This is a genomic window from Salinivibrio sp. IB872, from assembly GCF_001995345.1.
GTDB lineage: Bacteria > Pseudomonadota > Gammaproteobacteria > Enterobacterales > Vibrionaceae > Salinivibrio > Salinivibrio proteolyticus.
On the sequence record NZ_MUFO01000002.1, the window covers coordinates 97,606 to 154,592 of the forward strand.

Annotated in this window: 58 protein-coding genes (1 of these 58 running past the window's edge); 30 read left to right on the top strand and 28 right to left on the bottom strand. The window is 49.3% G+C overall.

Going from position 1 to position 56,987, the window contains the following annotated elements:
* Nucleotides 1-1,221: DUF927 domain-containing protein (locus BZJ18_RS01420; RefSeq protein WP_241824893.1), on the bottom strand; the 1,221-nt coding region annotated here is incomplete at its 3' end.
* Nucleotides 1,222-1,803: 582 nt separating this feature from the next.
* Between BZJ18_RS01420 and BZJ18_RS01430 the strand changes: the two genes are divergently transcribed.
* The 8 genes from BZJ18_RS01430 (at nt 1,804) to BZJ18_RS17510 (ending at nt 12,913) form a co-directional block, all read left to right on the top strand.
* Nucleotides 1,804-2,607, top strand: coding sequence for a hypothetical protein (locus BZJ18_RS01430; protein WP_077455055.1), 804 nt, complete (start codon nt 1,804-1,806; stop codon nt 2,605-2,607).
* Nucleotides 2,604-5,834, top strand: a complete 3,231-nt coding sequence (locus tag BZJ18_RS01435; protein WP_077455056.1) for a DEAD/DEAH box helicase — start codon at nt 2,604-2,606, stop codon at nt 5,832-5,834. Before BZJ18_RS01430 ends, BZJ18_RS01435 begins: the two co-directional genes overlap by 4 nt.
* A 166-nt stretch (nt 5,835-6,000) precedes the next feature.
* Nucleotides 6,001-7,959, top strand: a complete 1,959-nt coding sequence (locus BZJ18_RS01440) for an ATP-dependent nuclease (RefSeq protein ID WP_077455057.1) — start codon at nt 6,001-6,003, stop codon at nt 7,957-7,959.
* 8 nt (nt 7,960-7,967) lie between these two features.
* The gene (locus BZJ18_RS01445; protein ID WP_077455058.1) at nt 7,968-9,863 is read left to right on the top strand and encodes a UvrD-helicase domain-containing protein; all 1,896 of its coding nucleotides are present in this window, start codon (nt 7,968-7,970) and stop codon (nt 9,861-9,863) included.
* A 523-nt stretch (nt 9,864-10,386) separates the two neighbouring features.
* A complete protein-coding gene (gene mobI, locus BZJ18_RS01450; protein ID WP_069500088.1) occupies nt 10,387-10,974 on the top strand; it encodes a conjugative transfer protein MobI(A/C) in 588 nt (195 codons plus the stop codon).
* Entirely contained in the window at nt 10,971-11,501 is a 531-nt protein-coding gene (locus BZJ18_RS01455) for a hypothetical protein (protein ID WP_077455059.1), read from the top strand. Before mobI ends, BZJ18_RS01455 begins: the two co-directional genes overlap by 4 nt.
* Nucleotides 11,502-11,630: 129 nt before the next feature.
* Nucleotides 11,631-12,329, top strand: coding sequence for a hypothetical protein (locus BZJ18_RS01460; RefSeq protein WP_077455060.1), 699 nt, complete (start codon nt 11,631-11,633; stop codon nt 12,327-12,329).
* The gene (locus BZJ18_RS17510; protein ID WP_241824894.1) at nt 12,326-12,913 is read left to right on the top strand and encodes a hypothetical protein; all 588 of its coding nucleotides are present in this window, start codon (nt 12,326-12,328) and stop codon (nt 12,911-12,913) included. The genes BZJ18_RS01460 and BZJ18_RS17510 overlap by 4 nt, the downstream gene beginning before the upstream one ends.
* Nucleotides 12,914-13,087: 174 nt before the next feature.
* On the opposite strand, the gene BZJ18_RS01470 is transcribed toward BZJ18_RS17510, so the two are convergent.
* Together BZJ18_RS01470 and BZJ18_RS01480 are read right to left on the bottom strand one after the other, a co-directional pair.
* Nucleotides 13,088-13,417: a helix-turn-helix domain-containing protein gene (locus BZJ18_RS01470; protein ID WP_077455061.1), complete on the bottom strand. Its 330-nt coding sequence runs from the start codon at nt 13,415-13,417 to the stop codon at nt 13,088-13,090.
* Nucleotides 13,418-14,183: 766 nt separating this feature from the next.
* Nucleotides 14,184-15,647: a hypothetical protein gene (locus BZJ18_RS01480; RefSeq protein ID WP_077455063.1), complete on the bottom strand. Its 1,464-nt coding sequence runs from the start codon at nt 15,645-15,647 to the stop codon at nt 14,184-14,186.
* Here BZJ18_RS01480 and BZJ18_RS01485 point away from each other — a divergent pair.
* On the top strand, nt 15,646-16,092 hold the full coding sequence (locus BZJ18_RS01485; RefSeq protein ID WP_131825255.1) for a hypothetical protein: 447 nt from the start codon (nt 15,646-15,648) through the stop codon (nt 16,090-16,092). The two genes, BZJ18_RS01480 and BZJ18_RS01485, sit on opposite strands and share 2 nt — an antisense overlap.
* Before the next feature lie 123 nt (nt 16,093-16,215).
* Here the strand turns inward: BZJ18_RS01485 and BZJ18_RS01490 are convergent, their stop codons facing one another.
* Both BZJ18_RS01490 and BZJ18_RS01495 read right to left on the bottom strand, forming a co-directional pair.
* On the bottom strand, nt 16,216-17,421 hold the full coding sequence (locus BZJ18_RS01490; protein WP_077455064.1) for a tyrosine-type recombinase/integrase: 1,206 nt from the start codon (nt 17,419-17,421) through the stop codon (nt 16,216-16,218).
* Nucleotides 17,422-17,605: 184 nt separating this feature from the next.
* On the bottom strand, nt 17,606-18,469 hold the full coding sequence (locus BZJ18_RS01495) for a YicC/YloC family endoribonuclease (protein ID WP_077455065.1): 864 nt from the start codon (nt 18,467-18,469) through the stop codon (nt 17,606-17,608).
* 159 nt (nt 18,470-18,628) lie between these two features.
* Here BZJ18_RS01495 and rph point away from each other — a divergent pair, with 159 nt between their 5' ends.
* Both rph and pyrE read left to right on the top strand, forming a co-directional pair.
* Nucleotides 18,629-19,348, top strand: coding sequence for a ribonuclease PH (rph, locus tag BZJ18_RS01500; protein ID WP_077455148.1), 720 nt, complete (start codon nt 18,629-18,631; stop codon nt 19,346-19,348).
* A gap of 102 nt (nt 19,349-19,450) precedes the next feature.
* Nucleotides 19,451-20,092 (top strand): orotate phosphoribosyltransferase, encoded by a 642-nt coding sequence (gene pyrE / locus BZJ18_RS01505; protein ID WP_077455066.1) that lies wholly within the window; start codon nt 19,451-19,453, stop codon nt 20,090-20,092.
* A 43-nt stretch (nt 20,093-20,135) separates the two neighbouring features.
* Here pyrE and slmA read toward each other — a convergent pair whose 3' ends face one another.
* Both slmA and coaBC read right to left on the bottom strand, forming a co-directional pair.
* Nucleotides 20,136-20,726, bottom strand: coding sequence for a nucleoid occlusion factor SlmA (gene slmA, locus BZJ18_RS01510; RefSeq protein WP_069590901.1), 591 nt, complete (start codon nt 20,724-20,726; stop codon nt 20,136-20,138).
* Nucleotides 20,727-20,906: 180 nt separating this feature from the next.
* Nucleotides 20,907-22,151 carry a bifunctional phosphopantothenoylcysteine decarboxylase/phosphopantothenate--cysteine ligase CoaBC gene (gene coaBC, locus BZJ18_RS01515; protein ID WP_108743100.1) on the bottom strand — a complete coding sequence of 415 codons (1,245 nt, stop codon included), beginning with the start codon at nt 22,149-22,151 and terminating at the stop codon, nt 20,907-20,909.
* Between the two features lie 267 nt (nt 22,152-22,418).
* Between coaBC and radC the strand changes: the two genes are divergently transcribed.
* The 5 genes from radC to mutM all read left to right on the top strand — a co-directional run bounded on the left by radC (nt 22,419) and on the right by mutM (nt 25,167).
* On the top strand, nt 22,419-23,102 hold the full coding sequence (gene radC, locus BZJ18_RS01520) for a RadC family protein (protein ID WP_077455068.1): 684 nt from the start codon (nt 22,419-22,421) through the stop codon (nt 23,100-23,102).
* A gap of 185 nt (nt 23,103-23,287) precedes the next feature.
* The gene (gene rpmB, locus BZJ18_RS01525) at nt 23,288-23,524 is read left to right on the top strand and encodes a 50S ribosomal protein L28 (protein WP_069590897.1); all 237 of its coding nucleotides are present in this window, start codon (nt 23,288-23,290) and stop codon (nt 23,522-23,524) included.
* Nucleotides 23,525-23,537: 13 nt separating this feature from the next.
* On the top strand, nt 23,538-23,705 hold the full coding sequence (gene rpmG, locus BZJ18_RS01530; protein WP_069590895.1) for a 50S ribosomal protein L33: 168 nt from the start codon (nt 23,538-23,540) through the stop codon (nt 23,703-23,705).
* 154 nt (nt 23,706-23,859) lie between these two features.
* Nucleotides 23,860-24,339, top strand: coding sequence for a hypothetical protein (locus BZJ18_RS01535; RefSeq protein WP_077455069.1), 480 nt, complete (start codon nt 23,860-23,862; stop codon nt 24,337-24,339).
* Between the two features lie 15 nt (nt 24,340-24,354).
* Nucleotides 24,355-25,167, top strand: a complete 813-nt coding sequence (gene mutM / locus BZJ18_RS01540; protein ID WP_077455070.1) for a bifunctional DNA-formamidopyrimidine glycosylase/DNA-(apurinic or apyrimidinic site) lyase — start codon at nt 24,355-24,357, stop codon at nt 25,165-25,167.
* On the opposite strand, the gene coaD is transcribed toward mutM, so the two are convergent.
* Nucleotides 25,162-25,668 carry a pantetheine-phosphate adenylyltransferase gene (coaD, locus tag BZJ18_RS01545; RefSeq protein ID WP_077455071.1) on the bottom strand — a complete coding sequence of 169 codons (507 nt, stop codon included), beginning with the start codon at nt 25,666-25,668 and terminating at the stop codon, nt 25,162-25,164. The genes mutM and coaD overlap by 6 nt on opposite strands.
* Nucleotides 25,669-25,821: 153 nt before the next feature.
* Between coaD and BZJ18_RS01550 the strand changes: the two genes are divergently transcribed.
* Nucleotides 25,822-26,532 (top strand): 3-deoxy-D-manno-octulosonic acid kinase, encoded by a 711-nt coding sequence (locus tag BZJ18_RS01550; RefSeq protein ID WP_077455149.1) that lies wholly within the window; start codon nt 25,822-25,824, stop codon nt 26,530-26,532.
* A 3-nt stretch (nt 26,533-26,535) separates the two neighbouring features.
* Here the strand turns inward: BZJ18_RS01550 and waaA are convergent, their stop codons facing one another.
* Entirely contained in the window at nt 26,536-27,789 is a 1,254-nt protein-coding gene (waaA, locus tag BZJ18_RS01555; protein WP_077455072.1) for a lipid IV(A) 3-deoxy-D-manno-octulosonic acid transferase, read from the bottom strand.
* A gap of 173 nt (nt 27,790-27,962) precedes the next feature.
* Between waaA and BZJ18_RS01560 the strand changes: the two genes are divergently transcribed.
* The gene (locus BZJ18_RS01560; RefSeq protein ID WP_077455073.1) at nt 27,963-28,892 is read left to right on the top strand and encodes a hypothetical protein; all 930 of its coding nucleotides are present in this window, start codon (nt 27,963-27,965) and stop codon (nt 28,890-28,892) included.
* Here the strand turns inward: BZJ18_RS01560 and BZJ18_RS01565 are convergent.
* The 7 genes from BZJ18_RS01565 to rfaD form a co-directional block, all read right to left on the bottom strand.
* Complete coding sequence (locus BZJ18_RS01565; RefSeq protein ID WP_077455074.1) at nt 28,868-29,911, bottom strand: glycosyltransferase family 4 protein; 1,044 nt, start codon at nt 29,909-29,911, stop codon at nt 28,868-28,870. The two genes, BZJ18_RS01560 and BZJ18_RS01565, sit on opposite strands and share 25 nt — an antisense overlap.
* 2 nt (nt 29,912-29,913) lie before the next feature.
* Nucleotides 29,914-30,696, bottom strand: a complete 783-nt coding sequence (locus BZJ18_RS01570) for a glycosyltransferase family 2 protein (RefSeq protein ID WP_077455075.1) — start codon at nt 30,694-30,696, stop codon at nt 29,914-29,916.
* Nucleotides 30,697-30,760: 64 nt separating this feature from the next.
* Nucleotides 30,761-31,936 (bottom strand): glycosyltransferase, encoded by a 1,176-nt coding sequence (locus tag BZJ18_RS01575; protein WP_077455076.1) that lies wholly within the window; start codon nt 31,934-31,936, stop codon nt 30,761-30,763.
* Nucleotides 31,936-33,264 carry an O-antigen ligase family protein gene (locus BZJ18_RS01580; RefSeq protein WP_077455077.1) on the bottom strand — a complete coding sequence of 443 codons (1,329 nt, stop codon included), beginning with the start codon at nt 33,262-33,264 and terminating at the stop codon, nt 31,936-31,938. The genes BZJ18_RS01575 and BZJ18_RS01580 overlap by 1 nt, the downstream gene beginning before the upstream one ends.
* Nucleotides 33,261-34,283 carry a lipopolysaccharide heptosyltransferase II gene (gene waaF, locus BZJ18_RS01585; protein ID WP_077455150.1) on the bottom strand — a complete coding sequence of 341 codons (1,023 nt, stop codon included), beginning with the start codon at nt 34,281-34,283 and terminating at the stop codon, nt 33,261-33,263. The genes BZJ18_RS01580 and waaF overlap by 4 nt, the downstream gene beginning before the upstream one ends.
* Entirely contained in the window at nt 34,283-35,263 is a 981-nt protein-coding gene (locus tag BZJ18_RS01590) for a lipid A biosynthesis (KDO)2-(lauroyl)-lipid IVA acyltransferase (RefSeq protein ID WP_077455078.1), read from the bottom strand. The genes waaF and BZJ18_RS01590 overlap by 1 nt, the downstream gene beginning before the upstream one ends.
* Before the next feature lie 44 nt (nt 35,264-35,307).
* Entirely contained in the window at nt 35,308-36,252 is a 945-nt protein-coding gene (gene rfaD, locus BZJ18_RS01595; protein WP_077455079.1) for an ADP-glyceromanno-heptose 6-epimerase, read from the bottom strand.
* A gap of 100 nt (nt 36,253-36,352) precedes the next feature.
* Between rfaD and BZJ18_RS01600 the strand changes: the two genes are divergently transcribed.
* The 3 genes from BZJ18_RS01600 (at nt 36,353) to tdh (ending at nt 39,456) form a co-directional block, all read left to right on the top strand.
* The gene (locus BZJ18_RS01600; protein ID WP_069590877.1) at nt 36,353-37,021 is read left to right on the top strand and encodes a TetR/AcrR family transcriptional regulator; all 669 of its coding nucleotides are present in this window, start codon (nt 36,353-36,355) and stop codon (nt 37,019-37,021) included.
* A 190-nt stretch (nt 37,022-37,211) separates the two neighbouring features.
* Nucleotides 37,212-38,408, top strand: a complete 1,197-nt coding sequence (locus tag BZJ18_RS01605; protein ID WP_077455080.1) for a glycine C-acetyltransferase — start codon at nt 37,212-37,214, stop codon at nt 38,406-38,408.
* Between the two features lie 19 nt (nt 38,409-38,427).
* Nucleotides 38,428-39,456 carry an L-threonine 3-dehydrogenase gene (gene tdh / locus BZJ18_RS01610; protein ID WP_108743101.1) on the top strand — a complete coding sequence of 343 codons (1,029 nt, stop codon included), beginning with the start codon at nt 38,428-38,430 and terminating at the stop codon, nt 39,454-39,456.
* A gap of 66 nt (nt 39,457-39,522) precedes the next feature.
* Here the strand turns inward: tdh and BZJ18_RS01615 are convergent, their stop codons facing one another.
* Together BZJ18_RS01615 and gpmM are read right to left on the bottom strand one after the other, a co-directional pair.
* Complete coding sequence (locus BZJ18_RS01615) at nt 39,523-40,632, bottom strand: peptidoglycan DD-metalloendopeptidase family protein (RefSeq protein ID WP_241824895.1); 1,110 nt, start codon at nt 40,630-40,632, stop codon at nt 39,523-39,525.
* A gap of 31 nt (nt 40,633-40,663) precedes the next feature.
* Nucleotides 40,664-42,202: a 2,3-bisphosphoglycerate-independent phosphoglycerate mutase gene (gpmM, locus tag BZJ18_RS01620; protein WP_077455083.1), complete on the bottom strand. Its 1,539-nt coding sequence runs from the start codon at nt 42,200-42,202 to the stop codon at nt 40,664-40,666.
* A 461-nt stretch (nt 42,203-42,663) separates the two neighbouring features.
* Here gpmM and BZJ18_RS01625 point away from each other — a divergent pair, with 461 nt between their 5' ends.
* From BZJ18_RS01625 to cysE, 4 genes are all read left to right on the top strand, one after another.
* Entirely contained in the window at nt 42,664-43,125 is a 462-nt protein-coding gene (locus BZJ18_RS01625; protein ID WP_077455084.1) for a rhodanese-like domain-containing protein, read from the top strand.
* 97 nt (nt 43,126-43,222) lie between these two features.
* Nucleotides 43,223-43,699 carry a protein-export chaperone SecB gene (secB, locus tag BZJ18_RS01630; RefSeq protein WP_069590868.1) on the top strand — a complete coding sequence of 159 codons (477 nt, stop codon included), beginning with the start codon at nt 43,223-43,225 and terminating at the stop codon, nt 43,697-43,699.
* Nucleotides 43,700-43,708: 9 nt separating this feature from the next.
* A complete protein-coding gene (gpsA, locus tag BZJ18_RS01635; RefSeq protein WP_077455085.1) occupies nt 43,709-44,728 on the top strand; it encodes an NAD(P)H-dependent glycerol-3-phosphate dehydrogenase in 1,020 nt (339 codons plus the stop codon).
* A gap of 122 nt (nt 44,729-44,850) precedes the next feature.
* Complete coding sequence (gene cysE / locus BZJ18_RS01640; protein ID WP_069590864.1) at nt 44,851-45,684, top strand: serine O-acetyltransferase; 834 nt, start codon at nt 44,851-44,853, stop codon at nt 45,682-45,684.
* Between the two features lie 58 nt (nt 45,685-45,742).
* Here the strand turns inward: cysE and pfkA are convergent, their stop codons facing one another.
* From pfkA to BZJ18_RS01655, 3 genes are all read right to left on the bottom strand, one after another.
* On the bottom strand, nt 45,743-46,705 hold the full coding sequence (pfkA, locus tag BZJ18_RS01645; RefSeq protein ID WP_069590862.1) for a 6-phosphofructokinase: 963 nt from the start codon (nt 46,703-46,705) through the stop codon (nt 45,743-45,745).
* A 154-nt stretch (nt 46,706-46,859) separates the two neighbouring features.
* Entirely contained in the window at nt 46,860-47,786 is a 927-nt protein-coding gene (gene fieF / locus BZJ18_RS01650) for a CDF family cation-efflux transporter FieF (RefSeq protein ID WP_077455086.1), read from the bottom strand.
* Nucleotides 47,787-47,862: 76 nt separating this feature from the next.
* Nucleotides 47,863-48,300 carry a Spy/CpxP family protein refolding chaperone gene (locus BZJ18_RS01655; RefSeq protein ID WP_077455087.1) on the bottom strand — a complete coding sequence of 146 codons (438 nt, stop codon included), beginning with the start codon at nt 48,298-48,300 and terminating at the stop codon, nt 47,863-47,865.
* A gap of 155 nt (nt 48,301-48,455) precedes the next feature.
* On the opposite strand from BZJ18_RS01655, the gene BZJ18_RS01660 reads away from it, so the two are divergent.
* The 3 genes from BZJ18_RS01660 (at nt 48,456) to BZJ18_RS01670 (ending at nt 51,067) form a co-directional block, all read left to right on the top strand.
* Complete coding sequence (locus BZJ18_RS01660; protein ID WP_077455088.1) at nt 48,456-49,151, top strand: response regulator; 696 nt, start codon at nt 48,456-48,458, stop codon at nt 49,149-49,151.
* Entirely contained in the window at nt 49,139-50,539 is a 1,401-nt protein-coding gene (gene cpxA, locus BZJ18_RS01665) for an envelope stress sensor histidine kinase CpxA (protein WP_077455089.1), read from the top strand. Before BZJ18_RS01660 ends, cpxA begins: the two co-directional genes overlap by 13 nt.
* 63 nt (nt 50,540-50,602) lie before the next feature.
* Complete coding sequence (locus BZJ18_RS01670) at nt 50,603-51,067, top strand: tRNA (cytidine(34)-2'-O)-methyltransferase (protein WP_077455090.1); 465 nt, start codon at nt 50,603-50,605, stop codon at nt 51,065-51,067.
* A 50-nt stretch (nt 51,068-51,117) separates the two neighbouring features.
* On the opposite strand, the gene tpiA is transcribed toward BZJ18_RS01670, so the two are convergent.
* A complete protein-coding gene (gene tpiA, locus BZJ18_RS01675) occupies nt 51,118-51,885 on the bottom strand; it encodes a triose-phosphate isomerase (protein WP_077455091.1) in 768 nt (255 codons plus the stop codon).
* Between the two features lie 260 nt (nt 51,886-52,145).
* Between tpiA and BZJ18_RS01680 the strand changes: the two genes are divergently transcribed.
* On the top strand, nt 52,146-52,505 hold the full coding sequence (locus BZJ18_RS01680; protein WP_069590851.1) for a 5-carboxymethyl-2-hydroxymuconate Delta-isomerase: 360 nt from the start codon (nt 52,146-52,148) through the stop codon (nt 52,503-52,505).
* Between the two features lie 51 nt (nt 52,506-52,556).
* Here the strand turns inward: BZJ18_RS01680 and BZJ18_RS01685 are convergent, their stop codons facing one another.
* From BZJ18_RS01685 to glpX, 4 genes are all read right to left on the bottom strand, one after another.
* Nucleotides 52,557-52,898: a DUF3135 domain-containing protein gene (locus BZJ18_RS01685; protein ID WP_077455092.1), complete on the bottom strand. Its 342-nt coding sequence runs from the start codon at nt 52,896-52,898 to the stop codon at nt 52,557-52,559.
* A 238-nt stretch (nt 52,899-53,136) separates the two neighbouring features.
* Nucleotides 53,137-53,880, bottom strand: a complete 744-nt coding sequence (locus BZJ18_RS01690; protein WP_069590846.1) for a ferredoxin--NADP reductase — start codon at nt 53,878-53,880, stop codon at nt 53,137-53,139.
* Nucleotides 53,881-53,889: 9 nt separating this feature from the next.
* On the bottom strand, nt 53,890-54,510 hold the full coding sequence (locus tag BZJ18_RS01695; RefSeq protein ID WP_077455151.1) for a helix-turn-helix transcriptional regulator: 621 nt from the start codon (nt 54,508-54,510) through the stop codon (nt 53,890-53,892).
* Nucleotides 54,511-54,639: 129 nt separating this feature from the next.
* Complete coding sequence (gene glpX, locus BZJ18_RS01700; protein WP_077455093.1) at nt 54,640-55,647, bottom strand: class II fructose-bisphosphatase; 1,008 nt, start codon at nt 55,645-55,647, stop codon at nt 54,640-54,642.
* Nucleotides 55,648-55,949: 302 nt separating this feature from the next.
* Here glpX and zapB point away from each other — a divergent pair, with 302 nt between their 5' ends.
* Nucleotides 55,950-56,192: a cell division protein ZapB gene (gene zapB / locus BZJ18_RS01705; RefSeq protein ID WP_069590841.1), complete on the top strand. Its 243-nt coding sequence runs from the start codon at nt 55,950-55,952 to the stop codon at nt 56,190-56,192.
* A gap of 51 nt (nt 56,193-56,243) precedes the next feature.
* On the opposite strand, the gene rraA is transcribed toward zapB, so the two are convergent.
* Both rraA and BZJ18_RS01715 read right to left on the bottom strand, forming a co-directional pair.
* The gene (gene rraA / locus BZJ18_RS01710) at nt 56,244-56,762 is read right to left on the bottom strand and encodes a ribonuclease E activity regulator RraA (RefSeq protein WP_069590839.1); all 519 of its coding nucleotides are present in this window, start codon (nt 56,760-56,762) and stop codon (nt 56,244-56,246) included.
* Nucleotides 56,763-56,881: 119 nt separating this feature from the next.
* Nucleotides 56,882-56,987 carry the end of a 1,4-dihydroxy-2-naphthoate polyprenyltransferase gene (locus BZJ18_RS01715; RefSeq protein WP_069590837.1) on the bottom strand. Its footprint extends 800 nt past the window's final position, so only the last 106 of its 906 coding nucleotides appear in the window; its start codon lies off the right edge, out of view; its stop codon occupies nt 56,882-56,884.

Genomic DNA, 56,987 nt, shown 5'->3' on the forward strand with positions numbered 1-56,987 from the left:
TTCGCCAACGGCAGCGATAAAAGCAAATCTATCGGCTGCAAACAACACCTGATTGCTTGGAGCGATTTTCAGGCTTGTAATCCAAGACTGTGAGATTTTATTTATCTGTTTGTTCAGCACATTTTTTAGTTCGGTTATTGCTGCTACCTGATTTAAAAATGGTTGCAAGGAAGTTCCGTATTGTTTAGACGTAGCATCGGCAATTCGTTCCGCAAACACTTTTGCTGATTCAGAGTCATGTAGGTTTTCAAATACACCAAATGTTTGGAAAAGAGGGATTTCAAAAAAGCGCATTAGTTGTCCTGCGTGTGGCTTTTTATTTGACTCAGAAAGTTTTTGTTCAAGGCTAACTTCACCGGTTGATAGGCCAATTAAGCTCCAATAATCTTGGGATCTTGCGCCGCCATCTATCTTTCCTCGTAGCTTTGAAACACCATTACCGATCTGGTAGATCACTTTAGTTACTTCATCTGCCTCTGCTTGGTGGAACTCATCGAGTAAAATAAGCATACAGTTTCTACTTTTGGCACGGCCCTCTATGCCGTTTGCTGTGCTGCTCCATGTGTCTCGATACTGATAGTCAGAATATACAGATGCGGCTAAACGTATTAGGGTTGTTTTGCCATTTTTTGATGCACCCAAAAAATGGATCAAGAATGAGTCCCAATCGAGTTTTTCGAGTAAGGGCGCTGCAAAAGCTGTGCACAAAGTAAAGATCATCAAAGCATTACCTTGGCAAAGCATAGCAACGTCATCTTGCCACTCTAAGAAATTGCCGCTTGAGTTTAATTGTTCAGGTGTATCTCCAGTGTACATAACCTCCTGTTCTCCAAACCCCGCCACCCAGCTTGGTGTGACAAATTGATCAAAAAACCAACCGGTTTTTTCAACGGTTACTACAGTTTTATCTGGATTCTCACTCATCAGGTAGTCGAGAATAAAATGCCAATACTTTGATTTGTGGTGAATGAATAAGCCACTGTCAGCTACTGCTTGAAGCATGCTTTTTCCGCTATCAGCCAAAATATCTCTCATTTTGAAAACGCGCTCGTGAGCATTTCCTGAGCGAGAGGTCCACTGCAAGAGCACACCGAAATCTTTCATAAAAGTAGGGTCATAGGTGAACGCTTTCACATATACTGGCCCAGCGATTTGTAGTGGCGCTTTGTCTTCTTGCTCCAATATCAAGCCAACGTTCTTGGCTATAACGGTTTGATTCATAATTAGTCCCTATTACAACAAATAGGCCGCGGCGCTATGGTTTTCAGTTGATTTCATCGACGTTGGATATGATATCTGTGCGTGCTGGATAACAGGCTCTCTGGAACTGTCCAAATCGGGCTATTTGGCGGTGAAATTGAGTGCGTGATAGGGTGGTGTTGACGAAAAGGCTATTGCAGCATCATAAAGTGATACCCTTTCACATGTGAAAGGGTATAGAGAGGTGTTGAATTCATATACGAATTTAATGAAAATACCGGTTCTTGATACGCGATTGGTTTTTGATTTAATTGATGTCACACATGGTTCTTTTTGAACTTCTGTGCCCGCATGTCTCCTATGTTACTGCCTAGACCAGCCTGAAGAAGTGCCAACTTTTCAAACTTTTCTCTGAGCGAGAACACGATATCTAGTTGACGCACTTTGTCTTTTTGCCATCTAAGCGTAGACTTTTTTAGGTTGGGAGTTACCGCTCTAGAGAGCTTGGTGCCTGATTTAGTCTCGGAAATCATCATTCAAACAATAAATATTCAGTTGGCAGGTTAAGGTTTTGAATTACAAGATATCTTTAAGGTTTTGGTTATGACGATGCCAGATTCTACATTGGTCTATGATGTTAGTTCTCATCCTGTGGTGGCTCATGGCTTTTCCTTTAGCAATCAGCAGCTAGAGCAAATTTTAGCTGGTCCAGTAAAAGATATCTTATGTGATATATCAGGCAAGCAAGAACTCAATGAACTTCTAGCTGGTTTAGTGACTACTGACTTCGAGCAGATCGAATTAGCTGAAGTGCTTGCTGAAGAGTATGAGTTTGAAGATTGGCTGGTTGGTGAGGCTATTGCAGAAGCATTTGTCGCAAAGCGTGGTAGATGTGAATATCCTTGGCCGACATCACGAGACCTCAAGAACTCCAATGCAAGCCCCGCAGGCTGTGACCTGACTGGGCTTCAACTACTTGATGATCAAGAATTACCTTATAGATTTAGTTTTGGAGAGGTAAAAACATCCTATGATCAAAATTCTCCCCCTAGCGTCATGACGAGCCTTGGTAATCAACTATTTGGTCTACGTGATGATAAGGGTGTTAAGAATGATTTGGTGAAGTATCTTGGCCTACATGCTACCGGCAAACCTTGGCAATTCAAATTTCAAAGTGCAGCTAAGCGGTATGTTCAGTCACAAGGTACTGATATTGCTGTATATGGCGTATTAGTGCGTGACACTGAGCCTCGTGAAGCTGATATTCGGGGTAGAGCTCRCGCCCTATCAGTGGACTGTCCTCCAGAGACAGACATTGAGTTGCATGCAATTCATATCCCTACTGGTGAAATTACAAACTTGCCAGCGCGTGCACAATCAGCAATGAATGATGAGGGGGAAGCATGACCTTATCATTTGAGCAACTGCAATCAGTCGACAATCACTGGGCTGTGCAGGCAATTGATTCTGCGACTCGCGATAGCGCTTTTGATGCAGCAAAAGACGGCTTAGTACATAGTGCGCTAGGTAGCTTGTTTACCGGTGCGAATATCGAAGTTGATTATGCTTCTATCGAGCAAGTTGCTTCGGCCTACGAGCTGGCAGCCATTGAAGGTATTGCAACATTACTGAGCCCTTCGTCTGCTGAGCAACAAACAAAAAATCTCGCTATAGCTGGTGCGAATAAAGCCTTTGGGCTGATGCGAGTATTACCAATACCAGAAGATACAGATCAGCGAGTTTTCCATGTACTGCACATGGCAGGGTTAGCTTATGCAGGTGATCGTTGGACAGATTTAAGACGCTGGTTCGAAGAACATGAACAACAGCTTCAGGTTCCTTCTGTAGCTGATGTTGCCTGGAATAAACGTGTCGTTTTCCGTTTATTTGATGCTTGGGTGCGCTTGCTCCGCAAACGTTCTTGGGACGATTTAGATCAAATCGCAGAAATCATTGTTGGTCTTCGTCACGATCAAGCTAGCCATGAAAGAGACTTCTTAGATCAGGCTCAAGGTGTAGCCAGACAAAGTGAAGCTATTCGCTTGGTCTCTCTATATCACTGGGCGAAAGCGACAGAGCGCCTTGCAACCTACATGCTTCAAGGCGAGCCTTTAGCAATCGAATCAGAGCTTGATCAGCACTTTGAGGCTGCGCTTAAGGCTGCTCAATTATCTTGTGATACAAAGCTAGAAATGTTGCTGCGTTGGTTGCATGTATCCAGCCGAAAAATGGTTGAAGGTTCGGTTTGGTGGGTTGCTCATAGCGTTAACTCTAGAGTGACTCGGTTTGTTGGCCACGTAACTCGCCACAAGAGTATGTTTGAGTTGTTACCGCCACAGAGAGCAGCGCTGCAAGAGCAAAACCTACTTGATCCGGCGAGCCGAGCTGTTGTGATTGATATGCCTACGTCTGGCGGCAAAACTCAGTTAGCGCAATTTAGAATGCTCCAAGCACTCAACCAATTTGCTGATGATGGTGGTTGGATCGCATACGTTGCGCCGACCAGAGCGCTTGTCTCACAGATCACTAGAAGATTGCGTTCTGACYTCGGACCACTCGGCATCAAGGTCGAGCAACTTACCGGGGCGATTGAAGTTGATGCGTTTGAAGATGCTCTTTTAGGTGAGCAAGAAGCCTTCCAAGTGTTAGTTGCAACGCCGGAGAAATTGCAGCTTGTTATGCGCAACAAGAAGGTTCAGCGTCCATTGGCGTTATTGGTAATGGACGAGGCGCACAACATAGAAGATAACGAGCGTGGTCTGCGTATTGAACTACTGCTGGCGACAATTAAGCAGGAAGCTTCGCGAGCCAACTTCTTATTGCTGATGCCATTTGTTCCAAATGCTAATGAATTAGCCCAGTGGCTTGGTTCAGGTAGAGGTAAGAGCATTAGCCTTAGTACATCTGCTTGGCAACCAAACGAGAGGATTGTTGGCCTATTCGATGCTGAGCAAGCAGAAGGCCGTGGCAATTGGAAATTAACCTTTGAAACTCTAACAACCACTCAACGAACAATCCATCTGCGTGGTAAGCATGATGTGGATGGCATAAGGCCTATTCGTAACTTGAGTTATAGCTCTGCTAGATCTTTGTCTAAGCAGGCTGCTGCAATGGCAAAAGTGTTCTCGAAACGTGGAACAAGTATCGCTGTTGCACAGAAGATACCGGATGCTTGGAGTATCGCTCGCTTAATAGCTAATGAACTTGAACCCCTAGATCGAATCCCCGAAGAGATTGCGTTGGTGCAGCGCTTCTTGAGCACAGAAATCAGTCCTGATTTTGAGCTCATAGGAATGCTGGAAAAAGGTGTAGTAGTGCATCATGCAGGCTTGCCAGCTGAGGCCCTGGCTTTGATTGAATGGCTTACGGAAGAAGGTCATATCAAGGTTATGTGCGCTACTACAACGATTGCACAAGGTTTGAACTTCCCTGTTTCATCTGTATTCCTGGCGAGCCCGAAATACCCTTACGGGATACAGATGTCCCCTCGTGAGTTCTGGAACCTTGCAGGTCGAGCTGGACGGATTGGCCATGATAGCGTTGGCGTGGTGGGCATTGCAGCGGGAGCTAATCCTAATGAAATCAGACAATTTGTTAGTGATGCTACAGGTGACCTTCTATCTCGCTTGGTAAGTATGCTCGAAGAAATAGACTCAGTGGGTGGGTTGAATGATCTTTCGGCGGTAATTCATCAGGAGCAGTGGGCTGATTTTCGTAGCTATATTGCACACCTATGGAACGAGAAGCGGAACCTTGATGAGGTTATTGCTGAGGCTGAGCAACTTCTGAGGAACACCTATGGCTTCAGCTCATTACGGGCTAAGCCAGATAGGCACTCTCAGCAACAGGCAGACGCTTTACTCGAAGCAACAAGGGGCTATGTAAGACAAATAGCAGAGCACCCTGAAAACGCAGCGTTGGCAGATTCAACCGGCTTTTCACCGGAAGGTGTGAGAACTGCGCTGTTGGAACTCAATAGACTTGAGAACAAGCTAACCACAGAAGATTGGCAGCCAAGTAGCCTCTTTGGAAGCGAAACGGGGCGTTCAGCCTTACCTGATTTAATGGGCGTGATGATGCGTGTTCCGCAACTCCAGAAGAGTCTTACCGAGCTCGGTGGAGATGGTATAGGCCATCAACGGCTTGCTGACATTACTCAGGCTTGGGTTGATGGATCTTCCCTTGAAGATATTGCTAACCGTTTCTTTGATGAAGGCGATCTAACGAACAACTTATCTAAAGCGTGTAAAGCCGTATACAGGGACTTAGCGAACAATGGTGCTTGGGGCTTGTCTGCTCTAAGTAAGATGCCAACAGCTGGTATTGATTTTGACAGCCTGTCAGAGGAAGAGCTACGAACCTTGAATAATCTTCCGGCGATGCTTTATCACGGTGTCAGATCTGAAGAAGGTGTGCTGATGCGGATGAACTCTGTTCCCCGCAGTATCGCTGAAAGCTTGGGTGCAGACTTTAAGCTACTGCATCGAGACACTGATACTGCGTCTGCACCATCTCTTGCCACCGGTTATGTTAGTGCGTTGAGCGCTGATGATTGGTCGAGGCTTCGCCCTGAAGGTGCTGCGATGTCTGGGGATGATTACCGTAAAGTCTGGAAGCAACTGTCTGGGGTATAGTTCATTTAAAGCAGTGTCAAAGTAAGACTCGCTCCAATTACGGCCACATCGGGTGGCCGTTTTTGATCAATTAGTTAGTTCATGATCACATGGCTGATCTTTGCGGTTGAAAGTCAGTAAGGGAAGCCCCAGATAATATGTGGATACTTAGGAGAGGGAAGCAGCTGTGCATATAGAGACAATAGTTCTACACAATTTTAGAAGCTTTGGACCAGAGGGTCAGAGTATAGCTGTTGATCCGGATCTAACCACTCTTGTTGGGGCTAATGGCTCCGGAAAAACAGCCTTGATGCAGGCCTTACAGCGCATGTTCGGCATCTCAAATGAACAACGGACGATTCGCCGTCAGGATTTTCACATTCCCTCTTCTGAAGAAGATAGCCCCAGTAAGCGGACTCTAACGCTTGAAGCCATTGTCGCCTTTCCTGAACTGGATGATGAAGACGGAGACCACTCCGTGATACCAGACTTCTTTCACCATATGAGCGTGACTGATGAGGGCGGCAAGCTGAAATGCCGTTTGCGTTTGGACGCGGAATGGGAAGATGATGGTTCAATAGATGGGTACATTACGAGCCAGTTCCGCGCGGTTACGACATGGGGTGAGCCAGAAGATGCTGATTTTCACAATTTGCGCCCAGCGGATCGCTCTCGAATCCAATTGATCTACGTACCAGCCACACGATGCGCAGTTTCCCAGGTATCAGCCTTTCTGAAAGGTCGGCTTTGGAAAGCTATTAACTGGTCAGAACAAGTTCGGTCATCTTTTACTCAAAAGGCTACAGAGCTGAATGAATCCTTTGAGGGTGAAAATGCGATTAGTACCGTGACTGGAAAGCTCACAGACCGTTGGCAGGAGCTGCATTCTGCTGGAACTGATAGTACACCGAAGTTTCGTCCGGTCGACCTACGTTTTGAAGAGTTTGTTCGTAAGGTAGAGGTACTGCTGCACCCAGATGAAAGTGGTCGCGATCGAAGCATTGATGAGCTAAGTGATGGCCAAAGTTCGTTGTTTCACATAGCCATGACTTCAGCCACTCTCGATGTTGAAACTGAGATCTTAGCCCAACCAGAGAGTGACGATTTTCTTGGTGCAGACTTGCCCTTGCCCTCATTGACTATATTGGCACTTGAGGAGCCGGAGAATAACCTAGCCCCATACTATCTATCTCGAATCATAAGCCAGATCAGCAGCCTAGTGCATGGCTTAAGAGCTCAAGCAGTACTATCTAGTCATTCGCCGAGCATTCTCGCCAGGATCCAACCAACGCAAGTAAGGCACTTCAGGCTAGCAACAGAATCAAACACCACTGTTGTTCGTCAACTGACTTTACCCGATGAAGAGAATGAAGCTGCAAAGTACATCCAGCAAGCGGTGAGAGCCTATTCAGAGTTGTATTTCGCTAAGGTCGTGGTTCTCGGGGAGGGGGCTTCCGAGGAGGTAATTCTTCCCGCTATATCAGAAGCGATGGGAATACCAATTGATAAGTCTTTTGTCGCCATGGTTCCATTAGGGGGCCGACATGTAAACCACATGTGGCGTTTACTAACAGATTTACAGATCCCCTTTATCACATTACTCGATCTTGATTGGGGGCGGCACGGCGGTGGCTGGGGAAGGATCAAGAACGCAGTCGCCAAGTTAATAGAATATGGAATACCGGCTGAAAGTATTTTTACTCATGGAGTGCATGCTGACGGGGTATCTGTAAATCTGGCTGAGTTTGATACCTTCAGGCGTGATGATTATGAATTTATGAGTCGTTGGGTTAGCTATCTTCGTCAACCCCGTTTTAACGTATACTTCTCCAGCCCATTAGACATTGATTATTCGATGCTAAAAGCATTTCCCGAACAATATCGGATTGCACCCGACGAAAGCTCTACCGGACCATCTAGTCGTGGGGAGCCTGGTGATGCCGTCATGGGCGACGAGGGAAACCCTGAATTTTATGCTGACGACCTACTTAATCTGCGCTGGTACAGATACCTGTTCTTAGGAAGAGGTAAGCCTAGCACGCACATCCGAGTGCTTGGATCTATTCCGCCAGAACAGTTGGCCCAGAACGCGCCAGAAGAACTGCGAGCGTTAGTTCAGTCTATTCACGCAGCTCTTCAAAGCTAGGGGGCTAGGTGAAGTTTATTCAACCCGATCATTGGCAGCCCAAAGGGATCGACGAGCTTGAGCCAAATGCTTGGCAAGCACTATGGCGACGAGAGTCCACAAGCGTTATCGCTGGCCCAGGTGCAGGAAAGACAGAGTTTTTAGCGCAAAAAGCTGCATATTTGCTTGAGACTGGCCTATGCCCACCAAACCAAAAAATTCTAGCCATTTCATTTAAGACCGATGCTGCAAAAAATCTCGCAGATAGGGTGGAAGAACGGTGTCCAGAAGAGCTAGGTAGTCGATTTGTTTCGATGACCTTCGACGCTTTTTCTAAAAATATAGTTGACCGTTTTCGTATGGCGTTGCCACCACAGTGGAGACCAACAAAACCATATGATGTCACTTTTGCAACTCGCCAGCAGATAACCCGTTTTTTAGGTCGAGAGCGGCAAAAAAATAGTCATATCTCTGGATTGTTGAATGCTATAGCCAGAATAAACCCAATAACTTTTGAGTCTACATTTGTTGGCTCAAGGAGACTTGGTCTAGCTTCGAACGACATAGGGGAACGGACTCTTTATGATAATTGGTTAGCCGAACAAGTAAGTTGCGGAGATGAAGAGCCATCACAGCTGACATTTATGACAATAAATCGGCTGGCTGAATATATAATTCGTACCAATGTCCATGTGCGACGAGCTCTGAGAGCAACGTATCCATATGTCTTTGTGGATGAATTCCAAGATACGACTTATGGTCAGTATGATTTCCTGTTGTCAGCCTTCGGTTATAGTGAAACAACGGTAACGGTTGTGGGGGATTATAAGCAGAGGATCATGGGTTGGGCCGGAGCCCGAGGTGATGCGTTTCATCAGTTTGAGGCCGATTTTTCGGCACAACGATATCCGCTGTTGCTTAATCACCGCTCTTCTCCAGAACTGGTCAGGATACAACATGTTATTGCACAAGCTATTGACCATGAGGTGAGAGAGGTTCAAACAAGTAACTACAGTCAGGTATCTGGTGATGCTGCTTGGATTTGTTTTAGCTGTAACGTAGATCAAGAGGCCAGTTACTTGGCGCAGTGGATTGCGAATGACATACGAAGCAGGTCATTGAACCCAAGGGACTATTCCGTTCTGGTGCGCCAAAGACCTGAGGATTACGAAGAGCAGCTATCTTCGTATTTAACTCAGTACGGGCTTAGCTTGCGAAATGAAAGTGTGAAAATAGGTAAAACTACTCTTCAGGATTTACTTGCTGAGGAGTTGACTATTTTGTTCTCTAATCTTCTAAGGCTAGGACTTGGGCATCGAAATGCGCAAGTTTGGAATCAGTTATCAGCAGATGTACAGCTGCTTCGTAACACAACCCAAGAAGATGAAAAAGCACTGAGACAGGTTGAACGCCGGTTAGCATTATTTGTTTCTGAACTCAAGGAGTTGATGCGACAATCGTTTACACCAGACAATGCTCGCCTCGTTTTTGAAAGAATTATTGCCTTTATTGATTTGAATGATCTTCGGAAAACATTTGCTCGTTACGCTACTGGTGATCTACTTGAAATAAACCTGGCAGCACTTGAAGAGTTTTTTACAAACTGTGTTGATACCCAGAGTTGCTGGGGAAATTTCCTGGAAGAATTTGAAGGTACAAATCAGATTCCGCTAATGACAATTCATAAAAGCAAGGGGCTGGAATTCGATACAACTATTTTCATGGGGATCGATGATAATGCTTGGTGGTCCTATCGACCTGGCGATTCCGAAGGGTTATCGACATTTTTTGTTGCACTGTCTCGTGCGAAACAAAGGGCGATATTTTCCTATTGTCAGCAAAGAGGACAAAGAATCAAGGTCGCAGATTTTTATGCGTTGCTGACGACTGCTGGTGTACAGGAGTATGTGATCCCACCTAGCTAATTATTTTTTGCTAAGGTATCCAAATGCGACCGTATGGTCGCCTTTGGATATCTTGTTTGTATGATACAAAGTCCGCGTAATCCAAAGAGCGTCAAACGTTAGCTTTCTGATTTTTTGGGCTGAAAGCCCCCTCAGGGACTTTCACATGTGAAAGTCAGAATCGCTATAGAAAACTTGCAGACAAAGCCCCACATAATTATGGAAATTGCCAGTCGGTGTTCCATCCGCTTTGGATTTTATTTCCTAGGTCCCACATAACTTTGGAAATAACAGCTAGCTGCCCCAGTACGTTGCGATTACTTTTGGAGAAAGCTGTCGTCAAGGCCCCACATTAGATAGTTAATTGGAAAGTGATTGGCTAGGTCCCGGTGAGGATATGCTATCGACGCGCCGTATTATTACTGGGGCAATGAAAGCAAAAAAACTCTCAAACTGTCCTGATTGGGCATTTTCGCAGTGTAATCAAATTAGTAAGCCTCGATAGACTGTAACCCTTAGCGGTCGTAAAAAAGGAGGCTTAATTATGCAAGACTACTCAAAGTTAGATCAGCTGGCGTCTAATTGGCACCAGTTAGCCCACTATCGTGAGGAGTTTAATGAATCAGAGTATTTTGAAAAAGCTCTGGCCCAATCGGAGTTACTCCTCGAAGAAATAACTAAAATCACACATCAAGAGCCATTTCGTCTCGAATTCATGGCTAGTTGCTTCGCTAATAACTTTTGGCGTTTCAATCGACATCATCGCTCACCTGAAACTCCAGAAGTGCCAGGTAGATTTGGTTGTCGCGTGAGAGTCAAAGACAATAAGTTTGAAGCTTCATGGTACATCAATGTTTTCCTCGATGAAGAAGACATGAAACACCGTAAAAATAAACACCAAAGAGTTAGGTCAGTACATATTCCGAAAGGTTCTGGCAGCCGTTATCGTTCGAGCTCTTTTTCCAAAGCTCAAGGTTGGGAAAAGGTCCAGATTGATTATTGTGAAGATGCTTTTCAGCTGCTTCGAGAGATCCGGCATGAGATGGATAACATCAGAAAAAAAGTTGAAATGTGTCAGCGTCGTTTTATCAAGCTGCGAGATCATTTTGAGTTGATGGAGGTGCCCAAATGAGTTTAGAAGACCCATTAGTCGGTATTTTTGATAAAGATATTCAAGTTGATTTAAATAGCCTAACGACCAATATCCATGATTCTGTATTGTTATCTACGTACATTTCGAAAATGAAAGATGAGTTAATCGTACAGCGACGTGATTTAAAACGCTCAGCTTTCTCTCTGGAAGAGTCATTCAACAATTACAGGGATAAATTAAAGAAAGAGCACTCCGGACAGGAACCGTTTCGGTTTGTCTTTACCGTGTATATCGAGGATAACCTGCCTAACTTTCAATGGTTTAAAGTTATAGTTTTTAATAGGGACAAACCAGCAAAGCTAGAAATGTTAACAGGTAACATTCTAAAGCAAAAAAGGATGAGTAACGTCGCTAACTGGGAACGGCAAATGTATTACCACATATGCCTACAAATAGAGGAAATGAAAGTGCGTGCAGACTTTATTTCAGAATTTGAGAAGAAGCTATTACAGCTTGTATATCCTGTAGATGAGATTGAAATGTTTGTTCGAAACAAAGTTAATTAAATCATAATCTTGGTTGATATTTTATTAAGCCTTGCCAGACTTGTTGGGAAGGCTTTTTTGTTGCTTTTAGCTTGGAGGTTGCATTTTTAAAATACGTGATATTTTGGTAGTAAATAGGAGGGGTTTCATATGATGAAATTGAAAATTCAAACAATTGCCACCAGTAAGTTTAACGTGAGCGTAGCGTGGTTCTCTGGTTTATCAAAAAATGGTGTGATTGATGTACGCGTAAGTCAGATTGAGCATCGTATAGCAGTTTCAGAGCTTACTGTAGTACGCTATTTGCTCTGGGACCGTCAGGTATTCGGCCATCGTCCAGGCAGCGGTAAAGGTCTTGCGATAGGGTTGTCGTGTGCGACCCTTCGGTCTTTGAAGCAGAGCTCAAGTAATGATTTGCGGAAAGCCGGTCAGTATTTGAAGACGTGGCTGGATGGAGTGCAACTCAATCCTGATGAAATTGTCGGTGTTGCCGCTTCTACTGACCAGATGCTAATGATCCAGCCATATCGCTTTCCTCAACCTGTGTTTGATTCTCCAGTATTAGGGCCTGTTGCAATCAGTCGCCATGCAATACAGCGTTACCAAGAGCGCTTTCGTTACGGTTACACGAGCCTACAACGTCAACTTTGCAACCCTGAGCTTCGCCAAGCGAGACTCTCAGATCGTACACGATTTCAGAAACTGCTGAAGTACGGTGACGACGGCAGTCAAATCTGGCACCACCCCACGGGAGATCTATATTTCTTGCTAGTGCCACAGGAGACTCACTCGCTGGTCGTGACAGTTTTTTCCCATTTGAGTCACCCTATGGCTAAGGAGGCAGCATGATTCTGAAGATGAACGCCGTTTCTGCTGACGTGTCTTCAAAGCACCCTGGCAGTGCTGGTATTGAACCTCATGCTTTCACCGAAAAAGAGGTGGAGACAACGATGCGTGTTGATTGGCTTTGGCCGCTCAAAGTGATAGTAAAATTGGTTCTTTTTGTGACGCTGTTGTTTGCCTTGCCCAGCCCAATTTCATTTTTGATTATCCTGTTTACCGCAGCTTATTGCGTGAACAAGCTACATCGACGTTATGGCAGGCCCAGAGCCAGCAATAACAGGGCGAGACGGTTCCAAGGGCATGGATCGATATCGATGGGATCTAGCTCGGCATCTGGCTTATTAAGTTCAGGAGTATACCGAGCTGGATTGGTCAGCGCGGCGAGTGCGGAATTGATGCCAGATATCGCAGATGCCAGTTCTGATTCGAGCTCATCATTTTGGTGCGGTGATATTAATCCAGCAAGTGGCCTTCCCATGATGGAAAACTCTTGTATTGATATCGGCGGCAATGTGTTTGGAGATGACAGCATGACTAGCATTGATACCAGTTTTGACTGTGGTGGTATTAGCTGCGACCCATTTGATTAAACGATTTAAGGAGATTGTATGGATTTGCTTTGGTATTGGCTCGCGGGGCTGCTTTTGACAGTGGTTGCTGTTGGGTGTGTCTATTGGTATGCCGCATATCAGGCAAAGCGAGGTGGGGGTAACAAGTAGGGGTCGTTTTCCCGATTTCCCACGTTTCCCAATTTCCCTGTGAATTTAGGATTTACTTGAGGTGTGTGGCTGGTTGCTAGCTAACTTTTGAATTAGTTTGCTTTTTTCTTCTTCTGAGAGATTTTCTATAAGGCATAGAAGTTCAGCTGTCTTTGGTGAATCACAGAAAAAGAACGCAATGGGTACGTTTAGTTCTTCTGCCATTTTTCTTAACGTGTTGATATCAGGTGTATGGCGGCCTTTTTCATAATGGTTCATGCGTCCACTCGCCACACTTGGGTCCATACCAATACGAATTCCGAGCGTTTTTTGGCTGATGCCTGCTCGCGTTCGTGCCTCTTTAAGGCGTGTTGGTAGGGGGCTTGGGGTTGGCAAATCACATTCATCGACAATCTCTAGATGCTTAGATCTTCTAAGTTTTTTATGATTCTGTATATTTAGGATATCTAAGCTTTGTGGTTGATGGAATAGTCATGGAGAGCAAAAATGCCCAGTAAGTTTGTACTTAGAAGAAAAACTAGAAGTGGTATACCGATGAAAGTTCTCAGTGTATGTTTATCGGTAGGTTTATCTGCCCAGGCATATGCTGTGCCTAGTTATGAGCTCACATATGGTGACTGGAAGCAGATATGTGGTCAGCCTAACCAAGCGTGCAACTTTTTCCTAAAAGGTTTTTTGCAATCCGCTTCTTTCTGGGCTCAGTGGGTTGAAGAAGCTGCGTTACTTCGGCCTGATCTTAAAAGAGCAAATGATGTCATACGTTGGGTCAGTATGCCTCAAGATAATGGTCAGCTTTGTCTACCAAGAAACATTCAGTTTGAATCAGTGAGAGCGAATGTTGATCGATCCCTTGAGCATCTGTATCGAGAACAGTCAGATTTTACTCCAGGACCAAGTACTTTGCTGACAGGACCTGGCTTAAGGGTAAATCTGTATGACGCATTCAAGAGATCTTATCCTTGCCAGTAGTCAAAGTAGGTGCTGTAAGCGATCTGAAACCTTCTGGTGAGCATCTCTTCGTTCTTCCAGAAAATCGTGACGGTTGTAGATGCCCTCAACACCTCCATTTTGTTTTCTGTGGGTCTGGCTTTGTCCTGTCCAAACAGACACCTAATCTTTTTGCTTCTTGTGACCAGAGCTATTACACCCGACTCGGTAATTCATGCATGCCATACTCGAAAACTATTGTAACGCCTTCTATGTTATCCATATTTCCTTGAAGAAAGTTCATTACCTTTATTTTTCGCTCGATCTCATCAATATCAGCATGGATTTGGCCTAGATTGTTACCTCTCACATAGTTCAGTACTTTATCAATGGCTGGGTTTCTAGCCATGTTCTGGATGAAATTTATATGCATTCCCTGACGATAGTTTTCAGCATATTGGGCTCGGCAAGAGACGTACTTAGTATAGAGTTCAGGGATATTTGCACAGTCCAGCGCAGGAGCCCCTAGAACCTCATCTACTGTTTGCGGGTTTTGCACTGCCATTTGTCGGATTGCTGCTGGAAGAGATGTATCTTTTTTACCACTTTTGGTGCCAATACTCTCAAATGTTAAACCATTTAAAGCGTCTGCTGACAATGCATTGGCGTACAGATTGATGATTTGGTCGACATCTTGTTCGGGTATTGGGTCGTGTTTATCTAGGTGCCAGTATCGTCCTCTCTTTGTCATTGGACGTCGTAACTTTAACCTGAGGCATTGAGCTGCCACTAGCCAATAATGATCCGAATTCGCCAACCCTTGATGCTCTCGTTCTTTTAGCCGGACAAAAGAGTCATCATAGAACCCCCCTGTTATTTTATCGGCCAATACACGTTGTAAAGCTTGAGTATGTGTGATCGAAGCAATCTGGTTGTATTTTAGAATTTTGAGGCTGGGACTATCGGTGTCTGGGCTGCGTCGATCCAATATATCGGCAAACATTCCTTCAGAGAATTGCACCATTTTATCAATCAGGAGATCAAGGTTTTTGACCACTTTGCGAACGGCTTCAGGTTGATGATAGAGAATGTTTGTATACAGCTCCGCCAGATAACCACTGTATTCTTCGCTGAACGCAAAGTCTTTACGTGGATAGAACACTCTTAAATCCGAAGACCATGCATCATCGACAGCTGCTAATTGTCGGATGAAGGTAGGGCTGGCTTTATGTAGGTTGGCGAGTAGATAAAGGCATTTGAGCATATCTTCGTGGTGTGGTTTATCCGTATCTGACTCTTTGGCTTGCTTGAGGTAGGTTTTACGCCAATCTTTATCCTGATTGGCAGCCTTGGTTGTACCCAAGATGGTGTTTAAGTGTGTCTTGAGTGCAGAATCATTGAAGTTCTTCCAAAAGTCATGATGTGTTTTCTCATCGTTCAGTTCCCACAATTCCTTTTTAAGCCCTTTAAGGCTTAGCTCTCTAGTAGCACTAGAGTTTTTTAGATGATCATAGTCCGATAGAGATGAAAAAAAAGTGCAGGGCTTCGAATGCAACAAAACTTCATATGGCAGGAGATAGACCTCCCCGTTAGTCACGGGCTGGTAGTTGCCGCAATGTCTGCGACGTAACTCATCTTTATTTGTAACATTCAGTTTTTCTTTGTTCTTGGGACCCATGAAATTTTCACTTATTAATTTTTTCTGCTTTTTTGTCAGTAGCCTTGTTCTAGTATTAACACCTAACGCAACGAGGCAGTTTTGCAGGTTGCAAAGACAAAAACCATCAGTTAAAGAGGTAAATATTATGGCAAATATTGTACAGCGTAGCATGCAGCGTAGCTTGGCTAAAACCATCTCAGAAATGGAACAAGAGACAGGGATCCCACAAAGCCAGCTAGTAGAGATACTTAACGAAGAGTATGGATATGTATCTAAGGATGACCCAGAGTTATTGAGTGATCTTAATCGGCAAATTGAGTTAGATCGAGCTGCTGACCGCCATGCTAAGAAAAAGAAGATAGAGGTTAGTAAAAGAGCCATAGCTAAAACTACTTGGGACCGTGAAAGCGGTAAACTAGCCCAAGACTTACAGGAAGGTAACATAGGGGGGGAACGGAGTTAGCTGCCTAGCTGTAACCAAGTACGGGCACTTTTTTCGTTTCAGGATCATTTTATATAGGTGGCAGGGATCGATTTAAGGGTAAATCTGTATGACGCATTCGATAGATCTTACCCTTGTCGGTAACTAAAGAAGGTGCTGTATGCGATCTGCAACCTTCTGGTGAGCCACTCTTCGTTCTTTCAAAAAGTCGTGGCGGTTGTAGATGCCCTCAACACCTTTGAGTTTGTGATTTAAGCAACGCTCAGCTACCTGTCCATCAATGCCTTCGGCAGAAGCCAGTGTTCTGAAGGTACGACGCAGGTCATGGACTACAAAGTAATCAACACTCTCCATCTTATTTTTGGTCGGCCTGGCTTTGTCCTGACCAAACAAATATTTAATGGCAGTGGTAATCGTATCTGAGCCCATATGTGCTCTTTTGCTTCTTCGTCTACTTGGGAAGACATATTCAGAATCAAGCGCTCTGATCTTGAGCTCTTGCAGCCAATTGACAGCTTGGGTGGGAAGCGGGATGGTCAACGGGATGCCATTTTTACTGCGGCTGGCTGGTAACTCCCAGATGGCTTTATCTAGGTCGATTTCACTCCAAGGGGCTTGGCAGAGTTCGCTGTTTCTGACTCCCAAAACTAAGTACAAACAGCAGGCCAAATAGTTTTCCCGAGTAAAACTCACGTTGTTCTCTCTGAACACCCGAAACACAGTCTCAATCTCTTCTTCAGTTAACACTCTGGCGCGACTCTCTTCGACACCTCCGGCGTCATTGACACGAAAAGCGGCGGCGGGATTTATCTGGGTGAGATCCAGCTTATTGGCATGTCGAAACAGTTGCTTCATATACATGAGAGTGTCGTTGGCGATGGTTGGCCGATTGCTATCCACAATACGTCTGATGACTTCTCGCACATCTAATGCTGTTACCTGATCGATTTTAAGCTTCCCAATTACTGGGCGGATCTCTTTTGTGTAAACACGTTTTGGAATGTTCGGGTGCTTGAGCCTGTCTTTAAGATCATGCTCAAACCAGTCTTTGAATAAGTCATCTATGGTTTGTATGCCGGACCATTGGCGGCGTTGGCGTTCTGCCAGTGGATTGATGCCTTGCTGGATCAGCTTTCGTTGCTGGAAGGCTGCATCACGTGCGTCAGCAAGTGATAGTTCTGGATAGGACCCTAGTGTCATTTCTGGACGACTGCCGTTGATTGAAAATCGCAAGATCCAAAAAGGTTCTCCAGAAGCGGGTACAACGAAGTAGAGGCCGTTGCCATCTGCTGTTTTTCGCGGTTCATCTTTGGCCAGAGCGGCTACTTTACGTGCATTTAGCTTGCCCATGTAGTTCTCCTTATTGTGGAAAGTTACTCACCATTTAAGGGCATACTAGATCAATACTACTCACCACTAAACTCACCAGTTGGTTGAAAATTCAGGCAAAGACCTGAAATCTCCTGAAAACAAAAAAGCCCCTATTTACAGGGGCTTGGTAAGCTTAAGTAAGCTCAAAGAGACTCAAAAAACCTTATTCTATGTTTTGGATCTGCTCGCGCATTTGTTCGATAAGCACTTTGAGCTCGACGCCGGAGGCGGTGATCTCGGTGCTGATCGATTTGGAGGCGAGGGTGTTGGCTTCGCGGTTGAACTCTTGCATCATAAAGTCCAAGCGTCGGCCGCAGGCGCCGCCTTTTTTGAGGATTTTGCGCGCCTCTGAAACGTGTGAGTCCAAGCGGTCAAGCTCTTCCGCAACGTCTACTTTTTGCGCCAGCATCACCATTTCTTGCTCGATGCGAGTTGGATCGAGCTCCACTTTGGCTTCTTCCAAACGTGTGGTTAAGCGTTCACGCTGCCATTCAATCACGGTAGGCATCTTTTCGCGCACTTTGATGACTTCAGCGCTAATGGCATCTAATCGCTGCTCAATCAGCACTTTCATGTTGTCACCTTCGCTCGCACGCGCGGCGATAAAGGCGTCGAGTGCCTCATCCAGACCGGTCATTAGGGCGCGATGCAGCTCGTCGGTATCTTGCTCTGGGGCTTCCATTACCCCCGGCCAATTCAGGACCTGAAACGGATTGATGTTGCCTTCTCCAGCGGTTTCTTTCACCCATTTGGCGGCGTGAATTACTTGCTTGGCTAAGGCTTCGTTAATGGTGAGCTTGTCTTGATTGGCTTGCGAGGTATCAAAGCGTAAGTTGCATTCCACTTTGCCGCGCGCGAGGCGCTTACGGAAGCGCTCACGCACGACGGGCTCAAGGCTGCGCAGTTGCTCGGGCATGCGAATGTAGGTTTCGAGATAGCGCTGGTTGACGGAACGAATTTCCCAAACGGCGTTGCCCCAATCGCCCTTGATTTCGTGTCGCGCGTAGGCGGTCATGCTGTGGATCATTGGTACCTGCTTGTGTGTGCAAAGAGTGAATGGCTTGATTATACGCATCCACCTGCAATGCGTCAGCTGTGTTGGCAAGATGTGCCGACAGGGATCGCAAGCGTGGCAAGAAACACGTATAATCGCGGGCAAATTTCATCAGCCCAAAAGGTTACTTGCATGCGTCCAAGTGGAAGAGCGCTCGACCAAATTCGTCCCGTTAGCTTTACCCGCGGTTTTACTGCCCACGCAGAAGGCTCTGTGCTGGTTTGCTTTGGCGACACAAAAGTCATTTGTAACGCTACTGTCGAAGAGGGTGTGCCACGCTTTTTAAAAGGCAAGGGCCAAGGCTGGGTGACGGCAGAATATGGTATGTTGCCACGTGCCACGCATACGCGAAATCGTCGAGAAGCGTCGACTGGTAAACAAGGCGGCCGCACGATGGAAATTCAGCGTCTGATTGCGCGCAGCCTGCGTGCCGCGGTTGATTTAACCGCGCTGGGTGAGTACACCATCACGGTTGATTGTGATGTGATTCAGGCCGACGGCGGCACGCGTACTGCATCTATTTCGGGGGCGAGCGTTGCACTGGCTGACGCACTTAATGTCATGGTGCGTGATGGCAAACTTGCCGCGAACCCCATGAAAGGTCACGTTGCAGCGGTGTCGGTGGGTATTTATCAGCAAACGCCAATTTGCGATCTGGAATATGTAGAAGACTCCGCGGCAGACACCGACATGAATGTGGTGATGCTCGAAGATGGCCGCATGATTGAGGTACAAGGTACCGCTGAGGCAGAGCCATTTACCCCCGATGAGCTCAATGCCATGTTGGTACTGGCCAAGAAGGGCATTGATGACATTGTCGTTGCCCAAAAATCGGCGTTAGCCGACGCATAACAGATTCAGTAGCTCCCACATTGGGGGCTATTTTTTTGCCCTGAGAACAGGATGGAGCCCGTGACATAACCGTCACAACCGTTTTAATAGTGAGAGGATGGAATGAAAGCCTACCAGCGCCAGTTTATTGAGTTTGCCCTTGAAAAGCAGGTTTTAAAGTTTGGTGAATTCACCCTGAAATCCGGCCGTAAGAGCCCGTATTTCTTTAATGCAGGTTTGTTTAATACCGGACGTGATTTAGCAAAACTGGGTCGTTTTTATGCCGCTGCATTAATGGATGCTGGGATTAATTACGATGTGCTATTTGGCCCTGCCTACAAGGGGATCCCGATTGCGACCACCACCGCGGTTGCGCTTGCCGATCATCATGATGTGGACACGCCTTACTGTTTTAACCGCAAAGAGGCAAAAGATCATGGCGAGGGCGGCCAGTTAGTGGGGAGTGCGCTCGTAGGTCGTGTGATGTTGGTGGATGATGTGATCACGGCAGGTACTGCTATTCGTGAATCTATGGCGCTGATCCAAGCGCAAGGTGCGCAACTGGCCGGTGTTTTGGTGGCGATTGACCGCCAAGAGCGGGGCCAAGGAGAGCTGTCTGCGATTCAAGAAGTGGAACGTGACTTTGCCTGCCGTGTTGTCTCTATCATTAGTTTGAGTGACTTAGTGACCTATCTAGAGCAAAGCGATGCTGACCCGGCGCAGCTGGCGGCGGTCAAAGCTTATCAAGCAGAGTATGGTATTTAACCTTTACTGGGCGCGCCACGGCGCGCCTGATTGCTTGCATGGCTTATTGCAGCTGACTGGTGAGCAATTGCCAGTACTGTTCAAAGTTGGCAGTAGGCAGTTGTTTGAAAGAGGAGCGCACATAACGGCACAAACTGCCTTCAACTTGGCCAATTAGCTGGCTAGCGAGCACCGCTTCATCGAGCGGAAAGCCTTTCCCTTCTCGCAAACGTCTTTCCCGCAGTACTTGCTTGAGTTGCGCTTCAACGCGCTCAAACAATTGGTTGATGCGACCTTGTAAGCGGTCTTGCTCGAACATCAACGCATGGCCTGTCATGATACGCGTCAGCCCCGGGTTGCGCTCACCAAATCCAAGCAGCAACTGCAGAATGAGCTTAAGACGCACTAAGGTGTCTTTCTCTTCATCAATAATCAGGTTGATGCGGGACAGTAATGAGTCCTCAATAAACTCAATTAAGCCCTCAAACATGCGTGCTTTGCTGGGAAAGTGGCGATAGAGTGCCGCCTCGGAAACGCCAACTTGGGCGGCCAATTTAGCGGTCGTAATGCGCTGGCTGCCTTGCGTGGATTCCAGCATTTGCGCGAGCGCTTGGAGGATCTCTTCGCGGCGGTTATTTTTTTTCGGGGCTGCCATTCATGCGATTCCTTTGTCTTTTATTCTCACGTTGGCGGGCGGTAAAGGAAGCATCAGGACGAGGTGCCACCAAGCGTGTTAGTCATGCCCTTTATCTTAGCGGCGAGGTGCCTGTATTAAAAGCAAAAAGCGTGGCCTTGGCGCACGCTTTTACACTTGATGTAACGGCGTTTTTTTGCGTTACGCGTTGGTATCCGCCTTGTGATAACGGGTGGCGATGTGCGTCATTACAGCGCGCGCCAAGTGGGCTTTCTCTGTTAACGGTAGTGCGAGATCACCGTTCGGCCAGAAAAGGTGTAAGGCGTTGTGATCGCTATTAAACCCTTGGTCTGAAAGCGAGACATCGTTAGCACAAATCATGTCGAGCCCTTTACGTGCCAGTTTGTCGCGTGCATAGGTCTCGATATCCTGTGTTTCTGCCGCAAAACCAACGGTAAAAGGTCGTGTATCCGACAGCGCAGCTACCGAGGCGATAATGTCAGGGTTTTTCACCATGGTGACTGTCATGGCATCTTTATCGGCTTGTTTTTTCAGCTTTTGCTCGGCAACGGTTTGGGGACGATAATCCGCCACGGCTGCACAGCCGATAAAAATGTCTTGTGAGGCAATGCTGGCATGGACGGCTTCATACATTTGTTGTGCACTGGTCACATCAACACGGTGCACGCCGGTGGGCGTTGGCAGTGCGACTGGCCCACTGACTAGGGTGACCGTGGCACCCAGTGCTCGGGCGGCTTCTGCGAGCGCATAGCCCATTTTTCCCGAACTATGGTTGGAAAGATAGCGCACCGGGTCGAGTGCTTCTCGGGTTGGCCCGGCGGTGATCATGATGTGCTTGCCAGCCAGAGGTGTGGGACCGGCCCAGTGCTCACATTCTGCCACTAACGCCATCGGCTCTAGCATGCGCCCCGGGCCGACATCGCCACAGGCTTGTGCGCCACTGTCGGGCCCCCAAATCAGGCAACCGCGCGCGCCCAAGGCGGCGATATTGGCTTGCGTGACAGCTGCACGGTACATCTGTTGATTCATTGCGGGTGCAATCGCAATCGGCGCATCGGTGGCGAGACACACCGTGGTGAGCAGGTCATTGCCCATGCCGGCATGGACGCGTGCAATTAAGTCAGCGGTCGCGGGGGCGAGCAAGACTAAATCTGCCCACTTGGCTAATTCAATGTGGCCCATCGACGCTTCAGCAGCGGGGTCAAGCAAGCTATCTGATACCGGGTGACCGGAAACGGCTTGCATGGTCAGCGGGGTGATGAATTCTTTTGCTGCGCGAGTCATCACCACCTTGACCGTCGCCCCACGTTCAATCAGACGTCGAGTGAGGTCGGCACATTTATACGCGGCAATGCCGCCGCCCATACCGAGCAGTATACGTTTTCCTGCCAGCGTCTGGGCTGGCTGTTGTGAAGAACTGGCCATAATGCGTGATATCGTTGTCAGTGAATGGCGCAACCATACCATAATCCTTAGCGTAAAAATCTTGTTCAAGCGCATGAATCCTCGCACGGTGTGAGCCAGGTTGGCTGTGATATGGGCTGATGTCTGCTGAAAAGCACACGCAACGGGGAATAAAAATAGGCGACTGTAACGCAACCTTGCCATGATGCGCTTGTATCAAGGCGGCGTCCTATCCCTACTATCGGCTTTGTCGTAGCCGACGACTGGCTCAGCAAAGGGAGAACGATCATGAGCTTAAAAACCATGCCGCAAGATTGCCGCCCACGAGAGCGTTTGCTGAGTAGAGGGGCACAGAGCTTGTCTGATGCCGAGTTACTGGCGATTTTTTTGCGAACTGGGGTGACGGGGATGAGTGCGGTTGAACTGGCCGACTACCTATTAAATGACTTTGGCTCGCTGCGTGCGCTGATGGGGGCTGACCAAGCTGCGTTTTGTCAGCATAAAGGGCTAGGAAGCGCGAAATATGCCCAGCTTCAGGCGGTATTGGAGCTTAGCCGCCGTTATTTAAAAGAAACGTTAAGTAAAACCGATGCTCTGACTAGCCCTGATCATACCCGCCGTTATTTGTCGACGTTGCTTCGAGACCGGCCCCGCGAAGCGTTTTATGTGTTATTTCTCGACAATCAACACCGTGTCATTGCCGATGAGCAACTTTTTGAGGGTACCCATAATGCGGCGAGTGTGTATCCGCGTGAAATTGTGCGCCGCGCACTCGAATTGCATGCGTCGGCGCTTATATTGGCCCACAATCACCCTTCGGGTGTGGCAGAGCCGAGTCAGGCCGACCGCCAAATCACCGAAAGAATTGTTCAAGCGTTGGGATTAGTCGACATTCGTGTGCTTGATCATCTGGTGGTTGGGGACGGAGAAGTGGTATCCTTCGCCGAACGAGGTTGGTTGTTATCCCTTTGAGGATCGCCTTTGGCGAAAAAAACGATCAAAAAGAGCGCAAAAGGATCTGCTCGGGACTTGAGCAATGTGAATTCAGTTAGTATAATGCGCCACCTTTGATAGCCTTGACCTTGAGCCTGACCTTGAATTTGCAGGACTGGCGGACAAGGTTGATATCGAGCTGAAACGATTTTGGAGAGACTTTCATGTCACGAGTATGCCAAGTAACTGGCAAGCGTCCTGTAGTTGGTAACAACCGCTCTCACGCTAATAACGCCACCAAGCGTCGTTTTCTGCCGAACCTGCAAACTCATCGTTTCTGGGTAGAAAGCGAAAAACGCTTCGTTAAACTGCGTCTATCTACTAAAGGTATGCGCATCATCGACAAAAAAGGTATCGATTCTGTACTAGCAGAAATGCGTGCCCGCGGTGAGAAAGTATAAGAGGACTTAGAGAATGGCTAAAGGCATTCGCGAGAAGATTCGTCTAGTATCCTCTGCTGGTACTGGTCACTTCTACACCACAGATAAGAACAAACGTAACATGCCAAGCAAGTTCGAGATCAAAAAATTTGATCCCGTAGTTCGCAAGCACGTTATGTATAAAGAAGCCAAAATCAAGTAATTGGTTGAAAGTTTCGAGAAAGACCCAGCCTAGGCTGGGTTTTTTTATATCTATTTTTCCTCGCTGGGCCATCCGGTCGCTTAGCTATCAACGCCAGCCTCATTTGTGTATATACTGCTGATTAACAAAGTCGGGTATCCAGTGGCGGTGTCTCATGAAGCTAAAACGAAAAACGTGGAACAACATCCTCATTTTTTCCGTGGTGATCTTTTTCGGTTTGATGCTATTGCCTGACTACCTGCGCCACCAACGCCACGCCCGAGATATGCCTGACGGTGTGATTGCCTTGGTGACGTCGCGCAGTGAGGTGCTCGCGCTGCGCTTCTCTCACTTAACCTTGACGCGTACGCTCGATGGTTGGCAAACCGATAAGCCGTTATTGATTAGCCCCACGGAGCTCGCTCAGCGTTGGCTGGGACTGAAAGGGACACAAGTGAATGACGCCACCTTGCAATCGCTGCGGCCGCAACTAACCGCACCGCGGACGCTTGAGCTACTGCGTAGTCCTGATCAAGAACCTATCCGTATTACCTATTATCAGCAGCCGCAATTTTGGTTAATGCAAAATGAGCAAGGCCAATGGCTGGCGGTGTCTGTTGATAGCCGTTACCTTTTTCCGTTGACTAAGTCGTAAGTAAAAGTCCTTATCATGCCTGAATTACCTGAAGTTGAAGTCAGTCGCATGGGGATCACTCCCTATGTTGAAGGTCAGACCGTCACCCAAATTATTGTTCGCCAACCACAGCTGCGCTGGCTGGTGCCTGATGAATTGCAATTGCTCCAAGGCCAAGTGATCCGCCGGATAACACGTCGTGCCAAATATTTGTTGCTCGAGTGCGATCTGGGGACGGCGCTTGTGCATCTTGGGATGTCGGGCAGTTTACGGGTATTACCCGCCAGCTTAGCCCCAGAAAAGCATGACCATGTGGATGTCATCCTCAGCAACAATATGATGATCCGTTATCACGACCCAAGACGATTTGGCGCTTGGCTGTGGCAAGCGCAGGATACAATGCATCAAGTGCTGAGCAAGCTTGGCCCCGAGCCACTAAGTGACGCTTTTAACGCTGATTATTTACTGGCGCGTGCGAAGGGTAAAAAATTGGTGATGAAATCCTTCATTATGGATAACGCCGTGGTCGTTGGCGTGGGGAATATCTATGCCAATGAATCTCTTTTTTGTGCGGGGATCCACCCCAAACGCCCAGCAGGGAGCCTGACGCACTCAGAAGCAGCATGCCTTGTCGATGAGATAAAAACCGTGCTCGCGGCGGCGATTGCTCAAGGGGGCACGACCTTAAAAGACTTTACCAACGTGGATGGCAAAGCAGGCTATTTTTCTCAGGAGCTTCGGGTTTACGGCAAAGCCGGCGAACCTTGTCCGCAATGCGAGACGGTATTAGAGCGTGTGGTGATTGGGCAGCGGGCAACGGTATTCTGCCCGCATTGCCAGCCACTATGATGGCGTGTTGACGTGAAGCTTATTGCAAAGCGCGGTTAAGACATCAGGGTGCACAAACTCACTGGTGTCGCCGCCGTGCAGTGCCACTTCTTTGACCAAGGTTGATGAGATAAACGAGTACTCTTCGGATGGAGTGAGAAACACGCTTTCAAGCTCAGGCATCAAACGGCGATTCATGTTGGCCAGTTGGAACTCGTACTCGAAATCAGAGACAGCACGTAGACCACGTACCAAAATATTGGCTTGGTATTGCTTGGCAAAATTCACCAGTAGCCCAGAAAAACCGACCACAGAGACATTGGGCAAATGACTGGTCACCGCTTGGGTTAAGGCGACGCGTTCGTCCAGATCAAACAGGGGTTTTTTACTGGGGCTTGCGGCAATGCCGACGATGACCTCATCGAACATGCTTGCAGCGCGTTCAACCAAATCAAGATGGCCATTAGTGATGGGGTCAAACGTGCCCGGGTAAATCACACGGGTCAGTTGTTTCTTGGTCACAGGGTTGTCCTTTTGATGTGTTATCTGGGCAGAGGTTATCAAATCATGCGTCGAGACGCATTGTTCTTCATTGTGGCGCGTCTGTGAATCTGAAAATAGGCGCGTTACACTGATAGGCGCTGCAGCGACCGCAAGATAGGAAAAACAGTGAGTATAGAAGTAGAACAGAGCGACAACGAATGTATTTGGTTTGACCCTGAGTTAGTGGAAGGGGATCCACGCCACTATTTCGATATTCACTATTGGCATCAGCAAGCAGCGGTGACGGGTTCAGCAAAAGGACGCGGCACGACCTTTTTTGTGCGTGGTCCTAAGATGGAGATGGCATTGCGCCATTATTATCGGGGCGGTTTGTTCGGTAAGCTGGTAAAAGATCAATACTGGTTCACCGGTTGGGAGACAACCCGTTGCGGGGCGGAGCTGACGTTACTCGCCTACTTGCGGGCGAAAAAGTTGCCAGTGCCTCGGCCGGTTGCGGCGCGCGCGGTCAAATCTGGGCGCACGTATCGGGCAGATATTCTGGTTGAAAAAGTGCCAGGCGCGCGTGATCTTGTAGCTATCCTCTGTGAACATGCACTATTGGCTCATGACTACCGAGCTATCGGACGACTCGTGCGACGGCTTCACGATGCCGGAGTTTGTCACACTGATCTCAATATTCACAACATTCTTCGCGATAAGAGAGGCAAGTTGTGGTTAATTGATTTCGACAAATGCCAGCAGCGTGACGGTGAGCAGTGGAAAGAAGACAACTTAGCGCGTTTGCATCGCTCGTTTAAAAAAGAGAAGGAAAAGCGTCAAATCCACTGGCAGCCCGAAGATTGGGCCGCCGTGCTAAAAGGCTATAACAAGATTCGCAAATAGGGGTTAGCGATTTAACCAAGGCGCCAGTGCTTGCAAGGTACGTTCGACTGCCCCTCGGTTTTGCTCAACAACCTGCAATCCCGCTTGTCCTGCTTGCGCGCCCAGGGGTGGGGACGAGAAAAAGGCACCGATCTTCGCGGCAATATCTCGGCTGTCATTACACACTTGCAAGGCGCCTGCTTCAATCAAGGTGTCACCAATCACTTGGAAATTGTAGTAGCTGGGTCCCGTTAACTGCGGCTTTGCGAGCGCGGCAGGCTCGAGCAAGTTATGCCCACCGACTTTAGGGCCGAGAAAGCTACCCGCCATGACAACCACGTTCGCAGCAGCCAGATATGTCATCATTTCTCCCATGGTATCCCCTAAATAGACTTGCGAGGAAAGGGCGATTGGCGCGTCACTTGTACGGCGCTGGACGCTGAGTCCGTGGGTGTGGATCTGCGCCTCTACGCCATCAAACCGCTCCGGATGACGGGGAACCAAGATTAACAAGGCATCGGGATAATCACGGAGCAAAGCGGCATGGGCGTCGAGCATGATGGCATCTTCTCCCTCATGCGTACTGGCGGCAACCCAGCATGGACGGGCACCAATGTCATCAATCAGTGATTGGCCCAGATGAGGATCCGTAGCTTTAATATCAAATTTGACGGAGCCGACCGTCGCGAGCTTATTGTCGGCAACACCCAATTCGGCAAAACGGGCCTTATCGCTGTCGTGCTGACATAAAATCACATCGATATTTTGGCTCATGGCACGAAATAGCGGTGCGATCCGTTTATAGCCGCGGCACGCTTTCTCGGACAAGCGCGCATTGATGACCACGATAGGCACACCGGCTTGATGGACGTTAGCGAGAGTGTTTGGCCACAGCTCGGTTTCCATAATCACACACAGGCGGGGATTGACTGCGCGCAAAAAACCACGGACAGCGACGTTAAAATCGACTGGCATATAGCGATGGATAATGCCTTCTATCTTTTCTGCCTGTTCGGCGCCGGTTGGGGTCGTGGTGGTGACGAGCAGAGGAATGGATGGGTAGGCCTGCTGCAACGCGGCAATCACGGGTTTCGCGGCGAGCACTTCGCCCACAGAAACCGCGTGCAGCCAAATCGGCTGCCCCTCAACAGCCGGCGTACGACCAAAGTGCTCACGCCATCGCGCACCGACGGCCGGTTTCCCGGGACGCTTTCGGTACAGGCCCACTAATAACAACGGGGCAATAAGAGTCAGGATAAAGGTGTATAGCCAGCGCAAAGGAAGCTCCTATCGACGATTTATTGCCATGATACCGATTTGTCCCTCATTTGTTGATAACCCACCATGGTATTTCATTCCGGAGCAGCTCACGTGTTGGGCGGGGAATCCACTATCTCCTCAAAAAACTATGCTAGAGTTGGCGTCATTTAAGGACGTTGTATAAAAAAGACATGGGTATCGCGAAAAAACTCAAAAAAATCATTAGAGAGCGAAAAGCGCGTCACCGTAATATGCGGGACATTGAAGGGATTATCGCCACACGCTTACGACAAGAGCAGCTGCATCAGCAAATGGTGGTTGGCGACCAGCCGCTAACCTCTGAAGCAGCGTACTTTGATAGTCCGCTAGTGGTGAGTTTGACGTCTTTTGCCGAGAAGGTCCATGAAGTCTATCTAGTGATTGAATCGCTTGCCCAGCAAACCTGTCGACCTAACCGCATTATTCTATGGCTGGACAAAGAGGAATATGACGACACGACGCTTCCTCTCTCATTGCAAAAGCAGTGTGAGCGAGGACTTGAAGTGAAGTTTTGCACCAACACTAAATCCTATAAGAAAATTATTCCCACGCTTGAGCTGCTGCCGGATGCTTATATTGTGACGGTCGATGACGATGTCTTGTATCCTCACAGTATGATTGAAGGTTTGATTCGCACATGTCGCCACCACCCAGGGTATATTTATGGTCATCGTGGCCATGAAATTAGCGTTAGTCACGACTCTATCCGTCCTTATAAGCGCTGGCGGTATTGCGCGCGCCCTGAGAAGCCGTCCCATCAACTGATGTTGACCGGATGTGAGGGCATCTTGTATCCCCCACACTCGCTCCATAAGGACGTTATGGATCAGACTTTATTTACAAAGCTCGCGCCCAGTGCGGATGACTTATGGTTAAAAGTCATGGCAATACGTCAAGGAAGCTTGTGCATGAAAGTGCCGTACAGTGATCCCTCGTTTGCGCTAAAACGGCATCGCTCGCTGGGACTGGCTCAGTTTAATATTCGGCAGGGTGGTAATGATAAGCAGCTGGCCGCCTTGCTTAGCCACTTCCCTGAGGCTAAGCAGGCGTTACTTGGTCAAGCCTGCGATGCCAAAACCTGACGGTAGAGGGTCTGATAAGTCAACGCGGTTTGACCGATATCGCAGGCCCTCGCTTGCTCAAGACTGCCAGCAATAAGGCGCTCTCGAAGCGATTCATCATTGGCAATATCTGCGATAGCGCTGGCGAGCTGGTCTGGGTTGCCTACTTCGATAAGTCGTCCTGATATATCATCTTTGATGATATCGGGGATCCCGCCGGCATTTGTACCTACCACAGGCAAGCCTGCAGCCATCGCTTCGAGGATCACAGAGCCCAGCCCTTCACTATACGAAGGATGAACCAGCAAATCGGCGGCCGCGAACCAGTTCCCCATTGCACTTTGTTTACCCATAAAGCTAATGTTGCCAAGGCCTTGTGCTTGTTTTTCGAGCTCAGCGCGCGCTTTACCATCGCCTAGTAAGCAGATGTGAATCTGAGGGGCGTGCTTTTCGAGCACCTTGGCGGCGCCAATTGTGACATCAAAGCCTTTATGGGCGTACATATTCGCGGCTTGAATGACCAGAAACTTATTAGCAAACTGCGCCTTAATTGCGTCGACGTCAGCGTCTGAAACCGGATACTGAACCGGAGAGCTAGGAATGGTTGCCACATTCGCTTGAGGGTGGCGCCGAGTTATCTGGCGGACAATCTCCGAACTGAGCCCGACCAACGTACTTGCACGTGTATAGGCAAGTTGAGATAGCCATTTACGCTTTAGGGGATTATCAATGCGTCGTGTGACGATATAGGGTACGCCATGTATCAAGCGCTGGAGCAGCGCCCAATAGATGGCTCGGCCTTCATGAACATGTACCACATCGCAGTCAGCGGTGATTGAGCGCTGATGCGAGTGAGTATAATGCTTACAAAGCACTAATTGGCACTGTTCAAGCGCGCGAATTTCATCAGCAAACGGGCTTTTGGGGTTAGCGACCACAGTGAGTTGATAACCCATTGCGAGCTGTTGTTTGATCAGTGTGAGTGTTTGTCGCTCACCGCCGCTAAACCCAGATGCAAGATTGACGTGGCAAATGTGCATGATCACCACACCTTATTGAAGTCTTCGTTTTCTAACACTTTTGGATCGCGTTGGAATTCGAGTAATTTGGCGTATTTTAGATAACTATTTACTGCAGAGCTGAGTGCGACTGTCATACCATCGACGCCACCCAAAAAGCCGCGTTGAAAAATATACTTACGAATAAAGGCGTTGAGGCCATGCACAAACGGAGAAAACGCATTGGCACGTTTGCCTTTTTGATACATTATTTTAGCTGCTCGTCCGCTGAAGTTACGTCCCGGTTTGGCGAAAAGCTGTCCGATATTATCAAAAGAGTAATGAATCAGGTCACAATCTAGCGGCTTAGGATTACTAGCTTGCACTGCGGCATGCTGTTTGACTTCGGCAAAGCGAGTTTTGGTTTTATCGTACAGACGAATACAGTAATCAGGGTACCAGCCACACTGTTTGATCCATCGGCTACCAATATGGTTACGGCGACGGAAGGCGAACGCATCATGAGGTGTATTGGCTAAATCGAGTGCTTGGATCTGTTTGACTGCTTCATTGGTTAAGCGTTCGTCCGCATCTATGCTCAGGATCCACTGGTTTTCAGTATGCGCCAATCCCACGTTTTTTTGGATGCCATCGCCAAGGTAAGGTTGGATAACGACGGTAGCGCCGAGCGCTTCGGCAATCGCCGTTGTCTTATCGGTGCTTTGTGAGTCAACAATCACGATGTCAGAACACACTTGCTGTAGCGACTCGATACAAGCTTTAATGTTTTTTTCTTCGTTGAGCGTAATAACGACGCCTGTGATCATGATGTTACCTTTAAACGTTCGTGAACTGTCCTCAACAGAGAGTGTATGAGGCCGATATCGATTTTTATTGAATATTATTGTGGTACAGCGCTTTGTATTTTTGCACGATGTTTTCTTGACTGAACTCTGCGAGCTTATTCTCTATGGCAGTCTGTTCAGATGGACTCCAATGATGCGTTAAGGCAATGTGCATTTTCTCAGCCATGTCAGCGGGCGCTTGCTCACATAGATAGTGTGCTAACTCACCAGACATAATTTGTCTCACCCCACCTTCTGAGTCCGTGCAAACGATGCGAGTGTTACAGGCTAAGGCTTCGAGTAAGACCATTCCTAGCCCTTCAAACCGTGAGCTGAGCACAAATAAGTCGGCTTGCTTGAACCAAGGGAAGGGATTCTTGCGGGCGCCTTTAAAGAAAACACGATCCTCGATACCGAGTTGCTTGACGCGTGCTTCAATATTTTCCCTGTCTTTTCCTTCGCCGACAATGACAAGATCATGCGTGACATGATGCTCTGTCATTAACTGGCAATAGGCATCCACCAACAGGGTGAAATTCTTCACTTGAGTGAGGCGTCCCAAGCCGAGTATAAATGGGCGAGGATGCATGTCCGGCTCATCCTTCTCCGCTTGTTTTCGGATATAAGCCGCGTTATTAGGGTTACTGATCACTTGAGAGTGAGAGGGAGAGAGTGCGTACTGCCGCTTGAGTGCTTGAAAGCTATCATGAGCGCCTTCAGAGACACAAACGATGTTTTTGTGATCAAAGAGTGCGTGATAAACCCGATTTGAAAATGCACCGTACTGTCTGGGCTTTATGATGTTTTCACAGACGTAGACAAAGCGCGGGTTTTGAAGAGGCCAAAGTTGCTCGAAGGTGCCTTGTCCACGGAAAATGATTAAATCGAATTTGCCCTTCTCAGCTTCTAGCTTCTTAAGTTTTTTTTGAAAGAAATAGCCAGTCAAGTAAGCAAATAATAGCGGGAATGATTTACTCACCACGCTATTTATAAGCTTACAGAGTAGGTAGTAAAGTGCGCCAATACCTGTCGTCATTGCTGCCTTTTTAAGGTTAAACAGCTGAACGTCTACCTTTTCGTTAGGCTGGATATCGATGGGGCGATCTTTTAAGTAAATAAGCGTCGCCTCATGCCCTTGCGCAGTAAATGCTTCTGCAAGGTTTACAGCGACACGCTCCATGCCGCCGAGTTTTAAGCAGTTAACAACCACAGCAATACGCATCAGTTATTATCTCTTCTTAGCATTTTCACTTGAGTGAGACTGTATATAACCCCTGAGATAATCACAAAGCTAAACACGCCATAACTACGACTATTAAAGGTTTCGAATCCATTGATGATAAACCAAAAGAGGTAGAAACATAGCGCAAGGATGAGCGTCCATTGAGGCGTCATACCAGCTTTATAACCTTTGTAGGCCTTTATACAAGGCAGAATATACAGCGCTAAAACAAGTGAAAAACCGATGATACCGTATGCGACCAGCAACTCAATGTGATTGCTGTGCAAGTGAGCAAGGTCTTTTAAAGAACCACTCGTGCTATTTTTTAACGCCATCAGTTTATCTGATGAAGTAATCACATGCTTGATCCCATTTTCACCTAGGCCGAGGATTGGGTGTTCAGCAATGCTCTTTGATGCATCAAGCCATGAGTTGATGCGTATTCCGATACTTGTCATTGGAATATTATCCAAGTCACCGGATATCACCTTGGTCAAGACCGATTGCTCTTCTGACGCACGGCTTTGAATGTATTCGGACTGGGATGCGGCAAGCAAAACGAGTAGGACAATGGCGTAGCTAATAAATACCGATTTTTTTGACTTAATGATCCCTGATAGCGTAAGTATCAGTGGCAACATAAACATAACCGCAACCATGGCAAGCCAGACTTGACGAGATTGGCTGACGATGGCAAGCACAACAGAAAAAGAAAGTGCGGTCATTAAAAGTAGACTCAATACACTTTTTACTTTAAAGCTTGTCGTCGCATGCTTGACGGCAAAAAATAGTCCAAAGCAAACTAAGGCGACGGTTCCTGCAAACATGGAGGTAAATTGCGCGTTTTTCAAACCAAAATTAACGCGCCTAAGCTGCAATGCTAAATCTACTTGATGGCGAAAGTCACTTTGTGTGACACAAGCGATAAAAATCCCGATTGTAAAAAGCACCAGCGTCGTAATAGCGGCTTTATTATTTCCTTGAAGCACAAGGCCAATTGGTATAAAGATAAATAGTTTCGCCAATCTATCAAAGTGCGGGTAATCATTCGCAAGTTGCGGGATATGGATAGTTCCATTAAACCACCCTAATCCTTGAATCACTATTGCACCACCAAATATCCAAAAAAAGGCATCTTTTTTGAGAAAGTGTCGGTGTGTGATTAATAATGGCACACTCAGCGCGAGAAAGAGTGCACGAAATAACTCGCCAGCGTCCGGAAACGCAATAGCAGTCAGGGCATAACCAAAAAGAAAAAAGCGTGCTAAGTGATAATAGCGCTTATCTTCAAATAAATTAAACAATGATGGGGCTGTGACTTGGTTCATTGGAGGATCCTAGTTACTACTTGGTCAGGGTCCAAATCGTTTAAACATTTTAAATGCCCTAACGGACATTCGCGTTTAAAGCATGGGCGGCAGTCGATATCGGTGTGAATAATATCGACTTTATGGGTTAATGGGGGCGTATATTCCGGGGATGTGGAGCCATATACCGCAATGACATGACAATTTACCGCGGCAGCGATATGCATCAGACCCGAGTCGTTGCTGACCACGGTTTGGCAGGCGCCGAGTAAGTCAACGGCTTCAATCAGGCTGGTTTTCCCCGCTAATACATACATGTCATCTTGCTGGCCAGACAGTGCGGCAATGTTTTCACAGGTTTCAACGTCTTTTGCTGAGCCGAACAGCCATACTTGGTAGCCTTGTGCAATCAGCGCTTGTGCGACCGCGGCATAGTGGCGTTCGGGCCACTTTTTCGCTGGGCCAAATTCGGCCCCTGGGCATAAACCAAGCACGGGCTTATCTTGATTCAGCCCCAGTTTTTTGACCACGGCCGCTTGTGCGTCAGGGTCAATGGTTAACTCAGGTTTTGGCAGGTCTTCAAGACCGCCGAGTGAGGCTGAGCTTTGCATCTCAGCACGAGGGTGAGCCAATGCGACATAGCGCTCAACCATGTACTGAAAGGCTTGCTTGTTGGGGCGTAAGTCATTCAGCAAGCCATACCGCATTTCACCTTTCCAGCCTGTGCGCACTGGAATATTGGCAAACCAAGGGATCAGTGCCGATTTGGCCGAATTAGGCAACACATAGGCGTGATCATAGTGGTGCTTTGCGAGTGCTTTACCCAATTGGCGACGTTTACCGAGCGCAAATTCGCCATGGCCGAGCGGCATCTCAATGCTGCGATTGACCTCTGGCATGCGTGCTAAAATTGGGGCACACCACGCTGGTGCCATCACATCAATCTTGGCGTTAGGGTGCCGTTGCTTAATAGTTTTATACAGTGATTGTGACATCACCATATCGCCTACCCAAGAGGGACCAATGACCAGTATGTTCATCATGCTGCCGCCTTCTTTTTTGCTTCTTGATAAATGTTGCGGCCATCTTCTCGGGTCCGGAGAAGCTGAAGAATCCACATATATTGGTCTAGCTGTCCTTCTAGCATTGTCTCGATTTGCGCATTCATAGCGCGTGCATCTGTCTGACTTTCGCCGGTCGGAAAGTCGTTGAATGCGGGATAAACGGTGATGTTAAATCGCCCTGTTTGGGCATTAAAGCCGGACAATACCGGGACAATATGGGAACGGGTCACTTTGCTTAGCTTACCCAAACTTGGCAAGGTGGCTTTGGTGGTGGCAAAAAACGGCACGAATTCGCTGCTTTCATCACGCATATCTTCATCGGGCAAGTAGTAACCTAGAAATCCGCGTTTAACGGCGCGAATAAAGGGTTTAATTCCGGCCTCACGTTCGTAGCAGTTCCCGCCGTATTGCACGCGTTGGCGATGCATCAGCCAATCCAGCAGGCGATTCTTTTGTCGTTTAGAAAAGGCCGCCACTGGAAGCCCTTGAGAAGCAAACAGAATGGCTGCGGCATCAATGGCCCATGTGTGGGGGACAAATAGGATCACCGCTTCGCCATTATCCGTGTGGCGAGTGATATGCTCCATGCCCGCGACGTCACAGTGGTGTTGAAACCAATGGCGGCTTCGCAAGGTGATCAGCGGAAAGCTAAGCAAAAAGGCCCCAGCCGTGGTTAAGATTTCTACCAAAATCGCCTGACGAGCCTCGGCGGATTTGTCAGGAAAGCAGGCTTCGAGGTTAAGCCATGCATTCAAAATGGTACCTTTTTTCTTTGCTACCAGTTTGTTGGCGACCCAGCGAGAAAAGCGATACTTCGCCTTAGCTGGAATGAGTAAACAAACGGGAAGGGCAACCAAAAGCATCAGCCATGTGCCCCAGTATTTGGGCGCCAGATAGGCACGCGAAAATTCTGGGTTGTAGGCATGCGCGTCGTAATCGTGTCGCTGTTTTGTCATTGCTCTTTCTCACGCCCCAGCCTCACTGGGGCGAACTATTGTTATTAGCGATTAATTTCGGCCAAATACGCGGCAACACCTTCAGCAACGGTTTTAAATGTTGCGGTGTAGCCTGCCTCTCGAACCTTGGTGAGATCGGCTTGCGTGTAGGCTTGGTAACGGCCTTTCAGGTGGGCAGGAAATGGAATTTCTTCGATTTCGCCTTTGCCGTGAAACGCGATCACTGCATTGGCAACGGCGCTGAATGGCTCAGCACGGCCGGTACCGCAGTTAAAAATCCCAGAGATTTGCTGCTGCCAGAACCAGATATTCATTGCGCAAACATCGCCGACATAGACAAAATCACGCTTGAAGGTATCACTGCCTTCAAAAAGTTTGGGATTTTCACCGTTTAGAATTTGTTGGTTAAGGTGGTAGGCCACTGAGGCCATACTGCCTTTGTGCTGCTCGCGTGGGCCATACACATTAAAGTAGCGAAAGCCGGTGATAGGTGGCAGTGTTTCACCATGAGCTGCCGCATCGTCCCATACGCGACGGACATAGTTATCGAATTGCTGCTTCGAATAGCCATAGACATTGAGTGCCCCTTCATAGTCGGGCGCTTCAATAAAATCGCTGTCGCGGCCGCCGTAAGTGGCTGCTGACGAGGCGTATAAGAATGGAATATCACGCTCAATACAATAATGGAGTAGCTCTTTGGAGTACTCATAGTTATTGAGCATCATGTACTTACCATCCCACTCTGTGGTGGAAGAGCAGGCGCCTTGGTGAAAAACCGCCTCAATAGGACCAAAGTCATCACCCGCCATAATTTGGGTGAGGAAATCGTCTTTATCCATGTAGTCGGCGATATCGAGATCAACGAGGTTAGCGAACTTGGTGCCGTCTTTTAGGTTATCGACCACCACAATATCGCGATAGCCTTGCTGGTTGAGTGCTTTTACTAAGTTGCTGCCGATCATGCCGGCGCCACCTGTCACAATTATCATATCATTACCTAAATTTTTGCCTGACGACAGACGCCGTCGCCTTCGCTGTTGTCTGTGATAGTATGGTTTAGCATCAACCGGGCAGAGGACAGAACCATACATGAAAACCCGCGATCGAATTATCCATGCTGCACTGGCTTTGTTCAATCAACACGGCGAGCCAAATATTACCACAAACCATATTGCGGCTGACCTCGGTATCAGCCCGGGCAACCTTTACTATCACTTTCGCAATAAAGAGGCGATTATACACAGTATATTCGACCAATACGCGCAAGATCTCGCCTTGGCGTTTGATCCTCATCAGCCCCGCGACGATACCCAAGCCCTGTTGCAGCATTATTTAGACGCGACGTTTAGCCTGATGTGGCGGTATCGGTTTTTTTACGCCAACCTGCCCGACATCCTGCGCCGAGATGAAGCTTTGCAACAAAAGTACTTGGCCGCCCAGCAACAGCTGCAAGTCAATTTAATGACCATACTTCAACACTATAGCCAAGCAGGCTGGCTCGCGCTGGATGAAAGTGCCCTTAGTGCTGTTGGCGAAACCCTGAAGTTGGTGGCGTCGAGCTGGATTTTTTACCAAAGCGCCCAGGCTCCCCAAACGCAAATTCACGCGGGGGTGATTTATAAAGGCGTACTGCAAATGCTAGAGCTTCTCAGGCCCTTAACCACCGCACAAGGACAAGCCGCCATTGGTGTATTAATAGACCACTATCGCAAGCAATTAGTTCGCCAAGATAAGCATGCTTTAGACACGCTGAACTGAGTAGTTCGGCGGYTTGCCTGCTTAGCTGCGCGATATTCAAACAAGATGACAGCGATTACACGATATGAATCACTGTCTGACATCCCTTATTGGCACCCGGGTATTTAACGTGCCATGATAGCCGCCATCATTCGCTGCCACCGTTAGGCAGCGACCTTCCTAAAGTAATCATCACAGCATGGAGATTGCGATGACGGCTGCCTTCTATCAGCAAATTCGTCACCAGCTTGAGCAAGTAAAAGCTGATGGCTTGTACAAAAGTGAACGTCTTATTACCTCGCCACAAGCGGCCAGTGTTGCCGTCAATCATGAGCAGCAGGTACTGAACTTTTGCGCCAATAACTACTTGGGGCTGGCGAACCATCCTGAGTTAGTCAAGGCTGCCAAGGCAGGGATGGATGAGCACGGATTTGGTATGGCGTCGGTACGGTTTATTTGTGGGACGCAAGATGCACACAAAACCTTGGAAGCCAAGTTATCTGACTTTCTCGGGATGGAAGATACCATCCTGTATTCCTCATGCTTTGATGCTAACGCGGGCTTGTTCGAAACCATTCTCGGCCCTGACGATGCCATTATTTCTGATGCGCTAAACCATGCGTCAATTATCGATGGCGTACGCTTGTGTAAAGCGAAGCGATTCCGTTATGCCAACAACGATATGGACGAGCTGGAAGCCCAGCTTAAAGCCGCGAAAGCCGCCGGTGTGGCGAATATCTTGATTGTGACTGATGGTGTCTTCTCGATGGACGGCGTGGTGGCGAACTTACCAGCTGTGTGCGATCTGGCGGAGCAATATGGCGCGCTAGTCATGGTGGATGATTCCCACGCGGTTGGCTTTATGGGCGAGCATGGCCGAGGGACGCACGAATACCATCAAGTGATGGATCGTGTTGACATCATCACCGGCACCTTGGGTAAAGCCATGGGCGGCGCGTCAGGGGGCTACACCTCAGGCAAAAAAGAGGTGATTGATTGGCTACGTCAGCGTTCGCGCCCTTATCTCTTCTCCAACTCGCTGGCACCTGCGATTGTGTCTGCCTCTATCCGTGTACTGGATATGCTAGCCGAAAGTGAACACTTGCGTGAGCAGCTTTGGGACAACAGCAAGCACTTCCGTGCACGCATGACGGAAGCTGGCTTTACGCTAGCTGGGGCCGATCACGCCATTATTCCTGTGATGCTTGGCGATGCCAAAGTGGCCAGTGAGTTTGCCGAGCGCATGATGGAAGAGGGCGTCTATGTGGTGGGCTTCTCCTACCCTGTGGTACCGAAAGGTCAAGCTCGTATCCGCACCCAGATGTCAGCCGCGCATACACGTGAGCAATTGGACCGAGCTATTGATGCCTTCATTAAAGTAGGCAAAGAGATGCAACTGATTGGGTAATGTCATGACACAAACAACCATGAAAGCTTTGGCGAAACTCAAAGCGGAGCCCGGCATTTGGATGACGGAGACCGAGCTTCCCGAGCTGGGGCACAATGATCTACTGATCAAGATTCGAAAAACGGCTATCTGTGGCACCGACGTGCACATTTACAAATGGGATGAGTGGTCGCAAAAGACCATTCCGGTGCCGATGGTGGTCGGCCACGAATATGTTGGTGAAGTGGTTGGCATTGGTCAAGAAGTGCGTGGCTTCTCTCTGGGCGATCGGGTTTCAGGGGAAGGGCATATCACTTGTGGACATTGCCGCAACTGTCGCGGCGGTCGTACTCACCTGTGTCGCAATACTGTTGGTGTGGGCGTTAACCGCGAAGGTGCCTTCGCGGAGTATCTGGTGATCCCTGCGTTTAACGCGTTCAAAATCCCGGATGAGATCTCCGATGATTTAGCCTCGATTTTCGACCCATTCGGCAATGCGGTGCATACGGCGCTGTCCTTTGATTTGGTGGGCGAAGACGTGTTGATCACCGGCGCAGGGCCGATTGGCATCATGGCCGCTGCAGTGGCCCGTCATGTTGGGGCGCGTCATGTGGTGATCACCGATGTGAATGAATATCGCCTCGAGCTTGCTCGTAAGATGGGTGTCACACGTGCGGTCAATGTGGCTGAGTCATCTCTGGAGTCGGTGATGGAAGAGCTTGGCATGACGGAAGGCTTTGATGTTGGCCTCGAAATGTCTGGGGTGCCGGCGGCGTTTAATAGCATGCTGGCGGCCATGAACCACGGTGGCAAGATTGCGCTCCTTGGCATCCCACCGAGTGATATGGGCATTGATTGGAATCAGGTGATCTTTAAAGGGCTCGTGATCAAAGGTATCTACGGCCGCGAGATGTTCGAAACCTGGTACAAGATGGCATCGTTAATTCAATCTGGTTTGGATTTAACCCCGATCATCACCCACCACTACAGCGTGGATGACTTCCGACAAGGCTTTGATGTGATGTGTTCAGGGCAATCAGGGAAAGTGATCCTCGATTGGCAGCGTTAATGCCTCTGGTGTAGCAGCGCTGATGTGCGCAAAACACCCGCACGCCCACCTATTTGGTGGGCGTTTTTAATCCAGCCAAGGGAGTGGATTGGTGGTGTTGCCTTTGCGGCGAATTTCGAAATACAAGGAAGGGGTGGATTGGCCACCGCTGTCGCCGACCAAGGCGATAGGCTCACCGGCGGTCACGGTATCGCCCACATCTTTTAGCAAAGCTTGGTTATAACCATACAAGGTCATGTCACCTTTACCGTGGTCTACGGCAATCAATAGGCCATAGCCACGCAACCAGCTCGATAGCACCACTTTACCCGCATGCGCCGCTTTCACTTCGGTGCCGCGCTTGGCGCCAATCACCACACCGTTCCAACTGACTTGGCCGGACTGACGTTCGCCAAAACGGTGTAATAACCTGCCTTTGACGGGCCAAGTGAGCTTGCCTTTGGCATTCGCAATCCCTGCCATCTTCACGGTGGCGCGTCGTGCCGCCGCGGCGATTTCTTCTTGTAAACGTTGTTTGTTCGCGTTGAGTTCCGCAAGGTAGGCACTGTCACTGGCAATTTGTGCGCGAATTTTTTTCGCCGTTTGACTTTGTGCGTTTTGCTCGCTTTCCAAATCCCGCTTTTTCTCTTGCAGTTCGGTGACTAAAGCAGACTGCTTATCGCGTTGTTGTTTCAATTGGTGCGCGGTTAACTGATATTCGGTGCGTGTGGCGGCGAGGGACTCAATCGCAGCTTGACGAGACTGTGCCAAGGTTTCGGCATAGCGTGTGAGTCGGTCTAATTGTGCAATGTCGTCGCCACTGAGTAGGCGCTGGAGCTGATCGTGTTGGCCTTGACGGTATTGTGCGTCCAGTAAGTCGGCCAGTAAGGCTTGCTGGCCAATCATCTCTTGTTGGAGACGGGCCTGTTTTTTAGTGAGTGTCTCAATCTCGGCTTCTGTATCACCAAGAGCGCTCTGTGCAGAGCGAATTCGTTTCGATAGTGTTTCAATCCGCGTGGCTTGCGCTTTTAAATCCCGTTGCAGGTGATTCAGTTTTTTGTTGTGTGCGGCCAATTGCGATTGTTGGCGAGCGATTTCATCACTGACGCCTTCCAATTGGGAATTGGCGCTCGTTGAAAAAGTGAGCAGGCACAGAAAAACGCCAGTGCACAAGGCACTGGCGCGGAGGGCTGTCAAAAAGCGTGTTCGTTTCTCCCGCATGAGGGGATTATTTCAGATCGAACACCGGCTTGCCAGTCATCTCTTCTGGAATCTCCATACCGGTCAAGGCCAGCATGGTTGGGGCCAGATCAGACAGCTTGCCGCCTTCTTTTAACGTGATGTCTTTGCTGCCCACATACATCAGTGGCACTGGCAAATTGGTGTGCGCGGTGTAAGCGCCACCAGTGTTTGGATCCACCATCATCTCGGCGTTACCGTGGTCGGCGGTAATCAGCATCTGACCGTCCACTTCTTTAATCGCTTCCAGCACGCGACCAATGCAATGGTCTACCGCTTCACATGCCTTCACCGCGGCATCGTACACGCCAGTGTGGCCGACCATGTCGCCGTTCGGGTAGTTACAGATGATCATATCGAACTTGCCAGATTTGATCGCCGCAACGAGCTTGTCGGTTAACTCTTCTGAGCTCATTTCAGGCTGCAGATCGTAGGTTGCCACTTTTGGTGAGGCAACCAAGGCACGTTCTTCGCCTTCAAACACGGTCTCGATACCGCCGTTAAAGAAGAAAGTCACGTGAGCGTACTTCTCAGTTTCAGAGATGCGCAGCTGGGTTTTACCGTTTTTCGAGAGCCACTCACCCAAGGTGTTGGACAAGCTCTCTGGTGGGAAGGCGACCGTGGTATCGATGTCGGCTGCATATTCTGTCAGCATCACAAAGTCAGACAGCTCAGCGTATTTTTTACGCGTAAAGCCATCGAAATCCGGCATAAAGGCGCGGGTCATTTGACGCGCACGATCGGCACGGAAGTTCATGAAGATGACTGCATCGCCGTCGTTGATAGTCGCTTTATTGTCACCGTCGCGATAAATTTCGGTCGGCGCGACAAACTCATCGTTTTCTTCACGGGCGTACGCAGCCTCTAGGCCCTCAACCGCGCTGGTGGCCGTGAACTCGCCATGAGCTTGAGTAAGCAGGTCATAAGCGCGCTCAACACGGTCCCAGTTGTTGTCTCGGTCCATCGCGTAGTAGCGGCCCACCAAAGATGCAATGCGGCCTTTACCCAGCTTGGCAAACAGGGTATCAAAACGCTCAAGTGATGCTTTGGCGCTACGCGGTGGCGTATCACGTCCGTCGAGGAAGCAGTGCAGGTAGATTTGGTCGGCACCGCGTTCAGCGGCAAGCTCAACCATAGCCGCAATATGATCTTCATGACTGTGTACACCGCCTGGTGACATCAGACCCATAATGTGAACCGCTTTACCTTTGTCTACCGCTTTATCAACGGCAGCAGTCAGCGCTGGCGTTTGGTTAAATTCACCATCTGCAATGGATTTGGTGATCCGAGTCAAGTCTTGGTAAACCACGCGGCCAGCACCAATGTTCACGTGTCCCACTTCTGAGTTACCCATTTGCCCGTCCGGCAGGCCCACATCGAAACCTGATGCAGAGATCAAGGTGCTGTTAGCGGCCATCAGGCTATCGAGTACCGGGGTGTTGGCGTTGGTGATCGCATTATCGCTTTGTGGATCGCGATAACCCCAACCATCGAGAATCACCAGTGCGAGTGGTTTTTTTGCAGACATATTACGTCCTCTCAATTCAAGCTAAAGACTGACATTGGCTGCCATAAGACAACCACTGAGGCTTGATGCCGACCCGAGCTGAGCAGCAGCATGACTCAATGGTCATTGAATGAGCGTAATTTTACTACATTTTACGCCGCGATATGTAGGCTAAGATCAATTATCCCCGCTGACAAGTTGACCGTTAGGCTTGCCAATGCCCCTTGAGTCCCCTCATTATGGCGAAGATCCAGCCGGCTTGCGAATGGCTTTGCTCGATTTCTGCTATTGGTGAAACCTTCTTTCTTTTCAAGTTATTGAGCGGATGGGGAAAACCGTGCTAGTCATCTGGCAAGTGAGCGAGCGCGCGGATTTACGCGGACAGGCTGTAAAACCATGGCGAGCAAGTTATACTCGACACCATTTTTCACCCTTGATGGATTCTCGCGACGCGAGTCAGCAAGCAGTATAGAGCAAAGATTATGCAGGAATATATCGATTTCGTCTCCAACAACATGCTCCTCACTTTGGCATGGGTAGGTTTAGCCGCAGCACTGCTAATGTCCTTAATTAAGCAGAAAACCGCGGCATACAAAGTGGTTGCGCCGAACCAAGCTGCGATCATTACCAACCGTGAAAACGGTGTGTTTGTCGATATCCGTAGTCGTGATGAGTACCGTGCTGGCCACATCACTGGTGCTATCAACCTTTTGCCGAGTGAAATCAAATCGAACTCACTGGGTGAGCTTGAAAAACACAAAAATGACCCCATCATTGTGGTATGTAAAACAGGTCAAACGGCGGCAGAAAGCGCAAACCAGCTAGTCAAAGCTGGGTTTGACACTGTGTATGTACTGAAAGATGGYCTCACCTCTTGGAATGATGCCAATATGCCACTGGTTCGCGCCAAAAGCAGCAAGGGCAAAACCAAGAAGAAAAAGTGATCATCAACTCAAATATCGAGCGGTCGCATGACGCGGCGGCTCGCTTTTTTTAATGTGCTGGGCACATTGAGCCAATTTAAAGTAAGGATTAACCATCATGGCTGAAGCAGAAACCAATCAACAAGCCGAGCAAAATTTCGCTATCCAACGTGTGTTTTTGAAAGATGTGTCTTTCGAAGCGCCAAACTCTCCGGAAGTGTTCCAACAAGATTGGGCGCCAGACGTTAACTTGGATCTCGACACGCAAAGCCGTGAGCTAGGCGAAGGCATTTATGAAGTGGTTCTGCGCCTCACGGTGACAGTGAAAAACCAAGACAGCAATGCCTTCCTTTGTGAAGTGCAGCAAGGCGGTATTTTCTCAGTGACYGGCATGGAAGCGCCACAATTGGCACACTGCTTGGGTGCATTCTGCCCGAACATTCTTTTCCCGTATGCCCGTGAAACCATTTCAAGCTTGGTCGTCAAAGGCACCTTCCCGCAATTGAACCTTGCTCCTGTTAACTTTGATGCGCTGTTCATGAACTATCTGCAACAGCAAGCTGACGAGCAAAAAACCGAAGACGCGCAAGCGTAAGGATTGGCCATGACCACGTTGGCACCGACACAAGACGCTGCAATCACCGTACTAGGCGCAGGCTCTTACGGCACAGCACTGGCGATTTCACTCGCCAGAAACGGTGCCAATGTCGTGTTGTGGGGCCATGATCCCCTGCATATCGCGCAGCTCGAAACGGATCGTGCCAATCAGGCGTTTTTGCCTGATATCGCGTTTCCGGACTCATTGATCTTGTGTGCTGACTTAGCGGTGGCAGTGAATGCCAGCCGCGATTTGTTAGTTGTGGTACCCAGCCACGTCTTTGGTGATGTGTTAGGTAAGGTGAAGCCTTACCTACGTGCTGATTCTCGCGTATGTTGGGCAACCAAAGGGCTTGAGCCAGAAACAGGACGCCTTTTACAAGAGGTGGCTCGGGAGCAACTGGGCGACAACATCCCGCTTGCGGTCTTGTCGGGCCCCACCTTCGCCAAAGAGCTGGCGGCGGGTTTGCCTACCGCGATTTCGGTGGCTTCTCCGGATGCGACATTTGTGAGTGAGTTACAAGACACCATTCACTGTCAGCACAGCTTTCGCGTTTATGGCAACCACGACTTCATCGGCATGCAGCTTGGCGGTGCGGTGAAGAATGTGATTGCGATTGGCGCAGGTATCTCCGATGGGATTGGCTTTGGCGCCAATGCGCGCACCGCACTGATCACCCGAGGGCTTGCTGAAATGACACGCTTGGGGGAGGCGCTGGGTGCGTCACGCGATACCTTTATGGGTATGGCTGGGCTCGGTGACTTGGTGCTCACCTGTACCGACAACCAATCTCGAAATCGTCGCTTTGGCTTAGCGCTCGGGCAGGGCGAGGGCGTTCAAGACGCGCAAGATAAGATTGGTCAAGTGGTTGAAGGCTACCGCAACACCAAAGAAGTATGGGCGCTAGCGCAACGTGCAGGTGTGGAAATGCCGATTGTCGAGCAAATCTATCAAGTCCTTTACCAAGGTAAAGCGGCCCAGCAAGCGGCAAAAGACTTGCTCGCACGAGAGAAAAAGTCGGAATAATCGCCCAGCGAGTGCAAACTAAAACGCGCGGGGTGAGAACCGCGCGTTTTTTTTATACACTGGCAGTGGCACTGGACGTGTATACGTCCTGGTTGTAGGTCATTTTTGTAAGGACGAAGGCAGTGAATAAGGCCAGAAAAGAATGCCAGCAACACCGCGTATGGCAAGCGGTGAAAAAGGAAGCGCGCGAGCATGCTGAACGCGAGCCGATGTTGGCGAGTTTTTACCATGCCACCATTATCAAGCACGACAACCTTGCCAGTGCGTTAAGTTATATTTTGGCGAACAAGCTATCGACCCCGTCGATGCCGTCGATGGCGGTGCGAGAGGTCATCGAAGAAGTCTATGCCAATGATGCTTGCGTGACGGAGTCAGCCGCCTGCGATATTTGTGCCACAGTAGAGCGTGATCCCGCGGTGGAGCTATATTCAACGCCACTTTTATACCTAAAAGGTTTTCATGCGTTGCAAGGCTTTCGCGTCGCGAATTGGTTATGGCGTCAGGGCCGTAAGGAGCTCGCCACTTATCTTCAAAACCAAATCTCGGTGACATGCCAAGTTGATGTGCACCCTGCAGCTTGTATCGGGCGTGGCATTATGTTTGACCATGCCACCGGCATTGTGATCGGCGAAACCGCGGTGATTGAAGACGATGTCTCTATCCTACAAGACGTGACCTTGGGCGGTACTGGTAAAGAAGGTGGCGATCGCCATCCAAAAGTCCGCACAGGGGTGATGATTGGCGCAGGGGCGAAGATTTTGGGCAATATCGATATTGGCGAAGGCGCGAAAATCGGTTCCTGCTCTGTGGTACTCAACCCTGTTCCGCCCCATACCACCGTGGCCGGTGTACCGGCGAAAATTGTGGGCCGACCCAGCTCGCATATGCCGTCTTTGGATATGGACCAAGAATTCAACGGCTCGCATAAAACCTTTATCTCTGGTGATGGGATCTAATCTAGCCGATAAAAAAACGGAGCCACTGACTCCGTTTTTGTTCGCATATTGAACGAGATTAAAACAGCTTTTCTGCTACTTCGTACAAATCTTGGCGGAATGGACGCTTCATGTTTTCAATAGCGTCGATGATGTCGTGATGCACCATTTTATCGTTCTGAATACCCACACAACGGCCACCTTCACCTTGCTGGAGAAGATCGACGGCATATGCACCCATGCGGGATGCCAAAATACGGTCGAAGGCACCCGGTTGGCCGCCACGCTGGATGTGGCCCAAGATGGTTGCACGGGTCTCGCGGCCGGTTTCGGTCTCGATAAACTTCGCCAGTTCGTTTACGTCGGTCATCAATTCTGTGATAGCGACAATGGCGTGTTTCTTACCCTTGTAGATCCCTTCTTTGATTTTCGACAGCAGTTTGTCTTTATCCAAGCCAGTCTCTGGCGTAATGATGTATTCGCAGCCACCCGCAACGGATGCCATCAAGGTGAGGTCACCACAATGGCGGCCCATCACTTCGACAATCGAGATACGTTGGTGAGAGGATGAGGTATCGCGCAGACGGTCAATCGCATCGATAACGGTGTTCAAGGCGGTCATGTAACCGATGGTGTAGTCAGTACCGGCTACATCGTTGTCAATGGTGCCGGGTAGGCCGATACAAGGATAGCCCATTTCAGTAAGCTTCTTGGCGCCCATGAATGAGCCGTCGCCGCCAATTACCACCAGTGCATCAATACCGTGCATCTTGAGGTTTTGGATCGCTTGTTCACGTACTTTCTCGTCCGCGAACTCAGGGAAGCGGGCTGAGCCTAAAAACGTACCGCCGCGGTTAATCACGTCGGAAACACTGGTGCGGTTAAGACGCTCAATGCGGTTTTGGTGTAAACCGAGAAAGCCATCATAGATGCCGTAAACTTCGAGTCCTTCGGTGAGTGCGCTACGCACCACTCCACGAATCGCTGCATTCATGCCCGGCGCATCGCCGCCACTGGTCAAAACACCAATTTTTCTAACCATGGTTACCCTCTGACTTTTGGTCAATTAGTTCGCGCCGATTGCGGTAATGGCAACCTATTTGCCCCAGTGAACCCGCAACGACTGTTGCCTAGACTGTAATTTTCCTACTTCTGTAATAGTATTACAATTACTGTCGCTAAAAAGTTGATACATGTCAGCCCTGTGGGCTTTTGTTCACTGCCGATGACGAGAATTGTACGCGCTCTTTGTTCACCACGGATACGGGATCTTGGTGGATCATGATATCCGCGCCGGGAAATGCAATGAGTAATCGGTCTTCCACTTCATCGGCAATCGTATGTGCATCTACTAAGGGTAGCTCGTCATCMAGCTCWATGTGYAGTTGGATAAACKTTGTCATMCCRGCTTGGCGYGTACGCAGTTGGTGGATCCCCCGCACACCTGCAACAGAGCTTGAAAGCACGGCGATGCGTTCCTGATCATCAAGCGGAATTTGCCGGTCGAGTAAGGACTGGACTGCCTCGTAGGCCATTTTGATTGCTTGCCACAAAATAAAGCCACTGATCCCAATCGCGAACCAGGCGTCGGCTTGTGTCCATCCATACCAACTGAGGACCAGGGCAACAATGATCGCCACGTTCATCAGCAAATCTGACTGATAGTGCAGCGCATCGGCACGAATCGCGGGGCTCGCGGTTTTACGGATCACCCACTTTTGAAACAGCACCAACCCCAAAGTCACGAGCGTGGCCCCCACACTTACGGCTACCCCGAGTTCAGGGGCTGCAATGGGTACAGGCTTGAACAAACGTTCAAGCCCACTGAGCAGCAAAAACGAGGCCGAACCGACAATAAAGGTTGATTGGGCTAAGGCGGCTAATGACTCAGCCTTACCATGGCCAAAGCTGTGCTCATTGTCAGCCGGTTGCACGGCATAACGCACCACGACTAAGTTGGTTAATGAGGCGAGCAAGTCGAGTAGCGAGTCCACGAAGGAGGCGAGCACACTGACCGAGCCGGTCAGCCACCAAGCAATCAGCTTGGCGATCAGCAATAGGGTGGCGACGCAGGTTGCGGCCCAAGCAGCGGCCTCAACCCAGAAGGCATACTTTTTTGTCATACCGAGGGCAGAAGGTTAATCAAGTCTGCCCTCAGTATATATCTCATTCACAGCAAACGTATGACACGGCGCAGGTTTAACGTGAACAATCGCCTTTTTTACCGTGATGACGACGCTGCCCTTTGCCTTGTTTATCATGCTTTTTATGCATGGCGTCAAAGAACGCAGTTTGCTGCTCTGGGGTGAGCACCTGCATCATCGCGTGTTGATGACGTGCATGGGCCACGCGGCGTTCAGTATTCTGCTGTGGCTGAGCCGACAATAAATCGCGCACCGCTTGCTCATCAAAGGTGTCTTGGGTCAGTAAGGTTTTCATCTTGGCTTGAAAGTCGCCGCGTGCCTGCTGACGTTGAGTGCGGTACTCATCACGCAGTGCTTGGAGTTGAGTTTGTTGAGCCTCGGTTAACTCTAGATCACGCCACATCCCGTGGTCCATGCCATCACCAAAGTGGGGAGCGGCGAGGGTGGGCAGGGCAATGGCGGCTATTGCTAGGCCGATAGTGAAACGTTTCATTATTCTTCTCCGGTAGTGAGTGGTTACCTGTTTAGCTTACGGGCTGGGATGTAAAGTCACGTTATTCGGTGTAAAGATGGGTAAAGTCACTCATCCGCGGGCGTAGCTATGATAGAACTACGGCTAATTGATAATGGGCAGAGAGTCTGATTGCCATGCAAGAGGTTTTGATCATCGATGATGATACCGCACTGACGGATTTACTCAGTGAGCTGCTCTCACTGGAGGGATTTTCGGTGCGTTGTGCGGATAATGGCCAAGCTGGCCTTGAGATGGCGAGTGCCTCGCCCCCTGACATTATTCTGCTTGATGTGATGATGCCGGTTTTGAACGGCATGGAAACCTTGCGTCAGCTGCGCGCCACATCCAACGTCGCGATCTTGATGCTCACTGCGCGAGGAGAAGAAGTAGACCGAGTGATGGGGCTCGAGCTGGGGGCGGATGACTATTTGGCCAAACCCTTTAGCGATCGCGAACTGCTGGCGCGGATGCGGGCCATTTTGCGCCGAACGCAGGTCGTAAGCGCAGAGTCGGCACCGCCTGAAGATGAGCAGGTACTGGCCCATCATGATGTGCGAGTGTACCCGCATCGATTAGAGACGTTGTGCCAAGATAAACCCGTGGCGTTGACCGGTATGGAAACCGAAATGTTGGCCTGTTTGCTTCATCACCCCGGTGAAGTGGTAAGTAAAGCCTTATTGAGTGAGCAGGTGCTAGGAAAGCGACTAATGCCCTTTGACCGTGCAGTCGATGTGCATATTTCCAATTTGCGTAAGAAGCTGCCAGAGCGCCTTGATGGCAAACCTAGGATTAAAACTCTAAGAGGTAAGGGCTATCTATGGGTCGACTAGGTCTCTGGCGTCGCCAGCTCGCCGAGCGCTGGTCTCGGGTGCCCTTTCTCGGAAGCTTATACGGACGGGTTTTTATCATTTTCTGGCTGACGCTGCTGGCGGTGCTGGCGGCGGTTATTTGGGCACAGCGAGAGGATCCGCGTAGCTTGCATGCCATTCCCTCGCCGGAAAAAGCTCGTATCCAAGCCCAACTGGAACAATTAGTAGCAATCTCACAACAGCGTGATATTCCAATTGCGGTGATGGTTGCACGTCAGAATCAACATCGCGGTCATCGTCGCACGCCCTATAAGTTGTATTGGGTGCCTGATAGCGCGACATTAGGATCTTTGCCACGCGAATTACGCCATTTTATATCGCAAACCACCGACACTGATGCGCCGATGCAGCGCCTTTATCACCGCAATATGTTAGCCGGCCCTTTCCCCGTCACTACCGCGCGTGAAGCCGGAACCTTTTATCATGCTCGGCGTTGGCAACCCAAACTGCCGTTTGTGCTTAAAATTTTGGAAAAACCACAGCACTTATTAGTGGTGACCATGTTGGTCAGTACGCCTTTGTTGCTCTGGTTGGCATATACCTTGACGCGTCCCGCGCGGCGGTTTCAAACGGCGAGTCAGCGGGTCGCCAAGGGGCAGTTGGTGATTGACCCTACCCTTGAGCAAGGTCCCAAAGAGTTTCGCGACGCAGGTCGAGGCTTCAACCAAATGGTGACCGCGCTCAATCAGATGGTGACTGGGCAGCAACAACTGGTGTCGGATATTTCCCATGAGTTGCGCTCACCCTTGACCCGACTGCAAATGGCACGCGCCTTGGCCGCGCGTGAATTGGGCGATAGCGAAGTATTAGCGCGGATTGAACGGGAAGCGAGCCAATTGGAAGCCTTGATCAGCGAGCTACTCACCTTGTCGCGACTGCAATCGCAAGGACACCTTGAACGCGAATCCATCAGTGCTCAAGCACTCTGGCAATCGGTTGTTGACGATGCCCAATTTGAAGCGGGGCAGCAGGGTAAGCAGATCGAGGCGACTCCCTTTCCTGATGTCGCATTAACCGTCAATGTGCGCTTAGCCCGCAGTGCGCTCGACAATGTGCTGCGTAATGCGATTCGCTACGCCAATAAACATGTCTGCCTATCGGTTATGAGCGAGCAAGCGGGGTTAAATATTGAGATTCAGGACGATGGCCCCGGCGTTCCTGAGACAATGCTGACTGATATTTTCCGCCCCTTTTATCGCGTGTCTGCCGCGCGAGACCGTCAATCGGGCGGGACTGGGCTGGGGCTGGCGATTACTGCACAAGCCGTACAGCAACATGGTGGCCAAGTCAGTGCCGCGAACCATCCACAAGGTGGACTCGTGGTGCGCTTGCAATGGCCGAGTGGTTAATATTGCGCAATCTACCAACGGTTGCGACAATACCTGCCTTGCTTACTTTGGTAATGAACTCTCATGTTTGATATAGCGCTTTACGAGCCTGAAATTGCCCCCAATACGGGGAATATCATTCGTCTTTGTGCCAACTGTGGTGCGAACTTGCATTTGATTGAGCCGCTTGGCTTTGATCTGGAAGAAAAGAAAGTCCGTCGTGCGGGACTGGATTATCATGATCTTGCTCGAGTGACACGTCATAAAGACTATGCGGCGTTTGCAAACGCGATGGCGGGTCGTCGGATCTTTGCGTGTACCACCAAAGCCACCCAGTTTCACACTGAGGCGACGTTTGCGGACGGTGATGTGTTGTTGTTTGGGCCAGAAACGCGCGGCTTGCCTGATGCGTTGATCCAAGCATTACCCGACGCGCAGCGGTTGCGCATTCCCATGCAGCCAGAGGCACGTAGCCTAAACCTGTCTAATGCCGTGGCCATTATTGGCTATGAAGCGTGGCGGCAATTAGGATTTGCCGGCGCACAATAAAAAACGTCCCCAGGTTGGGGACGTTTTGTTAGATGTTTAGCGTCAGTCGCTTACGCTTTTTTCGCGTCAGCCGCTGCTTTAGCGATAGCGGCAAAGCCCACTGCGTCAAGCGCGGCACCGCCAACTAGCGCGCCGTCGATATCCGGCATCGCGAATAGCTCTGCAGCATTTCCTGCTTTTACTGAACCGCCGTACTGAATCACAACCTTGCTTGCGACGTCTTCGCTGTAAGACGCAATGTGCTTACGAATGGCCGCGTGGATTTCTTGAGCCTGTTCTGCAGTGGCTGCTTTACCAGTACCGATCGCCCAAATAGGTTCATAGGCAATGATCGCACCGTTCAGCGCTTCAACACCTTGTGATTGAATCACTGCGTCAAGCTGACGTGCACAGACAGCAAGGGTTTCGCCCGCTTCGTTTTGCGCTTCGGACTCACCGATACAAAGTACTGGCGTGAGGCCATTTTCTTTCAAGAAAGCGAATTTCTGCGCGACAAATTCGTCAGATTCTTGGTGATATTCACGACGCTCTGAGTGGCCGATAATAATATGGGTTGCACCAAAGTCTTTCAGCATCTCTGCAGAAATATCACCGGTGAATGCGCCGCTGTTGTGTGTGTCGACGTTTTGCGCACCAAGCTTAATGGCGCTGTCTGCCAGTAGTTGTTCGGCTTGAGCTAAATACATGACCGGTGGCGCAACAGCAACGTCCACACCTTCCACGCCTTTAAGTTCAGCGTTCAGGCCGTTAAGCAGTTCAGTGACCATGGCTTTGCTGCCATTGAGTTTCCAGTTACCCATTACCAATGGACGGCGCATAGGAATTCCTCCGCGGTTTAGTTGATTTGAAGTCAAAAGATGTAAAGAAGGTAGTCTATTGTAGCGCGGCCTTCTCTGTTTAAAATCATAGAATGGCGAGAATGCCTTCGTTTTTACGCGTTTTATTGGCAAAAGTGAACCGCTAAGTAGTAAATTTTCATCATTTTGTGGCACGTCTGGCCAGTGAACTGTGATGGTCTCGCTAGAGTGGTGGTGAAAAATCCGGCACCATAGCCTTTCTCAATAACAAGGAGTGAGTGATGCCGCATTTAATCATGGAATACACAGAATCGGTTTCTGAACGAGTGAACATTGATCAGGTGGTGGAGGCCTTACATCAAGCTGCCATCGCCAGTGAGGTGTTTGAGCCGGCGGCGCTAAAGTCGCGAGCCGTGCCTTGCGGCGTATGGCGGGTTGGAGAACAAGCCGACCGTGGTGATTTTATTCATGTCGAATTTCGCTTGCTCGATGGGCGAACTGTGGCGCAAAAGCAAGCCATTAGCCAAGCGCTGGTTGACGTGTTATCCCGCCATGCTAGTCACGTGAGCAGTTTGACGGTTGAAATTCGTGATATGGAAACCAAAAGCTACAGCAAGCGGGTCGCGTCAGCTGTGGTTTAACCGATGATAAAGCGGTAACGGGTGGACGTTCCACCCGAGCCGGTTTGGACGTTATTCGCCAGCGCGTGCGCTTTGTCGTGCGGCTTGGCCGACGCGAAAGTCCATGATTTCAGCGTTGTGGCTACGTAGCGATTCGGGTGATTCAAAGGCGGTGGCAAAGCGTGAGTATTGCTTTGACAGCGCTTGAAATAACATCACGTTCACGTGCAGTGGGTTTTTGCCATGTTCTATCACGCGGTTGATGTGGCTTAGCATGGCGTGGAGCTGTGGTTGCGTGGCATGTGAGGCATTGGCAATCACTTCTTCACTCATCTTGAGGCGCAAAGCTTCTAAAGCTTTTGGATCGGACTGAGCCAAAGCGGCCAGTTCATCAAAAGAAGGTAGCGTCTTCATAAGTTACTCCTTTGTACGCCGTCGGTCAGATGACCGCATTACCAAGGCGTATGAATAACTATGAGTCGGGGGCGTGGGGGGATCAAATTCAGGGTGTCTGAGCCACTTGGCGCTCTGAACGGGAAAGCAGACTGTGGCACAAACAATCCCCTGAAAAATGACCGCTTTTTAGTGCTTATTTTTAACTATAAAAATACGACGGGTTACCGTATGCACCCCAGCAAAGGGGCGCAACGACTTACCAATAGTGCTCAGTGGTAATGTTACCGGGCTTACGGCGTAGGTTTTTGCTTAATCCTTTGCCTTCCAAAATGCTCTTCACTTCTTTGACCATCGCCGGGTTCCCGCACAGCATCACTTGGCTATGGTCGGGCTGAAGCGGTAGCCCAACCACGCGTTCGAGCAAGCCATCTTCCAACGCATGGGTGATCCGTCCAGAAAGGGCGCCCGCGGTGGGCTCGCGACTCACGAACGGTTGCACGACTAACTGATCGGGGTATTTTTCTTGTAGTGCGTTGATGCGTGCTTGATAGGTCAGATCCGCCGCGAATCTTACCGCATGCACCAAGATAACCTTTCTAAACCGTGACCAAACATCCCCTTGCTCCATAATCGACAGATAAGGACCAATGGCGGTACCGGTGGCGAGCATCCACAAATGTTGGCCTTGCGGCACTTCATCCAAAGTAAAGTAGCCCGCGGGATCTTTAGTGATCATCACGGTTTCACCCGGTTCTAGCGCATGCAGTCGCGGCGACATGAGTCCATCGGCGACACGTGTGGCATAGACTTCGTGATACTTACTTTGAGGAGGGTTTACAAACGAGTAGGCGCGTTGAATGAGTTTACCGTCGATCTCCATCCCCAGTTTTGTAAACTGGCCGGCGGTAAAGGGTTCAATAGGGGCGGATAACACCAGGCTGAAGAGATCCTTCGTCCAATGTTGGTTCTCCACAACTTCAGCCTTGATCCAAGTGGCCATATTACCTCCTCACGTCTTTTCTCCGATTCGATATGTACAGCGACGTTGCCCGGACACGATGTGCTCTTCGCGCTCGATACGGTAAGCATTACCTAAAAGGCGTTGAAATAATTGTATTTCTGAACGGCAAAGCGCCGGACACGTTTTGGCTGCGTGGCAGATAGGGCAGTGATGTTCAATCAATATGTAGTCGGCGCCATCCTGTTGGAGCTCGGCCATATACCCCTCGCTCTCTCTAAGATACGCCAAGGTTTGCAATTTAGCCTCTAAATTATCGCAATCTTTTAGTGCATCTTGATATTGCGCAAGGGTTCGCGCTTCTCGTTGCGCGATCACTTTTTCGACGCCCTGCTCGCCAAACACGTCTTGGACGGAGTCAATCAAGGTGATCGACAGATCGTTATGACTGTCTGCAAAACGACTATGACCACTGGCGGTGAGCGACCAGTGGCGGGTGGGACGGCCCACTTTGGCGCGCACATCTTCGAAATCAACCAGCCCTTCTCGCTCAAGGCTCTGTAAGTGTTGGCGCACGCCCATCGTGGTCATCCCCAGCGATTGCGCGAGGGTTTTTGCGCTGACACTGCCTTCTCGTTTAAGGGTATCGAGAATGCGATCGGTAGACTTGATGGTAGTGATAGTGATTACCCCAATACGCTGCCCAGCAGCACACAACTAAATAAAGCAAAGTGTTTATAAAAGGGTAATCGAAATCAATCCACTTGACCAGTCAGGGCAGCACATTGGCTGCCCGCTGAGTTATAAGATGTGATGCTTGATGGCGTCGTCTTTGCGGCTTAAATAGTGGGTCGAGTGGATGCGGCGTATGGTACGACATTGACCGCGTACCACCAGGGTTTCTGTGGTGGCCAGATCGCCTTGGCGACTAATGCCATCTAGCAAGTCCCCCTTGGTGATCCCAGTGGCGGCAAAGACAACGTTATCGCTGCTCGCCATGTCGGACAACGTCAGTACTTGGTGGGCTTGGATCCCCATTTCTTGGCAACGGGCTAATTCTTGCTCACCAAAAGCGCGGTTCTCTGGGGTATTGTCTTTGACTTCGTGGCGAGGGAGCAAACGTCCTTGCATGTCGCCGCCTAGGGCGCGAATAACGGCGGCTGACACCACACCTTCCGGCGCACCGCCAATGCCAACCATCACATCTACTTCGCTTTCAGGCATGCAGGTAAGAATTGAGGCGGCCACGTCGCCATCGGGAAAGGCGAAAACTCGGATCCCGCGTTGCTGCATAGTGGCGATGATGGCGTCATGGCGAGGCTTTGCCAAGGTGGCGACGACCAGCGTATCTAGGGTTTTACCTAGGGCGATGGCGATATTTTCTAAGTTCTCGAGCAGGGGCTTATGCAGATCAATGGCACCTTTGGCGCCCGGTCCCACTACCAGTTTTTCCATGTACATATCCGGCGCTTTTAAAAAGCTACCTTTCTCGCCGGCGGCCAGTACCGCCAGGGCATTCGCTTGCCCCATGGCCGTCATGCGTGTGCCTTCAATCGGATCGACGGCAATATCGACCGCGTCGCCGCCCAAGCCGACTTGTTCACCGATATAGAGCATCGGCGCGTCGTCTATTTCGCCCTCGCCAATCACAATTTCACCATCAATCTCGGTGAGGTTCAGTAAGGTACGCATCACGGCAACGGCTGCACCATCCGCTGCATTTTTATCGCCACGGCCCAGCCATTTATAACCGGCAAGGGCGGCGCCTTCGGTGACACGAGAGAAAGCCAGTGCGAGATCGCGTTTCATGAGTACTCCAAGATAAAAGCCACAAAAACTGGTCAGCCCAGTGAGCGCGCGCCAGTTTACCAGAAATAGAAAACGTTTGCGTACGCCTGTGAGCAGAGGATATGTGGAAATACACGTCAGGCGGATCAGGAATAATACCAAATATGCTGGATTTTTGTGCACTTGTGCGTTGGCAAGGCGCGAGAACAGTGGCAGTCTAGCGTGCGCTCGGTACAATAACAGCGGGGTGCACAATCACGTTGCACGGGTTGCTGCTGATGTCAGTAGTAACGGGATCAATCGTCAGAAATAAGGTGGCCTTGATGTCATTGGAAGTATTAGAACAACTCGAAGCAAAAGTACAAATGGCGGTGGATACCATTTCGCTGCTGCAAATGGAAATCGAAGAGCTGAAAGAAAAGAATGACGCGCTAGAGCGTGATGCAGCCTCGGTGAAAGAAAGCCGTGAAAGCCTCGAGCAAGAAAACGCCAAACTGCGTGAAGAGCAAGAAGCGTGGCAAAACCGTATTCGTAGCTTGCTGGGCAAGATTGAGAACGTCGAATAAACAAAAACAGAGCCGATTGGCTCTGTTTTTCTATCCGCGTGAGGCGACGTATTAGTCGTCGTCTTCCTCGTCATCAACGTCGACGCTATCCATGGTGAGCGCGTCGGGTGAGAGGATCACGCCGGTCGTATCTGCATAGACATGATCGTCCGGGAGGAAAGTCACACCGCCAAAGTTGACGGGAACGTCAGTTTCCCCTGTGCCTTGTTCATCCGCGCCGACCGGAATCGATGCCAGTGCTTGAATACCGATATCAATCTCATCAATGGTGTCAACATCACGGACGCAGCCATACACAATCATACCTGCCCAATCGTTATCAGCAGCAAGCTGTGCAATTTCGCCATCAATCAACGCACGGCGCAGTGAGCCACCGCCATCAATCAACATGATCCGTTGCTGACCGTCTTGTTCAGCAAGCTCGCGGATAAGGCCATTATCCTCAAAGCATTTAACGGTTGTAATCTGGCCACCAAACGCACTGCGGCCCCCGTAAGAGCTAAACATTGGCTCCACGACATCCACTTGTTCAAGATACATGTCGCATAGTTCCGAGGTATTGTATTCCATAGTCTAACTTCTTGTTGAGGCAGAAAAAGGCTGACAACATGCGGTTGCCAACAAGGCTAGTCCAAGTATAACGGGCCGATAAGGCTTTGCAATGCAAAAGGGGACAATCTGTGCCCTGATTACACTAACAGCATACCGGTCATAAAAAGGCCATTGGTGACCAGTGCACAACGTACCATGTTTCCCATCATAGGACGCAATGCGGTGGCGCTTGCGGCTTGATAC

Coding starts and splice junctions, on each gene's coding strand:
- mobI (WP_069500088.1), top strand. CDS start 10,387: ATGCAAGACTACTCAAAGTTAGATCAGCTGGCGTCTAATTGGCACCAG.
- BZJ18_RS01455 (WP_077455059.1), top strand. CDS start 10,971: ATGAGTTTAGAAGACCCATTAGTCGGTATTTTTGATAAAGATATTCAA.
- BZJ18_RS01460 (WP_077455060.1), top strand. CDS start 11,631: ATGATGAAATTGAAAATTCAAACAATTGCCACCAGTAAGTTTAACGTG.
- BZJ18_RS17510 (WP_241824894.1), top strand. CDS start 12,326: ATGATTCTGAAGATGAACGCCGTTTCTGCTGACGTGTCTTCAAAGCAC.
- BZJ18_RS01485 (WP_131825255.1), top strand. CDS start 15,646: ATGAAATTTTCACTTATTAATTTTTTCTGCTTTTTTGTCAGTAGCCTT.
- BZJ18_RS01480 (WP_077455063.1), bottom strand. CDS start 15,647: ATGGGTCCCAAGAACAAAGAAAAACTGAATGTTACAAATAAAGATGAG.
- BZJ18_RS01490 (WP_077455064.1), bottom strand. CDS start 17,421: ATGGGCAAGCTAAATGCACGTAAAGTAGCCGCTCTGGCCAAAGATGAA.
- BZJ18_RS01495 (WP_077455065.1), bottom strand. CDS start 18,469: ATGATCCACAGCATGACCGCCTACGCGCGACACGAAATCAAGGGCGAT.
- rph (WP_077455148.1), top strand. CDS start 18,629: ATGCGTCCAAGTGGAAGAGCGCTCGACCAAATTCGTCCCGTTAGCTTT.
- pyrE (WP_077455066.1), top strand. CDS start 19,451: ATGAAAGCCTACCAGCGCCAGTTTATTGAGTTTGCCCTTGAAAAGCAG.
- slmA (WP_069590901.1), bottom strand. CDS start 20,726: ATGGCAGCCCCGAAAAAAAATAACCGCCGCGAAGAGATCCTCCAAGCG.
- coaBC (WP_108743100.1), bottom strand. CDS start 22,151: ATGGCCAGTTCTTCACAACAGCCAGCCCAGACGCTGGCAGGAAAACGT.
- radC (WP_077455068.1), top strand. CDS start 22,419: ATGAGCTTAAAAACCATGCCGCAAGATTGCCGCCCACGAGAGCGTTTG.
- rpmB (WP_069590897.1), top strand. CDS start 23,288: ATGTCACGAGTATGCCAAGTAACTGGCAAGCGTCCTGTAGTTGGTAAC.
- rpmG (WP_069590895.1), top strand. CDS start 23,538: ATGGCTAAAGGCATTCGCGAGAAGATTCGTCTAGTATCCTCTGCTGGT.
- BZJ18_RS01535 (WP_077455069.1), top strand. CDS start 23,860: ATGAAGCTAAAACGAAAAACGTGGAACAACATCCTCATTTTTTCCGTG.
- mutM (WP_077455070.1), top strand. CDS start 24,355: ATGCCTGAATTACCTGAAGTTGAAGTCAGTCGCATGGGGATCACTCCC.
- BZJ18_RS01560 (WP_077455073.1), top strand. CDS start 27,963: ATGGGTATCGCGAAAAAACTCAAAAAAATCATTAGAGAGCGAAAAGCG.
- BZJ18_RS01565 (WP_077455074.1), bottom strand. CDS start 29,911: ATGCACATTTGCCACGTCAATCTTGCATCTGGGTTTAGCGGCGGTGAG.
- BZJ18_RS01570 (WP_077455075.1), bottom strand. CDS start 30,696: ATGATCACAGGCGTCGTTATTACGCTCAACGAAGAAAAAAACATTAAA.
- BZJ18_RS01575 (WP_077455076.1), bottom strand. CDS start 31,936: ATGCGTATTGCTGTGGTTGTTAACTGCTTAAAACTCGGCGGCATGGAG.
- BZJ18_RS01580 (WP_077455077.1), bottom strand. CDS start 33,264: ATGAACCAAGTCACAGCCCCATCATTGTTTAATTTATTTGAAGATAAG.
- waaF (WP_077455150.1), bottom strand. CDS start 34,283: ATGAACATACTGGTCATTGGTCCCTCTTGGGTAGGCGATATGGTGATG.
- BZJ18_RS01590 (WP_077455078.1), bottom strand. CDS start 35,263: ATGACAAAACAGCGACACGATTACGACGCGCATGCCTACAACCCAGAA.
- rfaD (WP_077455079.1), bottom strand. CDS start 36,252: ATGATAATTGTGACAGGTGGCGCCGGCATGATCGGCAGCAACTTAGTA.
- BZJ18_RS01600 (WP_069590877.1), top strand. CDS start 36,353: ATGAAAACCCGCGATCGAATTATCCATGCTGCACTGGCTTTGTTCAAT.
- BZJ18_RS01605 (WP_077455080.1), top strand. CDS start 37,212: ATGACGGCTGCCTTCTATCAGCAAATTCGTCACCAGCTTGAGCAAGTA.
- tdh (WP_108743101.1), top strand. CDS start 38,428: ATGAAAGCTTTGGCGAAACTCAAAGCGGAGCCCGGCATTTGGATGACG.
- gpmM (WP_077455083.1), bottom strand. CDS start 42,202: ATGTCTGCAAAAAAACCACTCGCACTGGTGATTCTCGATGGTTGGGGT.
- gpsA (WP_077455085.1), top strand. CDS start 43,709: ATGACCACGTTGGCACCGACACAAGACGCTGCAATCACCGTACTAGGC.
- pfkA (WP_069590862.1), bottom strand. CDS start 46,705: ATGGTTAGAAAAATTGGTGTTTTGACCAGTGGCGGCGATGCGCCGGGC.
- BZJ18_RS01655 (WP_077455087.1), bottom strand. CDS start 48,300: ATGAAACGTTTCACTATCGGCCTAGCAATAGCCGCCATTGCCCTGCCC.
- BZJ18_RS01660 (WP_077455088.1), top strand. CDS start 48,456: ATGCAAGAGGTTTTGATCATCGATGATGATACCGCACTGACGGATTTA.
- cpxA (WP_077455089.1), top strand. CDS start 49,139: ATGGGTCGACTAGGTCTCTGGCGTCGCCAGCTCGCCGAGCGCTGGTCT.
- BZJ18_RS01670 (WP_077455090.1), top strand. CDS start 50,603: ATGTTTGATATAGCGCTTTACGAGCCTGAAATTGCCCCCAATACGGGG.
- tpiA (WP_077455091.1), bottom strand. CDS start 51,885: ATGCGCCGTCCATTGGTAATGGGTAACTGGAAACTCAATGGCAGCAAA.
- BZJ18_RS01680 (WP_069590851.1), top strand. CDS start 52,146: ATGCCGCATTTAATCATGGAATACACAGAATCGGTTTCTGAACGAGTG.
- BZJ18_RS01685 (WP_077455092.1), bottom strand. CDS start 52,898: ATGAAGACGCTACCTTCTTTTGATGAACTGGCCGCTTTGGCTCAGTCC.
- BZJ18_RS01690 (WP_069590846.1), bottom strand. CDS start 53,880: ATGGCCACTTGGATCAAGGCTGAAGTTGTGGAGAACCAACATTGGACG.
- glpX (WP_077455093.1), bottom strand. CDS start 55,647: ATGAAACGCGATCTCGCACTGGCTTTCTCTCGTGTCACCGAAGGCGCC.
- zapB (WP_069590841.1), top strand. CDS start 55,950: ATGTCATTGGAAGTATTAGAACAACTCGAAGCAAAAGTACAAATGGCG.
- rraA (WP_069590839.1), bottom strand. CDS start 56,762: ATGGAATACAATACCTCGGAACTATGCGACATGTATCTTGAACAAGTG.